This is a genomic window from Ruegeria sp. AI3 (genome assembly GCF_056541245.1).
This window is the reverse complement of sequence record NZ_JBQFYA010000001.1, coordinates 56,401-112,506: the sequence shown is the minus strand read 5'-3', so window position 1 is coordinate 112,506 and position 56,106 is coordinate 56,401. Positions and strand designations below refer to the sequence as shown.

55 protein-coding genes and 1 tRNA gene (2 of these 56 cut by a window edge) are annotated in these 56,106 nt (G+C 58.9%); 24 read left to right on the top strand and 32 right to left on the bottom strand.

The annotated features are described in order from the left end of the window. Positions 1-304: the start of a YihY/virulence factor BrkB family protein gene (locus tag ACRZ95_RS00565; RefSeq protein WP_170676017.1), read on the bottom strand. The gene continues 563 nt to the left of window position 1, outside the view; only the first 304 of its 867 coding nucleotides appear in the window; the start codon lies at positions 302-304; the stop codon falls past the left edge of the window. 139 nt (positions 305-443) lie between these two features. On the opposite strand from ACRZ95_RS00565, the gene ACRZ95_RS00560 reads away from it, so the two are divergent. From ACRZ95_RS00560 to ACRZ95_RS00530, 7 genes are all read left to right on the top strand, one after another. Continuing rightward, positions 444-1,529, top strand: coding sequence for an AI-2E family transporter (locus ACRZ95_RS00560; RefSeq protein ID WP_170676016.1), 1,086 nt, complete (start codon positions 444-446; stop codon positions 1,527-1,529). A gap of 166 nt (positions 1,530-1,695) precedes the next feature. Then, on the top strand, positions 1,696-2,673 hold the full coding sequence (locus tag ACRZ95_RS00555) for an AAA family ATPase (RefSeq protein ID WP_170676015.1): 978 nt from the start codon (positions 1,696-1,698) through the stop codon (positions 2,671-2,673). 20 nt (positions 2,674-2,693) lie between these two features. Further along, positions 2,694-3,641, top strand: a complete 948-nt coding sequence (locus ACRZ95_RS00550; protein WP_170676014.1) for a DUF58 domain-containing protein — start codon at positions 2,694-2,696, stop codon at positions 3,639-3,641. After that, positions 3,638-4,111, top strand: coding sequence for a DUF4381 domain-containing protein (locus ACRZ95_RS00545; RefSeq protein WP_170676013.1), 474 nt, complete (start codon positions 3,638-3,640; stop codon positions 4,109-4,111). The genes ACRZ95_RS00550 and ACRZ95_RS00545 overlap by 4 nt, the downstream gene beginning before the upstream one ends. Beyond that, on the top strand, positions 4,111-5,094 hold the full coding sequence (locus ACRZ95_RS00540; protein ID WP_170676012.1) for a vWA domain-containing protein: 984 nt from the start codon (positions 4,111-4,113) through the stop codon (positions 5,092-5,094). Before ACRZ95_RS00545 ends, ACRZ95_RS00540 begins: the two co-directional genes overlap by 1 nt. A 2-nt stretch (positions 5,095-5,096) precedes the next feature. After that, positions 5,097-6,593, top strand: coding sequence for a VWA domain-containing protein (locus ACRZ95_RS00535; protein WP_170676011.1), 1,497 nt, complete (start codon positions 5,097-5,099; stop codon positions 6,591-6,593). Next, positions 6,590-7,813: a BatD family protein gene (locus tag ACRZ95_RS00530; protein WP_170676010.1), complete on the top strand. Its 1,224-nt coding sequence runs from the start codon at positions 6,590-6,592 to the stop codon at positions 7,811-7,813. Before ACRZ95_RS00535 ends, ACRZ95_RS00530 begins: the two co-directional genes overlap by 4 nt. 1 nt (position 7,814) lies before the next feature. On the opposite strand, the gene ACRZ95_RS00525 is transcribed toward ACRZ95_RS00530, so the two are convergent. After that, a complete protein-coding gene (locus tag ACRZ95_RS00525; RefSeq protein WP_170373655.1) occupies positions 7,815-8,495 on the bottom strand; it encodes a Crp/Fnr family transcriptional regulator in 681 nt (226 codons plus the stop codon). Between the two features lie 198 nt (positions 8,496-8,693). Here ACRZ95_RS00525 and ACRZ95_RS00520 point away from each other — a divergent pair, with 198 nt between their 5' ends. The 3 genes from ACRZ95_RS00520 (at position 8,694) to cls (ending at position 12,789) form a co-directional block, all read left to right on the top strand. Further along, positions 8,694-10,304 (top strand): arylsulfatase, encoded by a 1,611-nt coding sequence (locus tag ACRZ95_RS00520; RefSeq protein WP_247748279.1) that lies wholly within the window; start codon positions 8,694-8,696, stop codon positions 10,302-10,304. 73 nt (positions 10,305-10,377) lie between these two features. Next, entirely contained in the window at positions 10,378-11,352 is a 975-nt protein-coding gene (locus ACRZ95_RS00515) for an HAD family hydrolase (RefSeq protein ID WP_170676009.1), read from the top strand. A 24-nt stretch (positions 11,353-11,376) separates the two neighbouring features. Beyond that, positions 11,377-12,789, top strand: coding sequence for a cardiolipin synthase (gene cls, locus ACRZ95_RS00510; protein ID WP_170676008.1), 1,413 nt, complete (start codon positions 11,377-11,379; stop codon positions 12,787-12,789). On the opposite strand, the gene ACRZ95_RS00505 is transcribed toward cls, so the two are convergent. Further along, positions 12,786-13,220: a potassium channel family protein gene (locus ACRZ95_RS00505; protein ID WP_170373652.1), complete on the bottom strand. Its 435-nt coding sequence runs from the start codon at positions 13,218-13,220 to the stop codon at positions 12,786-12,788. The two genes, cls and ACRZ95_RS00505, sit on opposite strands and share 4 nt — an antisense overlap. A 159-nt stretch (positions 13,221-13,379) precedes the next feature. On the opposite strand from ACRZ95_RS00505, the gene ACRZ95_RS00500 reads away from it, so the two are divergent. Genes ACRZ95_RS00500 through ACRZ95_RS00490 form a run of 3 tightly spaced genes read left to right on the top strand, consistent with a single transcriptional unit; the run spans position 13,380 to position 17,459 of the window. Next, positions 13,380-14,027 (top strand): ABC transporter ATP-binding protein, encoded by a 648-nt coding sequence (locus ACRZ95_RS00500; protein ID WP_170676007.1) that lies wholly within the window; start codon positions 13,380-13,382, stop codon positions 14,025-14,027. Next, positions 14,024-16,429, top strand: a complete 2,406-nt coding sequence (locus ACRZ95_RS00495; protein WP_170676006.1) for an FtsX-like permease family protein — start codon at positions 14,024-14,026, stop codon at positions 16,427-16,429. Before ACRZ95_RS00500 ends, ACRZ95_RS00495 begins: the two co-directional genes overlap by 4 nt. After that, positions 16,419-17,459, top strand: coding sequence for a lipocalin-like domain-containing protein (locus ACRZ95_RS00490; RefSeq protein ID WP_170676005.1), 1,041 nt, complete (start codon positions 16,419-16,421; stop codon positions 17,457-17,459). The genes ACRZ95_RS00495 and ACRZ95_RS00490 overlap by 11 nt, the downstream gene beginning before the upstream one ends. Before the next feature lies 1 nt (position 17,460). On the opposite strand, the gene ACRZ95_RS00485 is transcribed toward ACRZ95_RS00490, so the two are convergent. The 4 genes from ACRZ95_RS00485 to ACRZ95_RS00470 form a co-directional block, all read right to left on the bottom strand. Beyond that, complete coding sequence (locus tag ACRZ95_RS00485; RefSeq protein ID WP_170676004.1) at positions 17,461-17,892, bottom strand: universal stress protein; 432 nt, start codon at positions 17,890-17,892, stop codon at positions 17,461-17,463. After that, positions 17,889-20,501, bottom strand: coding sequence for a TRAP transporter permease (locus tag ACRZ95_RS00480; protein ID WP_170676003.1), 2,613 nt, complete (start codon positions 20,499-20,501; stop codon positions 17,889-17,891). The genes ACRZ95_RS00485 and ACRZ95_RS00480 overlap by 4 nt, the downstream gene beginning before the upstream one ends. Before the next feature lie 102 nt (positions 20,502-20,603). After that, positions 20,604-21,572, bottom strand: coding sequence for a TAXI family TRAP transporter solute-binding subunit (locus ACRZ95_RS00475; RefSeq protein ID WP_170373646.1), 969 nt, complete (start codon positions 21,570-21,572; stop codon positions 20,604-20,606). Between the two features lie 403 nt (positions 21,573-21,975). After that, positions 21,976-22,061 (bottom strand) — tRNA-Leu (locus ACRZ95_RS00470). Between the two features lie 145 nt (positions 22,062-22,206). On the opposite strand from ACRZ95_RS00470, the gene ACRZ95_RS00465 reads away from it, so the two are divergent. Together ACRZ95_RS00465 and ACRZ95_RS00460 are read left to right on the top strand one after the other, a co-directional pair. Then, positions 22,207-22,785 (top strand): YqaA family protein, encoded by a 579-nt coding sequence (locus ACRZ95_RS00465; RefSeq protein ID WP_170638758.1) that lies wholly within the window; start codon positions 22,207-22,209, stop codon positions 22,783-22,785. Beyond that, positions 22,782-23,249 carry a disulfide bond formation protein B gene (locus ACRZ95_RS00460; RefSeq protein ID WP_170676002.1) on the top strand — a complete coding sequence of 156 codons (468 nt, stop codon included), beginning with the start codon at positions 22,782-22,784 and terminating at the stop codon, positions 23,247-23,249. The genes ACRZ95_RS00465 and ACRZ95_RS00460 overlap by 4 nt, the downstream gene beginning before the upstream one ends. Here the strand turns inward: ACRZ95_RS00460 and ACRZ95_RS00455 are convergent. Beyond that, positions 23,246-23,833, bottom strand: coding sequence for an HNH endonuclease (locus ACRZ95_RS00455; RefSeq protein WP_170373643.1), 588 nt, complete (start codon positions 23,831-23,833; stop codon positions 23,246-23,248). The genes ACRZ95_RS00460 and ACRZ95_RS00455 overlap by 4 nt on opposite strands. Before the next feature lie 213 nt (positions 23,834-24,046). Between ACRZ95_RS00455 and ACRZ95_RS00450 the strand changes: the two genes are divergently transcribed. Together ACRZ95_RS00450 and ACRZ95_RS00445 are read left to right on the top strand one after the other, a co-directional pair. Continuing rightward, positions 24,047-24,652, top strand: coding sequence for an rRNA large subunit pseudouridine synthase E (locus ACRZ95_RS00450; RefSeq protein ID WP_170676001.1), 606 nt, complete (start codon positions 24,047-24,049; stop codon positions 24,650-24,652). A 32-nt stretch (positions 24,653-24,684) separates the two neighbouring features. Beyond that, positions 24,685-25,110: a VOC family protein gene (locus ACRZ95_RS00445; protein WP_170676145.1), complete on the top strand. Its 426-nt coding sequence runs from the start codon at positions 24,685-24,687 to the stop codon at positions 25,108-25,110. Positions 25,111-25,115: 5 nt separating this feature from the next. Here ACRZ95_RS00445 and ACRZ95_RS00440 read toward each other — a convergent pair whose 3' ends face one another. The 4 genes from ACRZ95_RS00440 to ACRZ95_RS00425 are packed head-to-tail and all read right to left on the bottom strand — an operon-like array spanning position 25,116 to position 27,212. Then, a complete protein-coding gene (locus ACRZ95_RS00440; protein WP_170676000.1) occupies positions 25,116-25,418 on the bottom strand; it encodes an antibiotic biosynthesis monooxygenase in 303 nt (100 codons plus the stop codon). Next, on the bottom strand, positions 25,412-25,915 hold the full coding sequence (locus ACRZ95_RS00435; protein WP_480554367.1) for an N-acetyltransferase family protein: 504 nt from the start codon (positions 25,913-25,915) through the stop codon (positions 25,412-25,414). The genes ACRZ95_RS00440 and ACRZ95_RS00435 overlap by 7 nt, the downstream gene beginning before the upstream one ends. A 2-nt stretch (positions 25,916-25,917) precedes the next feature. Continuing rightward, positions 25,918-26,583 carry an alpha/beta hydrolase gene (locus ACRZ95_RS00430; RefSeq protein WP_170479682.1) on the bottom strand — a complete coding sequence of 222 codons (666 nt, stop codon included), beginning with the start codon at positions 26,581-26,583 and terminating at the stop codon, positions 25,918-25,920. Next, positions 26,580-27,212, bottom strand: coding sequence for a DNA-3-methyladenine glycosylase 2 family protein (locus tag ACRZ95_RS00425; protein WP_170675999.1), 633 nt, complete (start codon positions 27,210-27,212; stop codon positions 26,580-26,582). The genes ACRZ95_RS00430 and ACRZ95_RS00425 overlap by 4 nt, the downstream gene beginning before the upstream one ends. A 97-nt stretch (positions 27,213-27,309) precedes the next feature. On the opposite strand from ACRZ95_RS00425, the gene ACRZ95_RS00420 reads away from it, so the two are divergent. Next, entirely contained in the window at positions 27,310-28,536 is a 1,227-nt protein-coding gene (locus ACRZ95_RS00420) for an MFS transporter (RefSeq protein WP_170676143.1), read from the top strand. Here ACRZ95_RS00420 and ACRZ95_RS00415 read toward each other — a convergent pair whose 3' ends face one another. Genes ACRZ95_RS00415 through cysS form a run of 3 tightly spaced genes read right to left on the bottom strand, consistent with a single transcriptional unit; the run spans position 28,537 to position 32,399 of the window. Continuing rightward, positions 28,537-29,319, bottom strand: a complete 783-nt coding sequence (locus tag ACRZ95_RS00415) for a squalene/phytoene synthase family protein (protein ID WP_170675998.1) — start codon at positions 29,317-29,319, stop codon at positions 28,537-28,539. Continuing rightward, positions 29,316-30,950, bottom strand: a complete 1,635-nt coding sequence (gene cimA, locus ACRZ95_RS00410; protein ID WP_170675997.1) for a citramalate synthase — start codon at positions 30,948-30,950, stop codon at positions 29,316-29,318. Before cimA ends, ACRZ95_RS00415 begins: the two co-directional genes overlap by 4 nt. 57 nt (positions 30,951-31,007) lie before the next feature. After that, the gene (gene cysS / locus ACRZ95_RS00405; protein WP_170675996.1) at positions 31,008-32,399 is read right to left on the bottom strand and encodes a cysteine--tRNA ligase; all 1,392 of its coding nucleotides are present in this window, start codon (positions 32,397-32,399) and stop codon (positions 31,008-31,010) included. A 206-nt stretch (positions 32,400-32,605) separates the two neighbouring features. On the opposite strand from cysS, the gene ACRZ95_RS00400 reads away from it, so the two are divergent. Together ACRZ95_RS00400 and ACRZ95_RS00395 are read left to right on the top strand one after the other, a co-directional pair. Further along, complete coding sequence (locus ACRZ95_RS00400; RefSeq protein ID WP_170675995.1) at positions 32,606-32,950, top strand: MmcQ/YjbR family DNA-binding protein; 345 nt, start codon at positions 32,606-32,608, stop codon at positions 32,948-32,950. A 57-nt stretch (positions 32,951-33,007) separates the two neighbouring features. Then, the gene (locus ACRZ95_RS00395; protein WP_170675994.1) at positions 33,008-34,195 is read left to right on the top strand and encodes a pyridoxal phosphate-dependent aminotransferase; all 1,188 of its coding nucleotides are present in this window, start codon (positions 33,008-33,010) and stop codon (positions 34,193-34,195) included. A 6-nt stretch (positions 34,196-34,201) separates the two neighbouring features. Here the strand turns inward: ACRZ95_RS00395 and ACRZ95_RS00390 are convergent, their stop codons facing one another. The 7 genes from ACRZ95_RS00390 to purC all read right to left on the bottom strand — a co-directional run bounded on the left by ACRZ95_RS00390 (position 34,202) and on the right by purC (position 41,087). Continuing rightward, positions 34,202-34,720 carry an outer membrane beta-barrel protein gene (locus tag ACRZ95_RS00390; protein WP_170675993.1) on the bottom strand — a complete coding sequence of 173 codons (519 nt, stop codon included), beginning with the start codon at positions 34,718-34,720 and terminating at the stop codon, positions 34,202-34,204. A 256-nt stretch (positions 34,721-34,976) separates the two neighbouring features. Next, positions 34,977-36,311 carry a sigma-54-dependent transcriptional regulator gene (locus ACRZ95_RS00385; protein WP_170373631.1) on the bottom strand — a complete coding sequence of 445 codons (1,335 nt, stop codon included), beginning with the start codon at positions 36,309-36,311 and terminating at the stop codon, positions 34,977-34,979. A gap of 14 nt (positions 36,312-36,325) precedes the next feature. After that, entirely contained in the window at positions 36,326-38,068 is a 1,743-nt protein-coding gene (locus ACRZ95_RS00380) for an ATP-binding protein (protein WP_170675992.1), read from the bottom strand. 69 nt (positions 38,069-38,137) lie between these two features. After that, positions 38,138-38,806 carry a phosphoribosylformylglycinamidine synthase subunit PurQ gene (gene purQ / locus ACRZ95_RS00375; protein WP_170675991.1) on the bottom strand — a complete coding sequence of 223 codons (669 nt, stop codon included), beginning with the start codon at positions 38,804-38,806 and terminating at the stop codon, positions 38,138-38,140. 11 nt (positions 38,807-38,817) lie between these two features. Next, the gene (locus tag ACRZ95_RS00370; protein WP_480538629.1) at positions 38,818-39,861 is read right to left on the bottom strand and encodes a zinc-dependent alcohol dehydrogenase family protein; all 1,044 of its coding nucleotides are present in this window, start codon (positions 39,859-39,861) and stop codon (positions 38,818-38,820) included. A gap of 4 nt (positions 39,862-39,865) precedes the next feature. Beyond that, entirely contained in the window at positions 39,866-40,096 is a 231-nt protein-coding gene (gene purS / locus ACRZ95_RS00365) for a phosphoribosylformylglycinamidine synthase subunit PurS (RefSeq protein ID WP_170374301.1), read from the bottom strand. A 235-nt stretch (positions 40,097-40,331) separates the two neighbouring features. Beyond that, complete coding sequence (gene purC / locus ACRZ95_RS00360; RefSeq protein WP_170467720.1) at positions 40,332-41,087, bottom strand: phosphoribosylaminoimidazolesuccinocarboxamide synthase; 756 nt, start codon at positions 41,085-41,087, stop codon at positions 40,332-40,334. Positions 41,088-41,363: 276 nt separating this feature from the next. Between purC and ACRZ95_RS00355 the strand changes: the two genes are divergently transcribed. Then, positions 41,364-41,681 (top strand): DUF1476 domain-containing protein, encoded by a 318-nt coding sequence (locus ACRZ95_RS00355; RefSeq protein WP_170373627.1) that lies wholly within the window; start codon positions 41,364-41,366, stop codon positions 41,679-41,681. Positions 41,682-41,802: 121 nt separating this feature from the next. Further along, complete coding sequence (gene bmt, locus ACRZ95_RS00350) at positions 41,803-42,816, top strand: betaine--homocysteine S-methyltransferase (protein ID WP_170641478.1); 1,014 nt, start codon at positions 41,803-41,805, stop codon at positions 42,814-42,816. A 1-nt stretch (position 42,817) separates the two neighbouring features. On the opposite strand, the gene ACRZ95_RS00345 is transcribed toward bmt, so the two are convergent. From ACRZ95_RS00345 to ACRZ95_RS00300, 10 genes are all read right to left on the bottom strand, one after another. Beyond that, positions 42,818-43,594 carry an enoyl-CoA hydratase-related protein gene (locus ACRZ95_RS00345; RefSeq protein ID WP_170373625.1) on the bottom strand — a complete coding sequence of 259 codons (777 nt, stop codon included), beginning with the start codon at positions 43,592-43,594 and terminating at the stop codon, positions 42,818-42,820. 74 nt (positions 43,595-43,668) lie between these two features. Next, positions 43,669-44,124 carry a cytochrome c-type biogenesis protein gene (locus tag ACRZ95_RS00340; protein ID WP_170641474.1) on the bottom strand — a complete coding sequence of 152 codons (456 nt, stop codon included), beginning with the start codon at positions 44,122-44,124 and terminating at the stop codon, positions 43,669-43,671. After that, entirely contained in the window at positions 44,121-46,085 is a 1,965-nt protein-coding gene (locus ACRZ95_RS00335) for a heme lyase CcmF/NrfE family subunit (protein WP_170675989.1), read from the bottom strand. Before ACRZ95_RS00335 ends, ACRZ95_RS00340 begins: the two co-directional genes overlap by 4 nt. 75 nt (positions 46,086-46,160) lie before the next feature. Continuing rightward, positions 46,161-46,736, bottom strand: coding sequence for a holin family protein (locus ACRZ95_RS00330; protein WP_170675988.1), 576 nt, complete (start codon positions 46,734-46,736; stop codon positions 46,161-46,163). After that, on the bottom strand, positions 46,727-47,338 hold the full coding sequence (locus ACRZ95_RS00325) for a holin-associated N-acetylmuramidase (protein ID WP_170675987.1): 612 nt from the start codon (positions 47,336-47,338) through the stop codon (positions 46,727-46,729). The genes ACRZ95_RS00330 and ACRZ95_RS00325 overlap by 10 nt, the downstream gene beginning before the upstream one ends. A 150-nt stretch (positions 47,339-47,488) precedes the next feature. Then, entirely contained in the window at positions 47,489-47,935 is a 447-nt protein-coding gene (gene ccmE / locus ACRZ95_RS00320) for a cytochrome c maturation protein CcmE (RefSeq protein WP_170467093.1), read from the bottom strand. A 7-nt stretch (positions 47,936-47,942) separates the two neighbouring features. Continuing rightward, on the bottom strand, positions 47,943-48,971 hold the full coding sequence (argC, locus tag ACRZ95_RS00315) for an N-acetyl-gamma-glutamyl-phosphate reductase (RefSeq protein ID WP_170675986.1): 1,029 nt from the start codon (positions 48,969-48,971) through the stop codon (positions 47,943-47,945). A 94-nt stretch (positions 48,972-49,065) separates the two neighbouring features. Next, complete coding sequence (locus ACRZ95_RS00310) at positions 49,066-49,875, bottom strand: aspartate/glutamate racemase family protein (protein WP_170641465.1); 810 nt, start codon at positions 49,873-49,875, stop codon at positions 49,066-49,068. Positions 49,876-49,883: 8 nt separating this feature from the next. Continuing rightward, positions 49,884-50,762: a lysophospholipid acyltransferase family protein gene (locus ACRZ95_RS00305; protein ID WP_170675985.1), complete on the bottom strand. Its 879-nt coding sequence runs from the start codon at positions 50,760-50,762 to the stop codon at positions 49,884-49,886. Between the two features lie 80 nt (positions 50,763-50,842). Next, positions 50,843-54,262, bottom strand: a complete 3,420-nt coding sequence (locus tag ACRZ95_RS00300; protein ID WP_170675984.1) for an indolepyruvate ferredoxin oxidoreductase family protein — start codon at positions 54,260-54,262, stop codon at positions 50,843-50,845. Positions 54,263-54,431: 169 nt separating this feature from the next. On the opposite strand from ACRZ95_RS00300, the gene ACRZ95_RS00295 reads away from it, so the two are divergent. Then, positions 54,432-55,340, top strand: coding sequence for a LysR family transcriptional regulator (locus ACRZ95_RS00295; protein WP_170373615.1), 909 nt, complete (start codon positions 54,432-54,434; stop codon positions 55,338-55,340). A 299-nt stretch (positions 55,341-55,639) separates the two neighbouring features. Continuing rightward, positions 55,640-56,106 carry the beginning of a mechanosensitive ion channel family protein gene (locus tag ACRZ95_RS00290; protein WP_170675983.1) on the top strand. Its footprint extends 1,795 nt past the window's final position, so the window shows 467 of its 2,262 coding nt (coding positions 1-467); its start codon is at positions 55,640-55,642; its stop codon lies beyond the right edge, outside the window.

Below are 56,106 nucleotides of genomic sequence, written 5' to 3'. Positions count from 1 at the left end.
CGCCGATGGTAATCACGCCCGAGCTAGAGCTTTGCAACACCGCGCGCAACTCGGAGACGATCGGTTCAGCCACATCCTGTGGCCACGCGCCGAAAATCAGCTCGATCAATTCGTCGTTCACATAGCCCTGAGACAAGGCGCCCGCCAGCGCCACGGTAAACAGAACAAAGGGAAAAAGCGCCATCATCATCGACATGGCGACATGGCTGCTCATGACAAAGCCGTTCTTCTCGCCAAAGCGCCGAAAGGCCAGGAAAAACGCCTTTATCAAACGGCTTGATATGGGATTCGCAGCACTGGACATACGGAACTCTACCCTGCGCACCCTACGGGTAGAAGCCACCCAAGCGGAAAATCAATCATATAAATAATTGAGCGCATTGCATAAACTCTTCGCCCTGTGCAGGATCGCAACAAGTACCTTGCCTCAGTCAGGTTTGCACATGCCTCTGGACCCGAACACCACCAAGGATGTACCCCGCGCCACACTGCCCGTGGTGCGTGATACATGTATTGTCGCGACCCTTTTGGTTTTGGGACTCTACGCAGGGGCTGCCTTCCTGATCCCGCTCACCATGGCCCTGCTGGTCAACGTGCTGATCATCGCGCTGAGCGACCGGATCGCCGCCCTGACGCGTGTCCCCGTCTGGCTCGCCAACATCGCGGGCGTCACCGTGGTTCTGGCTGGCTTGTTCATGATCATGTATATCCTCGGAAGTCAGGCCACCCAGTTCGCCCGCACCGTCGGCACCTATGAGGAGCAATTCGACAATGCCGTGAATCGCGTCGCCGGATTAGTCGGCAGCGACGTGACGCGTTTTATCCGGGACAATCTGGTCAGCATCGACATGTCCTATGTCGCCCGCATCCTTCTGGGCAGCGCGACCTCGCTGCTGAACCAGTTCTTCCTGATCAGCCTCTATGTTGCGTTTCTGATGGCCGAGCGTTTAGCGTTTCGAAAGAAAATCCAGATGGCGGCCGGCAACCCTCAAACTGGTCGAGAGTTCGCAGCCATGCTGGATGCGATCTCGATCAGTCTGCAACGCTATGTCGGGGTCAAAACCCTGATCAGCCTGATCACGGCGGGCATCAGTTATAGCATTTTTCGCTTGCTGGGCCTTGAATATGCCGAGACATGGGCGGTGCTGACCTTTGCGCTGAACTTCATCCCGTCGATCGGGTCGATTATTGCCGTCATCTTCCCCGCGATGATCGCCTTGGTTCAATTCGAAAGCATCGCGCCATTTCTGGTGGTGGTCCTAGGCTGCGGCACCATCCAGTTCCTGATCGGCAATTTCCTCGATCCCGCGTTACTGGGCCGGTCACTGAACATGTCGACTTTTCTGGTCATCCTCGCCCTGATGTTCTGGACCACCGTATGGGGCCTGATCGGAGCCTTCCTTAGCGTCCCCCTTACCGTCTGTATCCTGATCGTCTTCAGCCATATCCCCGCGCTGAGGCCCGTCGCGATCCTGATGTCTCTGGATGGCAGGCTTGGGGATGACGGCAACGGCGCGGTTTCCGGCTAATTCTGCCGCGGTTCCAAAACAATCAAATATAAGGAAGTCGGAATTCCTGTTGGTCTGCGTGGTGTTGCGCTGATAACATGTTCTCATTACTTGAAAATCCCGAATCCGGGTCCCTGCAGGCACTCCGCTGCACGGCCTGCCTTTCGGGCCGGAACGGGATATTTTTATGAGCGCACTCAATCAGATCATGGATCTCAGATCCCGCATGGCGCAGTCGATCATTGGACAGACCGAGGTGATTGATCGCCTTTTGATCGGTCTTTTGGCCAACGGCAATCTACTGATCGAAGGACTTCCGGGTCTGGCAAAAACGCGCGCGGTCAAGGCCATGGCCAAGAACATGGATGCTCAGTTCAGCCGCATTCAATTCACGCCGGATCTGCTGCCCTCAGACGTGACTGGGACCGAGATTTATCAGCAGACGGACAAAGATAGCGAATTCAAATTCGAACCCGGCCCCATCTTCGCCAACATCGTCCTCGCCGACGAAATCAACCGTGCACCCGCCAAAGTGCAAGCCGCTCTGCTTGAGGCGATGGAAGAACGCCAGGTCACAGTTTCCGGCACAACCCACAAGATGGAGCCGCTATTCATCGTCATGGCCACCCAAAACCCGATCGAGCAAGAGGGCACCTACCCTCTGCCCGAGGCGCAGATGGACCGGTTTCTGATGCATGTGCAGATCACCTACCCTCCGGTCGAGGATGAGGTTGAGGTCATCCGCCTCGTACGTGGCGAGGACATTGCCGCAGGCAAAGATGCCCCCAAAGAGCATCCGCCAGCGATCCCGCAAGACGCCATCTTTGACGCGCGATTCGAGATTGGACAGATCCATGTCTCGGATGCGATGGATCGCTATATGGCTGATATCGTGCAGGCCACCCGCACGCCCGAGGCACTCAGCCCCGAATTGGCCAGTTGGATCGAGATCGGCGCCAGCCCCCGTGCTTCGCTTGCCTTGGACAAATGCGGGCGCACGCATGCGTGGATGAACGAACGCGACTATGTCGACCCCGCCGATATCCGCGCCATTGCCCATGACGTGCTGCGCCATCGCGTGACTCTCAGTTTCGAGGCGCAAGGTTCCGGCAAATCCGCAGATGACGTGATCGCCGAGCTGTTGCGTTTGGTTGCTTTGCCCTGACCCTTAAGGATACCGGCCGCATGAGTCAGACTGCGCCATATTCCAAAGACCCGCGCATCCATGTGGATGCCGAACAGCTTGTGCGTCTCGGCCCACGCACCCGAGCGCTCAGCCTGTTGCCTCGTCAACCTGCGCGGTCGATCCTGAATGGCCGGCATGCCTCGCGACTGCGCGGACGTGGCCTGAACTTTGAAGAACTGCGCGGCTATCTGCCCGGTGACGACATTCGCACGATTGACTGGAAAGTCACCGCCCGCACCGGAAACCCCCATGTTCGGGTCTATACGGAAGAGCGTGACCGCCCGGCTCTGTTGCTGGTCGATCAGCGTGTTTCGATGTTCTTTGGAACCGTCGCCTACATGAAATCCGTCATCGCCGCCGAGGCCGCAGCGATTGCAGCGCATCGCGTATTGGGTCAGGGAGACCGCGTAGGCGGCCTCGTCTTTAGAGACACCAGCGTGGCCGAACATCGCCCTCAGCGCCGCGCGACTGCCCTGACGCGATTATTGTCTTCCATAGCGGCAGCCAACTCCACCCTACATGCGGGCCTGACGCCGGAACCGACAGTATCATTGAACGATATGCTGACCGAAGCCGCGCGCGTCTGCCAAACTAGCGGCTTGATCTGTTTATTCTCGGACTGCGACGGGCTGGATGACCGGTCGGAAGCCCTGCTCCGCCGTCTTGCGTCGTCGAACGATCTGATTGTGTTCAACGTCGCCGATCCGACATCGCGCAGCTTGGCGCCGGACCTTAAATTGACCGTCTCTGACGGGGACACGCAGATCGAAATCGACAGCTCCGATCCGGAGCTTTCCGCGAAAATCCGCGCCTCCATGGAGGACCGCCTTGAGCAGCTCCACAAATGGTCGCGCCGATACGGGTTCCCTGTGGTTCCCTTGACGACCTCGGAACCGGCGCTGGACCAGTTGCTGCGCTTGTTCGGACATGGCGGAGCACGGCGATGAGCATCGACACCACCGGGAAATCTCTTGTCGACTTACTGAACATGCTCGAACCCGCGCCCGAGCCTTCGCCCATTTCAATGACGCCTCAGACATGGGGATGGGCTGCTTTGGCAATCCTGCTCCTGATCGCCTTATTCGCCGCAGTCTCGGTAGTTCACAAACACAGACGCGCCAACGCCTATCGCCGAGCTGCTCTGGCAGAGCTGTCGGTGCCGGATATCCCGTCAGCAAAGATCGCCGAGGTGCTCCGGCGGACGGCTTTGGCCGCATACCCGAGGGATCAAGTCGCAGGTCTATATGGTGGGGATTGGATTAAATTTCTAAACCAATCCTCTGATATACAGACATTAAATCAAGAGTTAAGTCATGCGTTGACCGAAGCGCCATACAAGGCAACACCCTCGAACGAAGACCTGAGGCAAATGGCCCGGCACTGGGTCAAGTCTCATAAACCGTATCGGAGCGCATGATGTTTTCCTTCGCTGCTCCCTGGGTCTTTCTCCTGCTGCCGTTGCCCGCAGCCGTGTATTTCCTCGCCCCACCTCGGCGTGTGAAGACGGCCTCAGTCCGCATTCCCTTTTTTCGCCGAGTCGCGCAAGCCGCTGGTGTTGAACCAAAATCCGGCTCCGTGATCCGAAACCGCGCCAGACTGCAAACAGCCAGTATCATTACTATCTGGGCGCTTCTGGTTTTGGCCCTCGCCAGACCGGAACGTTTGGGCGAGCCAATTGTGATCGAGAAATCCGCGCGGGATGTTGTTCTTGCCTTGGATATCTCAGGCTCGATGGATCAGCGCGACTTTCAGACTGAATCTGGCGCGCCGATGCAGAGGCTCGACGCTGTCAAAGGCGTCTTGAAACAGTTCATTGCCGAACGCGATGGCGACCGGATGGCGTTGATCATCTTTGGCACTCGCGCGTTCATTCAGGCCCCCTTCACCGAAGACCTCAATAGTTTGAATGGGTTCCTGGATCAAACTCAAGTCGGCATGGCCGGTCCAAACACGGCGCTCGGCGATGCGATTGGCCTTGGAATACGCACGTTCGAGTCTAGCGAAGTCGACCAGCGCCTGATGATCGTTCTCAGCGATGGAGCGGATACTTCAAGCCGCATGACACCAGTAAACGCCTCGGCGATTGCTGCGGAGAAGAACGTCATCATCTACACGATCGGGGTCGGAGATCCGAACGCCTCGGGTGAAGATCGCGTCGACCTGCAGGCCTTGCAGGACATAGCCGACCGCACGGGCGGAGAGTATTTCTTTGCCGACGACACAGCGGCCTTGGCGCAAACCTACGCGCGCATTGATGAGTTGAACCCACGAACCGTTCAAACCCAAAGCTATCGGCCCCGTCATAGCTTGTCCCATATTCCTCTGCTGCTGGCGCTGATGGCCATTCTAGTCAGCACAGCCGGGTTCCATTTCTCCCACCGGAAAAAGGGAGTGAGCTGACAATGGACCTCACGGATTTCCATTTTATACGAGTGTATTACCTGTTGCTCCTCATCCCGATGGCGTTCCTGTGGTGGCGGATCAGACCCAAGCCCACCCGTCAATCTGCTCAGGCGGTCGGGATCGCACCACATCTTGCTTCCGCCCTGCAATTGGGCGCGGAAGAGAACCGTCGAATTCACCCCATCGATGTCGCCATGATCATCGCCACGCTTGTCACTCTCGCGGCGGCGGGGCCAACGTGGTCGCGCGCGCCCAACCCGTTGATCGCGGATACCGCGCCGTTGGTGATCGCCCTCAAAGTCACCGAAAGTATGGAGACCACCGATCTTGCGCCTTCGCGCTTGGACCGGGCCAAGTTTAAAATCGCCGACCTGATCACCGAACGTGGCGGAGCGCGCACCGCCCTGATCGCTTATGCCGGTACCCCTCACCGTGTTGCGCCTCTGACCGAAGATGCCAACATTCTGCGTCCGCTGCTTGAGGGGCTGACGCCAGCCGTGATGCCCAAACAAGGTGATTCCGCCGCTGATGCCCTAGCGCTAGCACAGTCCATTCTGGACGAAAGCGAGAGCCCTGGCGCAGTTTTGTTTGTTCTGGACGATCTCGATCCGTCTCAGGTTCCTGCTCTAAGCAACTCAACCCATGATCTTTTCTTCCTGACCATGCTGCCCGATCACGACAGGATTGTGCAGCTGGGAAATGTCCAAGCTGCTTCGACTGTTGCGTTCACGGATGACGACCGGGATATCTCTCGGCTGCAACGCCAAATTCAGTCGGCCTATACCGCTGCCTTGGACGATGATGATCGGCTGGACTGGCAAGACAAGGGTTGGATTCTGGCCTGGCCCGCTGCGCTGCTGTCGCTGTTGTGGTTCCGCAAAGGTTGGGTGATCCGCTGGGCTCTTTTGGCGTTGTTCGTCCTTCCGCCCGCGGGCGCGCGCGCGGAAGGATGGCGGGATTGGTTCCTGACGCCGGATCAGCAGGGGCAAATTGCGATGAACCAGAAGCGGTTTGGAGACGCGGCCGAATTGTTTGAGGACCCATATCACAAGGGCTATGCGTATCTAAAAGACGGTCAATATGAACTGGCCTCTGAGATTTTCACCGCTTTGAACACGGCCGAGGCCGCTTTTGCCGAAGGTATGGCCCGTATCCGAAATCGCGAATACCGCCCGGCAATCGCGGCGTTCGAAACCGCTCTGGAACGACAACCGGATTGGCCAGAGGCGCAACATAACCTTGAGGTTTCCAAGGCCATCTTGGATTATGTCGAAACGACCCGGGAACAGTCTGACACGGGCGAGGAAGCTGGCATCGGCGCGGACGATACGGTGTTCGACAATGACGACGCGCGGGGAAGTGAAACCACGGTTCAAGCGCCTAAGGACGGGCCGCAAACGCTGAATGCGGAGCAATGGATCAGCACCATTGATACCGACATGCAGGATTTCCTGCGCAACCGCTTTCTGCTGGAAAATCAGGAGCGAACGGAATGAGATACGCGCTCCTCTTCATTCTTCTCTTCCCTGTATCCGTGGTCGCGCAAGGCAACGAAACAACCGCCCCGCAGATCATTGTGGAGGTGCCGGAAGAATCCGTCCTCGTCGGCCAGCCAGCGATTGTTCGGATTAAGGTTCTGGTGCCGACCTTCATGCCACAACCGCCGGAATTTCCCTCTCTGGAGCAGCAGAACCTCTTGGTGCGCCTGCCCGAACGGGCCTCGGGGCCGGTCAGTGAGACCGTGAGCGGCGAGACATGGTCGGGTGTTCAGCGCAGCTATCGGGTGTATCCTCTGATTGCCGGCGACATCACCTTCGACGCACAGACGGTTGCCGTGACCTATGCCGATCCCGCCACAAGCGCCCCGGTTCAAGCCACGGTCGACCTGCCTCCGGTCAAGATCACAGCCGAAATACCCGATGGCGCGGAGGGTCTCGACCCGTTGATCATCGCAACCGGGTTTACCCTTGAACAGAAACTTGAAGGTCCAACCGAGATGCAGGCTGGTGACGCCATCACGCGCGAATTGACTGCGCGCATCTCTGGCACAACGCCGCTGTTGATCCCGGTTCTGACACCGCAACAGCAAAGCCCGCTGCTGCGCGCCTATCCCAAAGAACCCCGGATTTCAGAATCCGAGGAACGTGGAGTGTTGTCCGGTCAACGTCAGGAAGAGGTCGTGTATATCGCGCAGCAAGAAGGTGACGCGCAGTTGCCCGAAGTTTCCATCGACTGGTTCAACCTGCAGACCAACCAGGTCGAAACCGCCTCAGTTCCCGCCACGGACCTGACGCTTGCGCCACCGAAATGGCAGCCGCCCAGTCTGGACGAAGTTCTGAAGATCGCTACCTTTTCCGCAATTGCCCTTTTCGCGATCGTGGCATTGTGGCGTTTGCTTTCCCCACGCATCCGCGATCTGAGAGAGGCACGCCGTGATCGCTATCTGGCGTCGCCGAGATATGCGGTGGACGCCTTGAAGACCGCCGTTCAAGCGCATGATTTAAATGCGACTTATACCGCGTTGGAGCTTTGGAGATCGCGTGACGGCAACTCTAAGAATGCGGAGAAGCTGGAGGACTGCCTGACCCGTATCGGTTCTGCCCGGTACTCCGGTCGCGATCAATCCGAAGACTGGAGTACTGCCCTGCAAAGCCTAACCTCAATGAAAGATGCGGTCCCGCGCGACAAGGATGCTTTGCCTCCGCTTAACCCCTAGATCAGCTCTGGCAATTGGCAATCAGTTTGCTGCGGTCGATCAGGCGCAGGCGCCCATAGCCGAGTTCAACCAGACCCAGATCCACAAGGCGATGCAGGTTGCGATGCAAGGTCGGTTGAGAAACCGCAACCATCGCGGCCAGCTCCTCTTGCGATACAATGATCCATCCGTCGGCTTTCGCGGCCCCCTCGTCCAGATGCAACAGACGCAAAACAAGGCGTTTCTCGGTGCCCGTGACGGCCAGATTGGCCATGATGCGCAGGGATGTTTTCATGTTCTCGCGCGTCAATGCGTAGAAATCGCGTATGTATTCCGGGTTGTCCTGAACCAGCCTCTCGACCCGTGAGGTGGGAAAGAACAAGGCCCGGGTTTTTTGGGTCGCCATCACACTGATCAGGCGCCGCGCTTCGGCGAACAGTGCCAAATCACCAACCCAAAACCCACGCCCATCGCGATGAACGACAAATTCCTGCCCGTCATCGGCCGGGGCGGTGATCTGAACAGCGCCGCTGAGAACCGCGTGAATTCCATTTGCCTCATCGCCGTAGAGATAAAGCGTTTCCCCTGCATCAAAGGTTTTTCGCACGGCGCAAGTCATAAGATCGCTCTGAAATTTGTGGCCGCGCGCGCCAAACCAATCCGACTGGGTCAGCGTTCGGATATCCTCATCAACATCAAACATTAGTATCTTTCAAAGCGATCATATGATAAGTTTTCGATACGTTTCATAGCCTAATCTAGTTCTGTTCGATTCTCGGACCAATAGATAGTTTTTTGTCCGACAATCAACACCTTGCTCGCGGTCTTTTCCTTAAGTCGGCCGCTGCCATTAACGATAAAATTACCGGGCCATTAATTCCCGTTTACTGAGGAGTACTACATGTCACCTCCACGAATGATTGCTAACAATTGGCGCAGTGCAGTGCGCAGGGTCGCTGTTGCGACGGTTGCCGTTGCCCTTGCCCTGCCGGCTTGGGCGCAGGATCAAAAGCCCAATATTCTTGTGATATGGGGCGACGACATTGGTCAGTCCAATATTTCGGCCTACACGATGGGTCTGATGGGATATCAGACACCCAATATCGACCGCGTTGCCAAAGAAGGCATGATCTTCACCGACTATTACGGTGAGCAGTCCTGTACCGCGGGCCGGTCCTCCTACATCATGGGTCAGTCCGTGTTCCGTACCGGTCTGTCCAAGGTCGGCCTGCCCGGTGCTGATCTGGGAATGCAGGTCGAGGATCCGACCATTCCCGGCCTACTCAAAGACCATGGCTATGTGACGGGTCAGTTCGGAAAGAACCACCTGGGTGACAAGGATGAGCACCTACCGACAAACCACGGATTTGATGAGTTTTTCGGGAATCTTTATCACCTTAATGCCGAGGAAGAACCGGAAAACGAAGACTATCCCGGTGATCGCGTGTTGGCAGATGGCCGCACCTTCCGCGAGGCGTACGGCCCGCGTGGTGTGATCAAATCCAAATCCGATGGCACGATCGAGGACACCGGCCCTCTGACCCGCAAGCGCATGGAAACCGTAGATGATGAGACCGTGGCGGCCGCAATCGACTTCATCACCCGCGCGCACGAGCAGGGTCAGCCCTTCTACGTCTGGTGGAACGGGACCCGTATGCATTTCCGGACGCATGTCAAGGACGAGATGCGCACCAAGGCCAACGAAATCTCGGGTCGTGTGGCCGATGAGTACACCGCAGGCATGATTGAACATGACATGCATGTCGGGCAACTGCTCGATTTGCTGGACGAGCTTGGCATCGCCGACAACACGATCGTTCACTACTCCACCGACAACGGCCCACACATGAACACGTGGCCGGATGCCGCCGCAACGCCATTCTGGGGTGAGAAGAACACCAACTGGGAAGGCGGATGGCGTGTGCCCTCGATGGTGCGCTGGCCGGGCCAGATTGAGGCCGGTTCTGTCACCAACGAGATCGTCCACCATATGGACTGGCTGCCCACCTACCTTGCGGTTGCCGGCGATCCGGATATCAAGGAAAAGCTGAAAGCGGGCTATAGCTCGTCTGGTATGGGCCGTGACTACAAGGTGCATCTGGATGGCTACAATATCCTGCCCCTGCTGACCGGTGAGTCTACCGAAAGCCCCCGGAAAGAGATCTTCTACTTCTCGGATGATGGCGACCTGACGGCGCTTCGTTTTGAGGACTGGAAGCTGATCTTCCTGGAGCAGAAAGCATGGGCAACCCTGCGCGCCTGGATCGAACCCTGGACCGAGCTGCGCATCCCGTTGATCATCAACCTGCGCCGCGACCCGTATGAGCGCGCATACCGGACCTCGAACACCTACTATGACTGGCTATTGGATCGGGCCTATTTCCTCGTTCCCGCCCAGCAATATGTCGGTACGTTCCTGAGTACGTTTGAGGAATTCCCACCGCGTCAGAAAGCGGCAAGCTTCAACCTTGATCAGGTGATGGAGAAGCTGACAACGCCGACCAACAACTAAGATCGGCGTCCAAATAAACCGGGCCGCCCGTGTTGGGGCGGCCCTTTTCCGTTCAAAAACCACCGAGAATTTCATGAAACACGCTGTTCTAAGCGCCCTTTTGTCCGTCGCCCCTTTTTCACTGTTGGCGGACCCTCTGCCCAGTTGGACGCAAAGTGAATCGAAGGCGGCGATTGTAGAGTTTGTGGAGGCCGTGACCGACCCTGACGGCCCGGATTATGTCACCCCTGCGGACCGGGTCGCGGTCTTTGACAATGACGGCACGCTTTGGGCGGAACAGCCGGTCTATTTCCAGTTCATCTTTGCTATGGATCGACTAGCCGAGATGGCTAAGCAAGATCCAAGCATCCTGACCACTCCGACCTTGAAAGCTGCTGCAGAGGGTGATCTTGCTACAATCCTAGAGGGTGGTCACGACGCGTTGATCGAGGTCGTCAATACCTCGCATTCCGGCGTCAGCGTCGAGGCGTTTCAGGCGGCGGTAGCCGATTGGCTCGACAATACGCAGCACCCTGATACCGGTTTACCCTTTGATCAGATGACCTACCAACCAATGGTCGAGCTGCTACGTTATCTGCGCGATGAGGGGTTTACGACGTACATCGTCTCAGGCGGCGGTCTTCATTTCATGCGAGTCTTTGCCGAACAGGCCTATGGTATCCCGCCTGAACAGATCCTCGGCACGTATGGCACCACCAGCTATGCTCAGGTCGACGGGGTTCCGACTATCGTCAAGGAACCGGGCATCGCCTTTATCGACGACAAGGAGGGCAAGCCAATCAACATCGAACGCACGCTCGGCAAACGCCCCATTCTGGCCGGAGGGAACTCGGACGGCGATTTCGCCATGATGGAGTGGACCACGGCGGGTGATGGTCCGCGTCTTGGAGTCCTTGTCCACCACACGGATGCGGAACGGGAATGGGCCTATGACCGCGAAAGCCCAATTGGCCGCTTGGTTGACGGGTTGGATAAAGGCCCCGACATGGGCTGGGTTATTGTGGATATGGCGCAGGACTGGTCTCGCATCTACACTGGCGCTAACTGACCTGCGCCGGAGGCCCTCAACCCTATGTGGACATTGCTTGTTTCTGCCCTCGTTTTTTGTCTCTACGTGACGGCAGGCGTGTTCTCGCTGCGCGCGGCACAAACCGCGCGTACCCCTCAGGGGGCCGTGGGCTGGGTGGTCTTCCTGATTTCGGCCCCCTTCTTTGCGGTGCCGATGTATCTGTTTTTGGGCCACCATCGCTTTCGCGGCTACCGCATCGCGCGGCAGGAAAGCGAGCGCGTTGTCGAAGGCATCAAGACCTTTGCCGACTATTCGAAACCCGACCCCTCTACCATGACACTCAACCCGCGTCCTTTCGAGGTTCTGGCCCACCTGCCCGTCTCGCGTGGGAACGGGGCTGAGTTGCTGGTCGATGGGCAGGCCACGTTTGATGCGATTTTCAAGGCCATCGACGCCGCTAAAAACTACATCCTGATTCAGTTCTACATCGTCCGGGATGATACGCTTGGGCAAGAGCTGCAGAAAAAGCTGATCGCCGCGGCCAAGCGCGGGGTACACGTTCGGTTCATGACGGATGCCGTCGGCAGCTACGGCCTTCCACCAACGTATCTCGAAACGATGCGCGATGCTGGGATAGATGTGGCCGACCCCAAAGAACAACGCGGCCCGAACTTCCGGTTTCAGTTGAACTATCGCAATCACCGCAAAACGGTGATCATTGATGGCGAAACCGGATTCATTGGCGGCCACAATGTAGGGGTCGAATATCTGGGCCAAAGCGACAAATTTGGCCATTGGCGTGACACACACCTGAAGATGACCGGCCATATCGTGCGGCAGCTACAGCTGATTTTCTGCGAAGACTGGCACTGGGCGCGCGACGAGGATCTGATTGACCACCTTGATTGGGCAGGAAGCGAGGCCGAGCAGGACATGAACGCCCTATTGGTGGCAACCGGGCCGGGAGATGACACCGAAACCGGTGCCATGCTGTTCTTTGCTGCGATCGCAGAGGCCAAGGAAAGGCTATGGATCGCCTCGCCCTATTTCGTGCCGGATATCGACATCATGACCGCCTTGCAGCACGCGGCCATGCGCGGCGTCGATGTCCGTATTTTGTTACCAGACGTGATCGACCACCGCCTGCCCTGGCTGGCTGCCTTCGCCTATTTCGACGAGATTCGAGACTGTGGCGTGCGCGTGTTCCGCTACACTGACGGGTTCATGCATCAAAAAGCGTTCGTGGTGGACGATGCTCTGGCTGCGGTTGGAACGACAAATCTGGACAACCGCTCATTCCGGCTGAATTTTGAGGCGATGGCGCTGTTCTTCGACCCGCGCGCGGCGGAAGCCGTCAGTGAGATGCTGTCAGCCGATTTCGAGAACTGTTACGAGCTAACGCGATCAATGTCCCAGCAACCAGCCCATATCCGCTTTGGCGCCCCTCTGGCGCGGCTCTTTGCCCCTATTCTTTAAGAGAAAATTCGGTCCTGAAATACGCGCGTCATCATGGCAACCATGTAAGCGGTCGACAGGCCAAAGGCCAACAGCCCTGCCACAGAAGCGAAAGATCCGAAAATCCGAAGTGCCTCACCCAGAACAATGTCGCCGTAGCCCAGGGTCGTGAAGGTCACCAAGGAAAAGTAAATCGCGGTGTTCCAATCCGGCAGAACGTCGAGCAACACCCAGACGATCGCCCAAATCCAAACCTGAATGGTGTGGATCGCGACAATGAAAACGAGAGCCACCGCAATCGGCATCGCCGTGCCCATAAACACGCCTCTCTTTTCCAGATTGGTTTCCATCTTCATGATCACCACAGTACACCACGTCAAAAGCAGGATTTCGACCAGAAAACAAAGGCCCAGAAACGTGCTTCCCCAGACAATCTGATGTAGCAAGGTCATGTTTTTACGTCCTGAATCAAGCTGCGGTAAGGTCGTCTCAGCATGACCTTTGCAGCCCGCAAGCACAAGGGCACAGGCCGATGTCACGTATCAAGACCCAGTCGGCACTGGACAGCGGATCAAACAGTTGCACATCTAGGACAAAAAGCGAGGCGGATCATGCTGTTGTCGATTGAACATGTTCACAAGACCTATCCCGGTGGACGGCCTGTGCTGCAGGATGTCTCGCTGTCGCTGGACCACGGCCAGACCCTGGCGCTGACCGGTGAAAGCGGCAGCGGCAAATCCACCTTGCTGAATCTATCTGCCGCGCTGGATCATTTCGACGCCGGAGAGATCACGCTGGACGGTATTGCTCTGTCGGGTCTGGATGATGCCGGGCGCGCCGGGCTGCGGCGGAAACACGTTTCGCTGGTGTTTCAGCAGTTTAACCTGATCCCATCGCTGACGGTTGCCCAGAACCTCTCCTTCCACGCGCGGCTGGCCGGGTGTCATGATCCAGACTGGGAGGCACATCTAGCTGATCGCCTTGGCCTGAGCGATCTTCTGTCCCGCTTTCCTGAGCGACTGTCCGGCGGTCAGCAGCAACGCGTCGCCATCGCGCGCGCGATGGCCGTGAGGCCCAAGCTGCTGCTCGCGGATGAGCCGACGGGCAATCTGGACGAAACCGCCAGTGCAGTCGTTCTCGATCTGATGCTGTCCCTCGTGACCGAAACAGGTGCCGCTCTGCTGTTGGTAACCCATTCGCAAGATATCGCAGGCCAACTGGATCGCAGAGTTCACTTGGCGGGCGGGCGTATTCAATGACTGCAGCTGTTGTACAAGCGCTTTTGTCTCATTGGCGAAGCCATTGGTTGCAGCTTGCTACACTGCTCATCGGGATCGCCTTGGCAACCGGGCTTTGGTCGGCGGTTCAGGCGATCAATGCTGAGGCCCGCGCCAGCTACGCCCGTGCCAATGCGCAGCTTGCCTTGGGCCAATTTGACGAGCTGCGCGATCCTTCGGGCGCGATCCCGCTGGACCGCTATGCAGACCTTCGCCGCGCCGGGTGGCAGGTCGCAGCGGTGCTTGAGGGGCCCTATCGCATCCAAGGCCGAACGCTGCGCGTGTTAGGCGTCGACATGGTCGCCTATCCGGCCCTGCCTGCGATCACCGAGGCTGAAGCAGAAACGGATCCCGCTGATATCCTGACGGCACCGGGCCGCTTGCTGGCCTCCGCTGAGTTGGCCACCCTATTGCAGTCGCAAGACGATCTGCCGCCGGTCCTGATAACAACCGAGCTTCCACCCGATGTCATTCTGACCGACATTGGAGTTGCCGAAACCTTGCTCGAGGCGCCCGGCCAGATTTCTCGCCTTGTCGTTCTACCGAATCAACCTCGCTCGGTCCCTCCATTGTCCGAAATCGTGCCCGAATTGGAGCGGGTCAGCCCCGCCTCACAAGTCGATACCGCGCAGCTGACCGATAGTTTCCACCTGAACTTGACCGCGTTTGGAATGCTGTCCTTTGCCGTGGGGCTGTTCATCGTCAACGGCACAGTCGGTTTGGCTTTTGCGCAGCGTCGCGGCATGATCCGAACGTTGCGGGCGCTTGGTGTCTCGATGCGGCGGCTGGTCTGGTTGATCCTGGCTGAACTGACCCTGCTCGCCCTGATTGGAGGCATCATCGGCCTGATCCTGGGCTTCTTCCTCGCCGGAGCACTTTTGCCAGATGTTGCCGCCACATTGCGCGGTCTCTATGGCGCACCTGTGACCGGGCAATTGACCCTCCAACCCGCATGGGCATTGGCCGGATTAGGAATGGCGCTTGGAGGCACCCTGATCGCAAGCGCACAAGCCCTTTGGCGCCTGTCCCGCATGCCGTTGTTGGCTGGCCCGGGCGTGCAGGCCTGGCGCGGAAGCGGACAAGGCCAACGGCTAGCGGCCTACTTCGGCTTGGCGCTGCTTGTCTTCGGGGGCTTCGCTTACACCACGGTCGGAGACCTCCTCGGAGGTTTCGCACTATTGGCGGGCCTGTTGACGGGCGCGGCATTGCTGTTGCCGCTCAGCCTGTCCGTCACGTTAAACCTCTGTGCCCGTCGCGCCCACGGCCCGGTTGCGCAATGGGTCTGGGCCGACATGCGCGCACAACTGCCCGGTCTGTCGCTCGCTCTGATGGCGCTGCTGCTGGCCTTGGCGGCGAATATCGGCGTGGGAACCATGGTCTCCAGCTTCCGACTCACCTTTGTCGGTTGGTTGGATCAACGACTGACATCCGAGCTTTACCTGACGGCCGAAAGCGACCAACAGGGGCGTGAGATCGCCCAGTGGCTAGAGCCACAAGTCACCGCCATCCTCCCCATCCGCAACGTGGAACTGGCGCATGAAACCGGGCCGTTGTTCCTCTACGGCGTGGTCGACGACCCGACCTACCGCCAGTATTGGCCACTGATCGCGCGCGCAGATGACAGTTGGGATCAGGTCATGTCGGGGGATGCAGTGTTGATCAACGAACAGCTTGCGCGACGCGCCGACCTCTGGCCCGGTGACGAGCTGCGGCTTGGTCCGAACCACCAACTGCCAGTCGCAGGGGTTTACTCGGACTATGGCAACCCGACCGGACAGGCGATCGTTTCGATGGCGCAACTGGACCTGATCGCACCGGGGCAAGAGGCGCGCCGGTTCGGCATTCGGCTTGACCCAAACCGCGCAACCGAGTTGGCGCAGACCCTGCGCGAGCGGTTCGGTCTTGCGCCTCAAGCCGTTGTTCAGCAGGCCGCGATGAAGGCCCAATCCCGCGCGGTTTTCGAGAAGACATTTGTGGTGACCTCCGCCCTGAATGTCCTGACACTTGGGGTTGCCGGGTTTGCCATCCTCACCAGCCTCCTGACGCTCTGGACGCAGCGACTGCCCCAGATTGCTCCTGTTTGGGCGCTTGGACTAGACCGCGCGCAATTGGCGCGGCTGGAGCTTTCGCGCAGCGCCATTTTGGCCGCGATGACGGCTTGCCTTGCACTGCCACTTGGGCTGATCCTCGCATGGGTGCTGCTCGCTGTGATCAATGTCGAAGCCTTCGGCTGGCGGCTGCCCATGTATGTCTTCCCGTGGGACTGGCTGGTTCTCTTCCTACTGACGCTGATTGCCGCGCTGGCCGCAGCCGCCCTGCCCGCCCTTCGTCTGCTGCGTCTACCACCCGCCGACTTGCTGAGAGTATTTGCCAATGAACGCTAAGACCTTATTAATAACCCTGCTGCTTCTATTCCCCTTTGGCGCATTGGCTCAGGGGTATGCGGGGCTTGGAGGTTCCGCCGAAGGCTTCAAAGTCCCTCAGCGCGGCTACACGTTCGAATTCCCCTTAGATCACGGCCCTCATCCCGAGTATCGGATCGAATGGTGGTACCTGACGGCTAATCTGAAGGGCGACGACAGGAAGGACTATGGCATTCAATGGACCCTGTTCCGATCAGCCCTCAAACCCTTTGAAACCGAAGGCTGGCAGAGCCCTCAGATCTGGATGGGCCATGCGGCCGTCACAACACCAGAACGCCACTTCTTTGCGGAGCGCCTGTCGCGCGGCGGTGTGGGTCAGGCCGGTGTCATCGCCGAACCATTCGCGGCGTGGATTGACGAATGGCGGATGAGTGGACCTGACTTTGAAATTCTGTCCCTGACGGCCCATGGCGCGGATTTTGGCTATGACCTTGCGCTGAACGCCCAAGGGCCGTTGGTCTTTCACGGGGACGCTGGCTATTCGGTAAAATCCGCGGACGGTCAGGCAAGCTACTACTATTCACAACCGTTCTACGCTGTGGAAGGCACGTTGCACCTGCCGGACCGGGACGTCACGGTCACCGGCCAGGCATGGTTGGATCGCGAGTGGTCCTCGCAGCCGCTGGCCGAGGATCAAAGCGGATGGGATTGGTTCTCGCTCAGCTTTGACACCGGCGAGAAGCTAATGGCATTTCGCCTGCGCGGCGATCGACAGGACTATACGGCGGCCACTTGGATCAATGCGGATGGCAGCACGCGGGCGTTGCCCGACGGGTCCGCCTCCTTCACGCCGCTTGAAACCGCGCCGGTCGCCGGGCGCGACGTACCGATACGCTGGAACGTCGCACTGCCGGATTATGACTTGGATGTTGAGGTCGCAGCCTTGATCCCCGATGCTTGGATGGGAACGCGATTTGAGTACTGGGAAGGCCCGGTCACCGTCTCAGGCAGCCACGCCGGGCACGGCTATCTGGAGATGACCGGATACTGATCTATCGCACGACGTAGACTGAGACGTTTGCGTGCCGCACCACGCGGGCGGCGTTCGGCCCCAGAAGATAGTCTTTCAAATCCGGCTTGTGCGCACCGATAACGATCAGGTCCGACCCCGCACTTTCTGCGGTTTTCAGGATCTCCTGATAGGCGGTCCCGGTGGCGACTACATGCCGGACGGAGGCATTACGCTCAGCGCCCAAGGTCGCCACGCATAGCTCGGTCAACTCAACCTGTGCCTGTTCCAACGCCTTTTCGTGGTGGTCGGTCTCGAAGAACCCCGAGACCCAGCTTTCACCATAGTCTGGCAGGACGGTCACCACATCCAGTTGCGCGCCGTCCATATCTGCCAGTGCGACCGCTTTCTTCAGCACAGGGCTGTCCAGATCACCGTTGCTGATGTCTACGGCGCAGAGAACCGATTGTGTCATGCCGCCACCTCTTCTTGTCTGGCGGCCCGGCCGCGTTGCAGGAAGGCGATCAAGCCCAACAAGAGCATCGCCGGGATATAGATCAGCTGTTTCGGAGGCTGACCGGACGGCAGGCTGACCGAGCTCAAACGCACCGCGTCATCGCCGTAATAGTCGAAAATGCCCAACTCATCCGCGACGGGCGAACCGAAAAGCGGCTCTTCGAGTTTGACCAATCCGTCCTCCTCCAACAGCAGCAGACCCATGGCGTCAACGCGCGCGGCACCGCCCTCTTCATCGCCGACAGTCACGACAACGGTAGTGTCCGTCATCTCGAGCGTGTCGAAGTCCGGTCCACTGACAACAACGCGGACCTCGGTGCCCGGAAGCGTTTCTCCGATGGTTTCCACGAAGGCGGCTGGCTCGACCGAGCTAAAGGGTGGCGAGATCCGGTCCATGAAGAAGTCTGGCCGGAACAGCGCAAAGGCCACCGCGATCAGAGCAACGCTTTCATAGATGCGGTTATGGGTCAGGAAATAACCCATGGTACCCGCCGTGAAGACCAAAATCGCAATCGTAGCAAATATGGCAACGGTGATCCCTTCGGCCCAGGTCACGTCGATCAGCAGCAGGTCTGTGTTGAAGATAAACACAAACGGCAGCGCAACGGTCCGCAGGCTATAGAAGAAGGCCGTGAAGCCGGTACGGATCGCATCACCACCGGACACAGCCGCAGCCGCAAAGCTCGCCAACCCGACCGGAGGCGTCACATCCGCCATGATCCCGAAGTAGAACACGAACAGATGTACGGCGATCAGCGGCACGATCAGCCCGCTCTGCGCACCAAGTTCAACAACCACTCCGGCCATCAGCGAGCTCACCACAATGTAGTTCGCCGTGGTCGGCAGGCCCATGCCAAGAATCAGGCTGAGGATACCAACCATCACCAGCATCAGGATCAGGTTGCCGCCCGACAAGAACTCGACCAGATCGGCCATCACCTGGCCCACACCGGTCAGCGTCACGGTGCCAACGATCACGCCCGCCGTGGCCGTGGCCAACGCGATCCCGATCATGTTGCGAGCGCCGTCGATCAGGCCTTGCCACAGATCTGCAACTCCGTCGATGAAGCGGTTGTAGACCTCGCTCTCGTCCCGGAACATCGCTTTGAGCGGCTTCTGCGTCAGCAGGATCACGAACAGTAGCGCCGTTGCCCAGAAGGCGGACAGACCGGGTGATTTCTGTTCGATCATCAGGAAGTAGACCAGCACGATGATCGGTAGCAGATAGTGCAGACCGGCCTTGTAGATGTCCGCGATGACCGGCAGTTCAACCTCTTTGGCGTTTGGATCATCCGGCTCAAGGTCGGGGACCTGCGCAGCAAGATAAAGCAGCGCCACATAGACTGCGCAGACGATCAGGCTCAGCAACATGCCAGCGGCGGTTGGCACCATGCTGGTGACCGCTTCGACCGGGTATTGCGAGCCATAGCATAGGCCAGCAAAGACGATGAAGAAGGACAGCATCCCGACCACGGTCCGCGCGAGGTGAACCTCACGGTTGCCCAATGTTGGCATGTTCCGCTTCACGGCTTCCAGATGCACGATATAGACCAGCGCAATGTAAGAGATCGCCGCCGGCAGGAAGGCATGGGTGATGACCTCAACATAGGAAATACCCACATATTCCACCATCAGGAAGGCCGCGGCCCCCATGACGGGTGGCATGATCTGGCCGTTCACGGACGAGGCAACCTCGACCGAGCCCGCCTGTTCACTGGAGAAGCCGACGCGCTTCATCAGTGGAATGGTGAAAGTACCGGTTGTCACAACGTTTGCAATCGACGAGCCAGAGATCAGACCGGTCGCCGCCGACCCCACAACAGCCGCCTTGGCCGGACCACCGCGCAGGTGGCCAAGGGCACCGAAGGCCATCTTGATAAAGTAATTCCCTGCCCCGGCTTTATCGAGCAACGCCCCGAATAGCACGAACAGGAAGACGAATTTCGTCGAGACTCCAAGCGCGATGCCGAACACGCCCTCAGACGTGATCCACATATGGCTCATCGCTTTTTTCAGACTCGCGCCCTTCCAACGGATCACCTCAGGCACCCATTCGGACGAGCCGAAAAACACATAAGCTAGGAAGATCGTCGCGATGATCGCCATGGCCGGGCCAAGCGCACGACGCGCGGCCTCGAACAGCAACAGCAACCCACCCAGCGCGACCCATTTATCGGTGTCGTCCGCCAGACCGCCTGCATTCACGATCTTATCGTAGAAAAAGTAGCCGTAGAGCGCCACAAACGCGCCCAGCAGGCCCATGATCCAGTCCTGCACGGGTATATAGTTCCGAGGGCTGGATTTCAGCGCCGGATAGGCCGCAAAAGCCAAGAACATCGCAAAGGCCAGATGGATCTGGCGCGAGTTGTTGACCACGCTGCCGGGCAAAACGACGTTTGATACTGGCGAGGCCAAAACGACCTGAAACACCGACCAAAGCGCGGCGACGATTGCCAGAAAGATCCCGACACTACCGACCGGGTTACGACCGCCCGCGTCGGAGGAGGCTACAAGCTCCTGCAGCTCTTCTTCGGATAGCGGTCGGTTGGATTGCGTGTCGGAACTCATATAAATGTCTCCCCGTCATATGGCCTTTTTGGCCTTATTTTTGCCCGTTCGATCCGGGCTTGGGTTGCAGGGCGCCCTTGGGCACCCTGCTTCAGGTCTGGTTTACTGAACCCAGCCTTTTTCTTTGTAGTACTTTTCAGCACCCGGATGCAGCGGAGCCGACAAGCCGTCCGCGATCATCTCTTCCGGCTTCAGGTTTGCAAATGCAGGGTGCAGCTTTTTGAAGTCGTCGAAGTTCTCGAAAACCGAGCTGACAACTGCATACACAGCATCTTCCGACACATCTGCCGAGGTAACGAACGTCGCGCCAACACCAAAGGTAGTGGTGTCACCGTCCGAGCCACGGTACATGCCACCCGGAATGGTCGCGGTACGGTAGTACGAGTTGCCGTCGATCAGGCCGTCAATCGCGTCGCCAGTGACGTTCACCAGAACGGAATCACATGCGGTGGTCGCTTCCTGGATCGAACCCGACGGGTGACCAACAGTGTAGATCATCGCGTCGATCTGGTTGTCGCACAGAGCTGCCGACTGCTCGGCCGCTTTCAACTCGGATGCCAGTTCGAAGTCGTCCAGAGTCCAGCCCATGGCTTCCAGAACAACATCCATGGTGCCGCGCTGACCGGAACCGGGGTTGCCGATGTTTACGCGCTTGCCTTTGAGATCTTCAAAGCTGGCGATGCCGGAATCGGCACGGGCCACGACGGTGAAGGGCTCAGGGTGTACCGAGAATACGGCGCGCAGGTTTTCGAAGGGGCCAGCCTCTTCGAATTTCGATGTGCCGTTATATGCGTGGTACTGCCAGTCGGACTGGGCCACACCAAACTCCAGCTCACCCTCGCGGATGGTGTTGATGTTGTAGACCGAGCCGCCGGTCGATTCGACCGAGCAACGTACGCCGTGTTCCTTGCGGCCTTTGTTGACCAGACGGCAGATCGCACCACCGGTGGGATAGTACACGCCGGTTACGCCACCTGTGCCGATGGTGATGAACTCTTCCGCATAGGCGGCAGGTGCCATCATTGCAGCGGTCACAAACGCGCCGAGGCTAAGCTTGCTGCTGTTTTTCATTTAAGAACTCCCATTATTATGACTTGGGCGGGAAAAGGCTGACGCCTCCCTTCCGGGACCCGCATTGGGGATTGTGCCGATAGGTCAGATCAATCCGCATTGCAACAGGGCCAGCTGTATAGATTTTCCGATATCTCCCAATAGGTCCGAGGTTTCATTCAGATACGCTGAAAGTCAAGGCCAGCCCTTCAACAGAACGCCCCACGCATCAGATATGAGGTTGTTTTCAAATCTTTCCCCATCGCGCGGCGGTTTCTGAGCCCTTGGCCCCGCATCGCGGCAAAACGCATTTTGTTCATAGGATCGCGGGTTTGATGCCCAACAAGGGTGCACATGCGTAGCAAGACATCACCAGAAAAAGAAAAAACAGAGAGCAGGTTCCCCTAACTCTCTGTTTTTACTTTGGTACCCAAGGCCGGACTCGAACCGGCACGGTATCACTACCGGGGGATTTTGAATCCCCTGCGTCTACCATTCCGCCACTTGGGCCACGGACATTGGATTAGCGTCCCTGACTGGGAAGGTCCAGAGGCAAAAACACACTGCCCCGTCGATTGTTGGCCGCACGGCAGTTGACCCTTCCGCACGCCCGTGGTTTGCCTGTCACGACCTGAGACGCGACTGTGAGAGTGTGATGCTGCGATCCCTGTATGACTGGACCATTCGGCTGGCCGAGCACCCTCATGCCCTATGGGCGCTTGCCGTCGTGTCCTTTATCGAAAGCTCGTTCTTTCCGATTCCACCCGATGTCCTGATGATCCCGATGATTCTGGCGCGCCCCTCGAAGGCGTGGCTGATTGCAGGCGTGGCCCTGGTGGCCTCGGTTCTGGGCGGCATGCTGGGCTATGCGATTGGTGCCTTTGCCTATGAGAGCATCGGACAACCCATTCTCGAATCCATGGGCAAGGCCGACGCGATGGAAGAGTTCAACACCCGCTTCAACGATTTCGGCTTCTGGGCCGTGCTGGCCGCCGGTGTGACCCCCTTCCCCTACAAGGTGATCACCATCATGTCAGGATGGACCGGCATGCCGCTGGGCACCTTTATTGCGACCTCGATTCTGGCGCGCGCGTTGCGATTCTTCCTTGTGGCAGGCCTGTTGTGGAAGTTCGGAGAGCCGATCCGGGACTTCATCGAAAAGCGCCTCGGGCTTATGTTCACCCTGTTCATCATCCTGCTGTTTGGCGGGTTTCTGGCGGTTAAATATCTATGACAAAACGATCGACTTACGTGATCCTGGCAGCCGGAGGGTCGGCGGCCCTGTTGTTGGGCGCATGGGGATTTCAGCATATTGGCGGTCTCGCCCCGTGCAAAATGTGCATCTGGCAACGCTACCCCCATGTTGCTGCAGTCGTGATCGGCGCTCTGGCCTTGGTGCTGCCAAAACTCAACCCGCTACCGCTGATCGGAGCCTTGGCCGCGATGATCACGGCCGGAATTGGCTTTTTCCACGCGGGCGTCGAGCAAGGATGGTGGGAAGGTCCCTCAACCTGCACCTCGGGTGATATCGGAGGGTTGTCGGCAGAAGAACTGATGAACCAGATCATGGCCGCCCCGCTGGTGCGCTGCGATGAGATTCCGTGGGAAATGTTCGGCCTGTCCATGGCCGGCTGGAACGCAGCCCTTTCTGCGGTTCTTGTTCTGCTCTGGCTGGCCGCGTGGCGGGCGAAGGCTTAAGCCTCGTCCAGTTCCGCGTCCCAATAGAGGAAGTCGATCCAGCTGTCATGCAGGTGGTTCGGCGGGAATTTCCGCCCAATATTGCGCAAGGCCTCCGCATCGGGCTGACGCGGTGGTTTGCGCAGGCTCATGCCTGCCTGACGCAGCGACTTGGAACCTTTGCGCAAGTTACATGGGCTGCACGCGGCAACCACGTTCTGCCAGCTCGTCACCCCTCCGGCGGCACGCGGCACAACGTGGTCAAAGGTCAGGTTGTCTCGGCTTCCGCAATACTGGCAGCGGAATTCATCCCTAAGAAATAAATTAAAGCGCGTGAAGGCCACGCGCTTTCTGGGTTTTACATAGTCTTTGAGGACAACCACCGACGGTATTCGGATCTCGGTACTCGGGCTGCGGACCACTTCGTCATATTCAGCCACGATGTCGACCCTGTCCAACCAGGCCGCCTTGACCGCCTCCTGCCACGGCCACAGAGACAAGGGGTAGTAGGATAAAGGGCGGTAGTCGGCATTCAAAACCAAGGCCGGATGCTGTTTGAGCATACCCGGCTCTCTTACAAAATCGGTCCTGAAGTCTCCGTCCATCACAGAATCGCTCCTCGCTCTCAGCTGCCCGTTTGTGACACCAGAGCGGAGAGCACCCGCTCCGGCCTTAAGATAACTATATATCGTGTTAAAACTCTGACAAGCCCTGAGTTTCCACAATATGTCGCAGACTGGGTAAGCCGAATCCGTAACAGCCAGATGACAGTTATCCACAGGTTGCACACAGCGTGTTTTGCAGGCTATGGCGGAGGTATGAGCTGGTTCATTCGATTCAACAAACCCTTTGACGTGCTGCCGCAGTTCACCGACCGCGCAAACGCCGAGTCGCCGCGCAGCACCCTGTCGGATTTCATCGACCTGCCCGGCGTCTATCCCGCTGGTCGGTTGGACCGTGACAGCGAAGGGCTGATGCTGTTGACCGACAATGGCAAGCTGCAGGCGCAGATATCAGACCCCAAGCACAAGATGGTCAAAACCTATTGGGTGCAAGTCGAGGGCGAGCCAGATATGGCGGCCCTCAAGGCCCTGCGCGATGGGGTCGAGTTGAAGGATGGCCTAACCCGGCCCGCCAAGGTGCGGGAAATTGAAGAGCCCGAAGACCTATGGCCTCGCACCCCTCCGATCCGCGAACGCAAGACCGTGCCGGACAGCTGGATCGAGCTGACGATTCGCGAAGGCAAGAACAGGCAGGTGCGCCGGATGACAGCGGCCGTTGGCCTGCCGACCCTGCGCCTGATCCGCTGTCGCATCGGAGACTGGACGCTTGAAGGGCTCAAGACGGGCCAGTGGGACAGCCTGCCGATGCCGCAGATACAGGCTACGGCTCAGCGCAAACGGGATCGACGCCCCCGACGGTGACAGACCACACGCGCCGGGCTAAACTGAACCGCATGAAGGTGACACCCGAGATACCGGCCCCCTCTGCCATCTTGGAAGCGGCGCTTTATGTCGATGATCTGGACGCCGCCGAACGGTTCTACGGTGAGGTTCTGGGGCTGGAAAAGATACAACGCATTGAGGACCGCCACGTGTTTTATCGGGTCGGAGCCTCTGTTCTGCTGATATTCAATCCTGAAAAGACCCAGCAGCCACCTCTGAACCCAGATCTGCCTGTCCCTCCGCACGGCGCGCTTGGGCCGGGGCATGTGTGCCTCGTCCTGACGCGGGATGAGATGGCTGCAATGCGAAAGCATCTGCTAGATTGGAACATCCCCCTGGATGCCGAGTTCGATTGGCCAAACGGCGCGCGGTCCCTTTACGTGCGCGATCCTTCTGGCAACTCAGTCGAATTTGCCGAAGGGCACCTTTGGGCCTGAAACCGTCAGCGCAAGGGCTGCTTTTCTCCGCCCACTACGCGATAGATCTCGCTTGAGATCACCCCAACCTCAGCCAATACGGCTTGGAAGGTAGCCATATGCGCGGCGGCGAAATGCGCCTCTAACGCGGCCTGATCCTGCCATTCTTCATAAACCCGGAAGAGGTTCGCATGGCCCAGAACCTGGCTGAATTCATAGATCAGGCAGCCCGGTTCTTTCACCGTTTCAGCGACCATCGCCCTTGCAGCCTCTGCTGCCTTGTCCACATGATCGGCCGAGACTTCGACGGTTCCGGTGACAATCAACATGCGTTGCCCTTTCCAAGATCAAAGCGTTTCGAAATTCGATTGACCGGTGTGCCATCCCGCAGTGGGCGGCCATAGTCCACAGAATAGTCAACGAACCCCATTTTTCCGTAGTAGCCAAGGCCCGGCGAATTGTCCGCGCGTATGGTGGCGTTGATCGCCTTGAACCCCAAGGTCGCCGCTGTTTTCGAGGTTTCTTGAAACAACGCACGCCCTGCGCCGCGCAACGGAGGATCGCGCCGTGTGAAGGTCGCAATATCCGCGCAATCTTCGGGCAGTGCATCATGAGTACCCAACCACTGAAAACCGGCTACCGCGCCTTGGTCGTCCAGAGCGACGTGGCAGCAGATCTTATCGACCCCGGTCAGATAGCTTTCTGCAAACAATGCCTCCGAAAACGGAATTTCATGTGCGGTTGTCCCACCTGCGGCGATGATATCGTTGAGGATGCGGCAGGCGTCGGCCACGTCCTCGGGCATCATGGGGCGAACCGCAATCACAGCTACAGGCTCAGCTTGTCGCGCATGAAGGCCAGCGCAACGCTCAGGCCATCAGGAGCGATGCCGTGGCCGGTGCCTTTCATGACATGGGCGTAGACCTCTTTGAAATCTGCCGCTTGCAGGGCCTCGGCGGCCTCGGGCAGCGATTGCGGAGGCACCACGTCATCCGCATCCCCATGGACCAACAGGATCGGCATCCGGCTGACGGTTTCGTCAGGCAACAAATCAGGTTCCAGCAAACGGCCTGAAAAGGCGACGATGCCAGCCACTGGGTCCTCACGGCGCGGGGCGACGTGCAGGCTCATCATCGTGCCCTGGCTGAATCCGAACAATACAACCTGCTCGGGAAGCACGTCTTCGTCCACCATCAGCGCGTCGAGGAAGGCGTTGAAGTCGTCGCTCGCCATCTCCATGCCGCGTCGGGATTCCTCCTCGGATGAGCCGTCGATCCACGGGATTGGGAACCACTGAAACCCATTTGGCATTCCGGGGATTTGTTCCGGCGCATCGGGGGCTACGAACAACGTGTCGGGCAAATGCTCGCCCAATGGGTCGGCAAGGCCCAACAGATCGGCCCCGTTCGCCCCATAGCCGTGTACGAACACCACGACCGAGCGTGTGTCGCCCGAAACCGGCTCTTTCCTGAGCGCGTTCAAAACCCGTGTCATCTGATCCCTTCTCTTTGCTTGGCCACCCGGTAATAGGCCCACAAAACCCGCGCCGCAACCGACCGCCAGGGCGACCATACCTCGGCCATCTGTCGCAACTCTTTGTCCGTTGGACGTTTGGGTAAGTCGTAAAGAACCCGGGCAGCCTCTTGCAGCGCCAGATCGCCCGGCGCCATCACGTCGGCGCGGCCCAGCGAGAACATGGCGTAGATCTCGGCGGTCCAGACACCGATGCCGGATACTTCGGTCAGGGTCGAGATGACTTCTGCATCAGGCGCGTCGCGTAACGCTTTGTAATCAATACGTGCTTCGGCCAGAGCACGGGCATAGCGGATCTTCTGTCGGCTTAGCCCGACGGCCCGCAAATCCTCATCAGTCGCCCACATGATCTTGCGCGGGCCGGTCAGTTTCGCCTCCTGCATCCGTTTCCAGATCGCATTGGCCGAGGCCACGCTGACCTGCTGACTGACGATTGCGCTCAACAATTGCGCAAAACCATCCGGTTTGCGGCGCAGAGGCAGCGGCCCCGTCTGATCCATCGCATAGGCCATACGCGGACAGGATTGGGCCAGCCACTCGGCCCCTTCGGACACACAGGCGTTGGTTTCGATGATGCGTCCGACGGACATGTGCGCTCCGGTGTTTTGGGTCACTTGCACGTTAGGGCGCTTTGCCGCGTATGCAACCCGCTTGTGCAAGCTGCAGATCGCCGATACGCATGGCGTCATGACTGTGATCTCAGAGACTCCGAACGACTTTCAGGCCAAGCGTAACGTGGCCGTACTTGTGGCAGCGCAAGCTGTTCTGGGCGCGCAAATGCCGATGATGTTCATTGTCGGAGGGCTGGCCGGGCAATCGCTGGCCACAAACGCCTGCCTTGCGACGCTGCCCATATCGCTGATCGTTCTGGGATCGATGCTGGCGGCCACGCCCATCTCTGCGATCATGCAACGCTGGGGCCGCCGCGCCGGGTTTCTGGTCGGTACAACCGCCGGTTCGCTTGGCGGTTTGATCGGAGCATATGGTCTGTATCTGGGCTCTTTCCCGATCTTCCTGATCGGCAGCCTGCTGACCGGCATCTACATGAGCGCACACGGGTTCTACCGTTTTGCGGCGGCGGACACCGCATCCGACGCGTTTCGGCCCAAAGCTATTTCCTATGTGATGGCGGGTGGACTAGCGGCTGCCATAATTGGCCCGCAGATCGTCAAGCTGACCTCAACGGCCTATGTCATTCCGTTCCTGGGCACCTATCTGGCGGTGATCGGCATCAACGTCATCGGCTCGGCGCTGTTCTTCTTTCTCGACATCCCCACGCCGCCACGCGCGAGCGAAGACAGCCCCAAAGGCCGGTCGCGGATCGAGATGTTAAAGACCCCTCGGATCGCCGTCGCCATTATTTGCGCCATGGTGTCCTACGCTCTGATGAACCTGGTAATGACCTCGACCCCTCTGGCTGTGGTCGGGTGCGGATACACGGCCAATGACGCCGCAGATGTAGTGACTGGCCACGTGCTTGCCATGTATATTCCCAGCTTCTTCACCGGCCACCTGATCGCCCGTTTCGGCGTTGAAAAGATCGTAGCGCTCGGCCTTGCCATTCTCGGCGCCGCAGGCGTTGTCGCCCTTCAAGGGGTGGAGCTTGGCAACTTCTTCGTCGCGCTGATCCTGCTGGGGATCGGCTGGAACTTCGGCTTCATTGGCGCGACCTCAATGCTGGCCGATTCTCATGACGTGAGTGAGCGTGGCCGGATGCAGGGCATGAACGACCTTCTGGTGTTTGGCGGCGTGACCTTTGCCTCGCTGGCCTCGGGCGGGTTGATGAACTGCTCGGGTGGGTCCCCGGTCGAAGGGTGGACGGCTGTGAACCTCGCTATGGTACCCCTGCTCACGCTGGCCGGTGGCGCACTGTTGTGGCTAGTCCTGCGTCCGGCCGAGCCGGACACTGCCTGATCACCAGCGGCCCGTGCTGGCAGTCCACATCAGAGATAACCTGCGCCCGAGTTCCCCCTGCGCCAGATCCCCGCGCGCGACCCGTGCGGGATTGGCCAGAACCTTCCGCAAAACCCACTCGGCCTGCCATCCGGCATAGAGCGCCGGGCGAGCGGCGCGGGAAACCTCAGATCGCCTGCTGCGCGCGGACTTCAACCGCCTCAACGCAGTGTTTGCCAACGCGCGTACTCCGTCTTCAGTGCCATCGAGCAAAGGAATCCGCCCTCGGGCCTCCAGCTCCGGAATGGCCCGAAACCAGTTTGTCACACCGACTGCGTAGCCGAAATCGCGCAAAACGCCCTCATCCGCTGCCCCGAGAGATTGCGCAGCTACTACCATCAATGTGCCAGCGCTTTGATCGATGTAATTCTCGAAATGCTCGGTATCTTCGAACGGATCGCGGTAGATATCCCACCGCCTGACAGCCACGTATTCATCCAGCAAACCGGCCAGATGTGGCGACAACACCCTGGACAGAGGGGTCACCACCTCATGCCGCCGCACCTGTTGCCCTTCGGCAATCTCTTGCAAAGCGTCGCGCCACCATTGCAAGCGCATTTCGGCAATCATCGTCTCTTGCGTGACCCACGGCGCGCGCGCGATTTCGGCATTCAGCGCATAGATCGGAAACAATACGGCCCGCGCTTCGACGAGCGAGGCCATGGTGGCAAGAAATCGGTCCGGATCGGCCTTTTGCACAAGGGCCGCACAAGCCTTTACGTCTTCTTCAAAGACGGCGGTCACTCGGCCGCCGCTTTCCTATGCCCGCTATCGCGGATCAGTTTCCACTGGATCGCCTCCAGCAGTGCCTCGAACGAGGCGTCAACTATGTTGGCACTGACACCCACGGTCGACCAATGCCGCCCCTGCCCGTCTTCACTGTCGATGATGACGCGCGTTACAGCCTCGGTCCCGCCTTGGGTGATCCGCACCTTGAAATCGACCAGACGCATATCCGACAGCACCTGCGAATACTGCCCCAGGTCCTTTGCCAGCGCCTTGGAGAGCGCGTTCACCGGCCCTCGGTCGCTGCCTTGATCATCCACCGATTCACTGACCGAGAGCTTCTTTTCACCGTCCACTTTCACCACAACCACGGCCTCGGACAGGCTGACCATTTTGTTGTATTTGTTCTTGCGACGTTCAACGGTGACCTTGTAGCGCTTGACCTCAAAGAACTCGGGCATCTGCCCCAGCTCATCACGCGCCAGCAGCTCAAAACTCGCCTGAGCGGTGTCGTAGGAATACCCCTCAGCCTCGCGCTGTTTGATCCGGTCGAGGATACGGCCAAGGGCGGGATCGCCCTTTTCAACCATCAGGCCTGCGTCGGTCAGCCGTTTGAGCAGGTTCGATTGCCCGGCCTGGTTCGACATCGGGATGATCCGCGTGTTCCCTACCGTCGCCGGGTCGATATGTTCGTAGGTCGATGGGTCCTTGAGAATCGCACTCGCATGAAGCCCCGCCTTGTGCGCAAAAGCCGAGGCCCCTACGTAAGCCGCTTGCTTGCTCGGCACTCGGTTCAGGATATCGTCCAACATCCTGCTCACCCGCGTCAAACCGGCCAGCGCGTTCGGGTTCACACCGATCTCGAACCCCGAGGCATAGGGGTCCTTCAACAGCAATGTCGGGATCAGAGCGGTCAGGTTGGCATTGCCACATCGCTCTCCCAAACCGTTCAGAGTGCCCTGAATCTGGCGCGCGCCCGCATCGACAGCCGCCAGTGAACACGCCACCGCGTTTTCTGTGTCGTTGTGAGTGTGAATACCCAGTCGATCCCCTGGCAGGCCTGCGGCGACCAACTCGGACACAATGCGCCCGACCTCGGATGGCAAAGCACCACCATTCGTATCACACAACACTACCCAACGCGCTCCCGCGTCCAAAGCGGCCCGGCAGACCTCGGTCGCATAGGCCGGGTTGTCCTTGTAGCCGTCAAAGAAATGCTCGGCATCGAACAGCGCCTCACGCCCCTGCGCCACAAGATGCGCGACAGAGGCGCGGACGTTCTCGAGATTCTCCTCCAGCGAAATGCCAAGCGCATGGGTCACGTGGTAGTCATGGGATTTACCCACTAAACAGACAGCCTGCGTCCGGGCGTTCATAACGGCCGCCAGCACATCGTCATTCTCGGCCGACCGTCCAGAGCGCTTGGTCATCCCGAAGGCCGTCAACCGTGCGGTGGTCTTCGGAGCGACCTCGAAAAACGCGCTGTCCGTGGGGTTCGCACCGGGCCAACCGCCTTCGATATAGTCCACCCCAAGCGCGTCCAAAGCCTGCGCGATCTGCACTTTCTCAGCCGTCGAGAACTGCACACCCTGCGTCTGCTGCCCGTCGCGCAGGGTCGTGTCATAGAGATAGAGGCGTTCCTTGGTCATGGCTTGCTCCCGCTGGCCCAGAGTAGTCGATCTTTCCACGTGGCGCGCGGATTTCCTTCAAACATCTTCCAGTTTCGACGCATCAAATCCCGCAGCCGGAACCAGTTCAACGCCTTCTTTGCTCATGCGCACTTCCAGACCTGCAGCGACAAAAGCGGATTTCAAACGATCCACTTCCGAGAAGTCCTTGCTTTGCATCGCCGCGGCACGTGCTTCAGCCAACCGGGCAGCGAAGGTGGTCAGATCAACAACTTCGGCCCAAGCGCCCATATCGTCGCCCAAAAGCCCGAGAACCTGCGCGCTGGCCAGCAGACCAGCCGCATCTCCTTCCGCAGCCAAACGGTGCAGTTCGGCGATGGCACCCGCCGTGTTCAGGTCATCCGCCAGCGCCTCAATGACCGAGGGGGCCGCGCTGGCGGCGGGCTCGATGCCCGCTGTCAGCGCCCGCCACTTGCGTAAGGTGGCCTCGGCTTCACGTGCCTTCTTCTCGGTCCAGTCCATCGGTTTGCGATAGTGGGTTTGCAGGAAAACAAAGCGGATCACCTCACCCGGCACGCCCTGTTCCAGCAAGTCATGCACTGTGAAGAAATTGCCCAGCGACTTGGACATCTTCTTGCCTTCGACCTGCAGCATCTCGTTATGCAACCAGACGCGCGCAAACTCGCCCTCCGGATGGGCGCAGCAGCTTTGGGCGATCTCATTCTCATGATGCGGGAACATCAGATCATTGCCGCCGCCGTGAATGTCAAAACTCGCCCCCAGCAACTCATAACTCATGGCCGAGCATTCTATATGCCACCCCGGACGGCCCCGACCCCAAGGCGAGTTCCACCCCGGTAGCTCATCGGTCGAAGGCTTCCACAGCACAAAATCCATAGGGTTCTTTTTGTAAGGTGCAACCTCAACCCGCGCGCCGGCAATCATGTCATCGACCGAGCGACCGGAAAGCTTTCCGTACCCCGATTTCCAGCTATCGACAGCAAACAGCACATGACCTTCAGCGGCATAGGCATGACCCTTCGCGATCAGCCCTTCGATCATCTCAATCATCTGCGCGATATACTCGGTCGCGCGCGGCATAGCGTTTGGCTCCAACGCCCCAAGCGCGCCCATGTCATGCAGATACCATCCGATGGTTTCATCGGATCGTTCCTGCACCAACTGCTCCAATGATCCCTCGGCCCCGGCCTGTTTGCGGGCCAAAGCTGTGGCATTGATCTTGTCATCCACGTCGGTGAAGTTACGAACATAAGTGACCTGATCCGCACCGTAGACATGGCGCAGCAACCGATAGAGCGTGTCGAACACAACCACCGGTCGCGCATTGCCCAGATGGGCCCGATCATAAACGGTGGGTCCACAGACATACATCCGCACGTCGTCGGCCTTGATCGGAACGAAATCCTCCTTCGTCCGCGTCCGCGTGTTGTGCAGCTTGATTGTCGTCATCACTCGGGCTCCTAAAGCTTGCGCGTTGGCGCGGGCTTAGCAACTTGTCTCAGGGATGAAAACGAAAGAAACCGGCCCGCTTGAGAATTCAGCAGGTAATGCAGCAGATAATGGTGCAGATCATCCGGTCCATCCGCTGGGCATAACATGCGTCACGCGCCAAGCCAAGGCTTGAGTTCGCGCGTCTTCTCCAGCACTCTGCGCGCATGAGCCGGGATTTCGTCAACTCTATTTGTCGCGACCTGCCGGGGGCCGAATGGTCGGACCCCTGGGGCGGCGGGCATGATGCGTGGAAGGTCGGCGATAAGATGTTCGCCTGTATCGGGACCGCCAATGATGGCGTGTCGGTCAAAACACCCGATTTCGAAACCGCGCAGATGCTGATCGATGCGGGTGTCGGTGTGAAAGCCCCGTATTTCCACCGCAGCTGGGTTCGCCTGCCCTTTGACGCGAATGAGGACGAAATGCGCTACCGCCTTGCCGCCTCTTACGATCTGGTGCGTGCATCGCTCACGAAAAAGGTTCAGGCCACCCTTCCTGCGCGAAGCTGATTGACAATTTCGGATCGCTCTGCCCCTGTCGCCACAAATACAAACCGAGGCAAGATCATGAAACTGTCAGATCGCATCACGCAGATCACCGGAGGCGGCAGCGACGGGTGGGATGTGTTCTATCGCGCGCGCCGCATGGTCGCCGAAGGCCACGCAGTGACGCAGCTGACAATCGGCGAACATGACATCGGCACCGATGCCTCGATCCTGGATGCGATGAACCGATCGGCCCGCGACGGCCATACCGGTTATGCCATGGTACCCGGCACCGATCTGCTGCGCGACACGGTTGCCGCACGGGTTCAGACCCGGACCGGAGTATCAACCACCCGAAACAATGTCCTGATCACTCCGGGCGGACAGGCGGGGTTGTTTGCGGCTCATATGGCTGTGTGCAACCCCGGCGATGTCGGGCTGTTCCTTGACCCCTACTACGCCACCTATCCCGGCACCATTCGCCGAACCGGCACTGTGGCGCGGGCGGTTCAGATCACGGCTGAAGATGCCTTTCAACCGCGTGCCGAACAGATCGAGGCCATGGCCGATGGTGCGGTCTCGTTGCTGATCAACACGCCGAACAACCCGACCGGAGTGGTTTATTCACCCGAGACACTGAAGGACATCGCTGAGCTGTGCCAGAGGCGCGACCTATGGCTGATCTCGGATGAGGTTTACGACACGCAGGTATGGAAGGGCGCGCATCTGTCTCCGCGTGCCCTGCCCGGTATGGCCGACCGCACGCTGGTCGTCGGGTCCATGTCGAAATCCCATGCCATGACGGGATCACGTTGCGGCTGGGTTATTGGCCCGGAAGAGGTCATCAGCCACCTCATCAATCTCGCCACCCACACCACCTATGGCGTCCCAGGCTTCATTCAGGATGCCGCGCGCTTTGCCCTGAACGCGGGCACAACACTCGAAGATGAAATAGCAGCCCCCTTCCGTCGTCGCCGGACCCGCGCGCTACAGGTGCTGGCCGAACAGAATACCATCGGCCTCGTCCCTGCAGATGGCGCCATGTACCTGATGTTGGATATCCGTGCGACCGGTCTGACCGGTGAGGGGTTTGCAAATGCCCTTCTCGATAAACACGCGATTGCCGTCATGCCCGGAGAGAGCTTCGGTACAGCCGCTGCAGGACACGTGCGGGTTGCCATGACCATCGATGATGACCGCTTCGAAACGGCTCTGAAGACGATCTGTGCTTTCGCGTCCGAAATGGCAGGTCAGCAAGCCGCTGAGTGAAGGCGCTTAGAACCGGAACGTTGTACGCAGGTTGAAGATATTCGTGTCCAACCCACCGCCCGAGCGGGTGACATCGTCAAAATCCTGCCGCAACGCTTCGCCACTGATCACGAAGTTGTCTCCGATGGGATAGGCAATGCCGATGCCATAAACCGCCGCTGTGTCATTCTCTTCCGAGGTTTCAACACGCGCCGCACCGACCACGACATAACCCATTGCCGCGCCAAAATCATACCCACCCCGCAACTTCAGCCGGGTGATACTATCTACACTGCCTTGATCCTGACCAAGGTTGAGGGACAGGCGGTTATACTCCAGCTCACCGCCCAGAACGAAGGCGCCGAAATCGCGGTCATACCCGACATGGGGTCCGAAAACGGTATCGTTGCCACCTGCGCCGCCGGACCCGTCCGCATCCGCATAGCCAAAGCTGAACCCCGCATAGGCCCCCGTCCAGTCCTCGGCCGAGGCCGGACCAGTCATCGCTATTGTCGCAGCGACAATAAGGGCCGAGAGGGGCTTCATACACGTCTCCAAATTAGGCGCATCGCCGGTTTTTTTGCGGACCAAACACCCGCGTATTTGAGTGTTTAACCTAGGAACGCCACTGCTAGATTCAAATCTGCATCAACGATAAGTGAATGCAGTATAACAGATTTCCCCTATAACGGGTTAAAATCTCTTTAAGATACGTTCAAAAACCCAGCGCGAGCCTTTTCACCATAAAAAACGCCCCGACCACCTGAGTGATCGGAGCGTTGAATAAGCGCCTGCATGGTTCTTAAAGATAGTCGGACCGCTGCAGACCGTATTTGGCCATCTTCTCGTTCAACGTCCGGCGCGGCAGGCAAAGCTCATCCATCACCGACGCGATCGAACCCTTGTGGCGGCGCATGGTGTTGTCGATCAGCATCCGCTCGAACGCTTCCACGTATTCCTTCAGGGGTTTGCCTTCGGTGGTCATGACCGGCTGCATTTCCTCGTGATCGGACATCAGCAAGGACGCAATCGTCCCGGAACCACGCCGCGATTGCAGCACCGCGCGTTCAGCGATGTTGATCAACTGCCGCACGTTGCCCGGCCAAGGGGCTTGCAACAGTTGCGCCGCTTCCTGCGCACTGACCTGAGGGGCGTCGCAGCCATATTCCTCTGCGAACTGCTCACTAAGGCGTGTGAACAGCGTCAGGATATCCTCACCTCGCTGTCGCAGAGGCGGCATGGTTATGCGTAGAGCGGCCAGACGGTAGAACAGGTCAGGGCGCAGAACATCCTCGGAGGTCTTGCCGGCCTCTTGCAGGTTCGAGATTGCGACGATCCGCGTTTCCGCAGGGGTGCCCTGCTCGTTCATCACGCTCAGCAAGCGGGCCTGCAAGGTGTCGCTCAACGCCTCGACATCTTCCAGCACCAGCGTGCCACCGCGCGCCTCTTCAATCGCAGGAAGCTGCGCATCCTCGGGCATCATCGGGCCGAACAGGCGTTTCGACAGCACTTCTTCCTCCAGCGCGGCGCAGGACACCAGAACGAATTTCTTGCCCGCGCGGCTGCCCACTGCGTGCAGAGCGTGCGCCACAAGCGTCTTGCCGGTACCCGTCTCTCCGTCGATCAGCACATGGCCGTCCGCCTGCCCCAGATCGAGGATATCTTCGCGCAGACGCTCCATAACCGGGCTGGCGCCGATCAGCTTGTTCATGATCTGCGTACCACCCGACAGCTCGCGCCGCAGGGCCCGGTTGTCCAGCGTCAGACGCCGTGCGTTGCTAGCGCGTTTGGCCAGTTCCGACATGCGGTCCGGGTTGAAGGGCTTTTCAAGGAAATCAAACGCGCCAACGCGCATCGCCTCAACCGCCATCGGCACATCGCCGTGGCCGGTGATCATGATCACCGGCAGAGTGCTATCGGCCCCCATCAGCTTTTTCAGCAATTGAATGCCGTCCATACCCGGCATCTTGATATCCGAGATCACAATCCCCGGATAATCCGGACCCAGAACCTTGAGCGCATCTTCGGCGCTGGCAAAGGTTTCGGTGTCATATCCCGACAGTGCCAGCCATTGGCTGATCGACTGGCGCATGTCCTGTTCGTCATCGACAATGGCGATTTTCATGGCCTGTGCCATAGTATTCCCTCGTGTTATTCAGCGGCCTGAAGGCCGTCGCTTCCCAGTGGCAGTTGCATCTCGAAGACCGCGCCACCCTTCTGGCCGTTGCGTGCGGTTAGCCGTCCGCCATGGTCGTTCACGATCCCCGACGAGATAGCAAGCCCCAGCCCGACCCCGTCACCGGGCTGCTTGGTGGTGTAGAAGGGCTCAAACAGGCTCTCGATATCCTTGATACCATACCCATTGTCGCGCACGGTCAGCACCGCCATGTCGCCCGCCGCCAGGATGATCTCAACATCCGGTTCAGCTACAGATTTGGTGGCGTCCAGAGCATTGCGCAAGAGGTTGACCATTACCTGCTCGATCCGCATTCGGTCCCCCATCACAATGACAGGGTCTTCGGGCAGGATCTGAGTAATCTTCACATGGCGCTGCCGCAGTTGAGGTTCCATCATCGACAGTGACGAGGCCAGCGCTTCGCCAAGGTTTACAGGCGAAAACGCATCTGCCCCCTTCCGCGCGTAAGACTTCAGCTGCCGGGTAATCGCGCCCATCCGCTCGATAAGACCATCAATGCGACCAAAGCTGGCGAGGGCCTCTTCCGGTCGGTTTCTGCGTAGCAGCAGACGCGCCCCGGCAAGGTAGGTTTTCATTGCAGCCAGAGGTTGATTAAGCTCATGGCTTACCGCCGCCGACATCTCACCCAAGGCGGCCAGTTTCGAGCTTTGCGCAAGCGTCTGTTCCGCCAAATCCAACGTCTTTTCAACCCGTTCGCGCTCAGCGATTTCCCGCTGCAGCCTCGCGTTCAATGCGCGAAGCTCTGCCGACTCGCGTTGAAACAAAACCACGCGCGACGCGGCGCGACGGCTGAGCAGATAGAACGCTGCCGCCAGGAGAATCGCAAAGCCCATGATTTCCAGCGCCAGCACGCTGTTCACCTTTTCACGGATCGAGTCGTAAGTGGTGAATGAGGCCATCTGCCAACCGCGGAACGGAATGCGAGTCTCAAGCCGTATGACGGCCTCACCTTCCAGATAGCCATCCGGCGGCAACGCAGACCAATCGGCCGTCGCCCGCAGCGCGCGCTGGATCGCACTTTCCGGCGTCTGCCGCAGCATGGCCGAGCTTTCGTCCAGCCCACGCCATTGCGGCTCGGTCGACAGGATAATGTTGCCGGTGCTGTCTCGCACCAGCACGGCATCAGAAATCCCGGCCCAGGCGCGTTCGAATTTCTGTAGGTCGACCTCAACCACGATCACGCCGAGGATTTCGGAATTCGCCTCAATCCTGCGGGAGTAAATAAAGCTGTAGTCGCCGGTTTCGCGCGGGCTGACCGTGAAAATCGTCGCGTTCGAGCGGATTGCGTCCACAAAATAGGGCGCATTGCGATGCCCTTCGAGCAAGCGGTTTCGGTCAGTGGCTGCCACCGTCACCCCATCCCCGTCCATCAGCATCAATGACGCGGCCCCGATCTCTTCAACGAAAGAGATCAGACGCTGGCTGGACAAGAGGTAGTCACTGGATTGCAGTGCCGAGATTAGCGTCGGGTCCCGCGACAGAAGCTGCGGCACAATCGCGTTGCGTCGCAATTCGCTGAGGAGGTTGCCGGAATACAGGGCAAGGCGCAGTTCAGCACGGTTGCGCGTCGACTCGGTGAACCGGTCGGTCAGCAACCGGTTCGTCACCCAGATCGTCGCAACGGCGGTCAGAAGGACCAGAATAACAGCCACACGCAGCCGCCACCCCAACGGGGCGCCGCGAAATGGACGGATCATCTTGTCCTTGATTGAGTGAAGGCTTGAACTCATTCCCGAAAGTTACGCGGGCAGAGCGGCGACCTCAAGTCACGCCGGGGTCAGAACGCCGGACAATGCGCGGAACAATGCCGTCCCGTCGGTGCCGCAATGCCCCTCATCCGCTGCACGTTCGGGGTGTGGCATCATGCCAAGAACGCGGCGGTTTTCCGAGAGGATGCCCGCGATATCCCCAACCGAGCCGTTTGGATTCTCGGTATAGGTGAACGCGATCCGGTCCTGATCCTTCAGCGCGGACAAGGTGGCATCATCGGCAAAATAGTTGCCGTCATGGTGGGCAATCGGAATGCCGATCACGTCGCCTGCATTGTAGCCCTGCGTAAAGGCGCTGTCGCTGGTTTCAACCTTCAGGCCGACCGTTTTGCAGATGTATTTCAGACCGGCATTGCGCAGCAGCGCGCCGGGCAGAATTCCGGTTTCCGTCAGGATCTGGAACCCGTTACAGATGCCAACGGCATAGCCGCCCCGCTCGGTATGATCGACCACAGCCTTGCAGATCGGCGATTGCGCCGCGATGGCCCCACAGCGCAGGTAGTCGCCATAAGAGAAGCCACCGGGAACGCCGACGATGTCGACCCCCTCGGGCAGCGCGGCATCCTTGTGCCAGACCATGTCAACGGCGAAGCCGGCCTGTTCAAAGGCTACGGCAAGGTCCCGGTCGCAGTTTGATCCGGGGAATACGATGACGGCTGCGCGCATGGCGAACCCTCCTAGCAAGTAAAATCAGTGACAACCGCCACACCCGGAGGCGCAGGAGCGTCGAAAGCGGCAAGTTCTTCACTCACCTGGTTCAGAGATACGTGTCGTGTCACGAGCGGGCTGAGATCAAGATCCGACCCCGTGATCAACGACAGAAGCGATGGATAGCGCCAACTAGGCATCCCTCGTGTTCCATATACAGACAGCTGACCGGAATAGAGCACATCCATCGGCAGCGTCATAGCAGCATGATCGCCCGCAGGCATGCCGATTTGAACCATGCGGCCCAGTTTGCGCAGGGACCGCATCGACGCCACGGTCGTGGCTTCAATCCCCAGCGCCTCAATCGCCACATGGGCACCACCGCCAGTGATCTCTTTCACCGCATCGGGCGCATCGCATGTTGCCGCGTTTACAACCGCATCCGCGCCCAGAGATTTGGCATAGTTCAGCTTGTCGTCTGAAATATCGACGACAACCACCCGTGCGCCAAGCGCCTTGCCCAACAACAGGGTCGAGACGCCTACTCCGCCGCCGCCGAACACGACCAGCCATTCGCCGCCCTGCAGCTGAGCGCGACCAACCAGCGCCTGCCACGCGGTCGTAACCCGACATCCCAGCGCCGCCGCGATCTCGGGCGCGAGTGTCTCGGGCAGTTCCGTCAGATTGGCATCCGCATGCGCAACCGCAATATACTCGGCGAACGCACCGTCACAGGTAAACCCCGGCACGACCTGGTCGGCGCAGGTGGTTTGATTGCCTTGGGCACAGTCCTGGCAATGACCACAGGCTAGAATGAAAGGCGCAATCACCCGATCACCGACTTTCCAACGGCGGACGCGGCTGCCCACCGCAACAACCTCGCCGCAATATTCATGGCCGGGTGTCATCGGGAGGATCACATCCGGGTCCGACCCCGACCACGCATGCCAATCTGACCGGCAGACGCCGCAGGCCAACACTCGGACGACAACGCCATCCTCGGCCGGTTCAGGGTCGGGAATGGTGGTCAGCTCCAGCGGCTGGCGATAAGTGATCAGACGCGCTGCCCGCATCCAATCAGACCAGTTCGATCTCGTAGCGTTCGATGACGGTGTTGGCCAACAGCTTTTCGCACATCTCGGTCACGTCCGCCTCGGTCGCGCCTTCGGCGAGTTCCAGATCAATGACCTTGCCCTGGCGCACACCTTCTACCTGATCAAAGCCCATGGCGCCCAATGCGTGGCGGACTGCCTCACCCTGAGGGTCCAGCACCCCATTCTTGAGCATCACATGCACCCGTGCCTTCATCTTCGCAACTCCACCTGAGGGCCACGATCGCAGGCCCATTTCGTTGCGCGGGGGATAGCGCGGTTGTGCCTTTGGGACAACCCTGTTTGAAGCGAAGATTGAAAAGCTACCAGAGGGTGTGCCTCAAATCGGGCCGCGCGGGTGTTTCGGGTCGAAAGGAATACCCTGCCCTCAAAAGAAAAGCGCCGCCCAATCGGAGGCGGCGCTTTCCAATTTTGTCAGGCAGACGCCGAGATCAGTTGATCAGCGTCGGTTTGGTCACGTTGCTTTGCGGCAGAACACCCAAGCGGCGCGCGACCTCGGAATAGGCGTCGGTCAGGTTGCCCAGATCGCGGCGGAAAACATCCTTATCCAGCTTCTGGCCGGTTTCGATATCCCACAGGCGGCAGCTGTCGGGGCTGATCTCATCAGCCACGATCAGACGCTGGTAATCACCGTCGAATACGCGGCCGATCTCGATTTTGAAATCGACCAGTCGAATGCCCACGGCCAGCATAACACCGCTCATGAAGTCATTCACGCGCAGTGCGAGGCTGAGGATATCGTCCATGTCCTGCTGACTGGCCCAGCCAAAGGCCGCAATATGTTCCTCGGTGACCAGAGGATCACCCAGAGAGTCGTCCTTGTAGCAGTATTCGACAATCGGACGCGGCAGCTGCGTGCCCTCTGCAATGCCCAGACGTTTGGACATCGTACCCGCTGCATAGTTGCGCACGATCACTTCCAGAGGGACGATCTCGCAATTCCGCACCAGCTGCTCGCGCATGTTCAGGCGGCGGATGAAGTGGTTTGGAACACCGATCTGGGTCAGGCCGTTCATGAAGAACTCGGACAGGCGGTTGTTCAGAACGCCTTTGCCGTCGATCACGTCTTTCTTTTCCGCGTTGAAAGCGGTTGCGTCATCCTTGAAGTACTGCACGATTGTGCCCGGTTCGGGGCCTTCATACAGAATCTTGGCTTTGCCTTCGTAGATTTTCTTGCGACGCGCCATCGGGGCCCCTTCCATATCGGCAACACGCGCAGATCGCGCGGCTGCGGCCCTCATAGAGCAGCCCGCCTCAACCCGCAAGTTGTCTGGTTGCTTTCCATTAGAGCCTGCGCTGTTGAATAGCTCCCCACACTGTATTGCGCCCCCTCAGAACCTGTCCAAACAGCCTGCGTGCAGCAACACAGCGCATTTGGTCGCGCAAAGCCCATTTTCGCTATACATTCCGAAATTCGTTTCTTATCTAGATGAGGAATGTCCACGCTATGAGGTCCCAATAAAATGACCACGTTCGACGAACGCGAAAACGCCTTTGAAGCCAAGTTTGCCCATGACGAAGAGATGCAGTTCAAGGCCCAGGCCCGCTGCAACAAACTGCTAGGCCTTTGGGCGGCGGCAAAGCTTGGGAAAACCGGCTCTGACGCGGACGACTACGCAAAAACTGTCGTGATCGCCGATATGGAAGAGGCAGGCCACGAAGATGTCGTCCGCAAGGTCTCTGCCGATCTGGGCGGTCTATCCTCAGATGACGAAATCCGCGCCAAAATGGCCGAGCTTCTGCCCGAAGCCAAAGCTCAGGTCATGAGCGAGACGGACTAAGCCTCCGGCCACCTCATGATCTTCATGAGTAATATGAATTTGATTTGACGCCCCGGTCATGAGACACGGGGCGTCTCATATTCATACGGGCGCTTAGCGCCAAACACGTCGGACCAAGCCCATGACAAATGCGTTGACCCAGCTTCTCGAGACCAAAGAGGCCATTCTGGCCGATGGTGCGACCGGAACAAATCTGTTCAACATGGGTCTGCAATCGGGCGACGCACCCGAGCTGTGGAACGTGGATGCGCCGGACAAGATCCGCGCGCTTTATCAGGGCTCGGTCGATGCGGGCAGCGATCTGTTTCTGACCAACACCTTCGGTGGCACCTCGGCCCGGCTCAAGCTGCATGATGCGCAGAACCGCGTGGGTGAGCTGAACCGCATTGGCGCTGAACTCGGGCGTGAGGTAGCAGACAAATCCGGACGCACCATCGTGGTTGCCGGCTCGGTTGGGCCAACCGGTGAGATCATGGAGCCAGTCGGAAGCCTGTCGCATTCCGAAGCGGTCGAGATGTTCCACGAACAGGCTGAGGCCCTCAAAGACGGCGGCGTCGATGTTCTGTGGGTCGAAACAATCAGCGCCCCCGAGGAGTTCCGCGCCGCAGCCGAGGCCTTCGCATTGGCGGATATGCCCTGGTGCGGCACCATGAGCTTTGACACTGCCGGGCGCACCATGATGGGCGTCACCTCGGCTGATCTGGCCCTTCTGGTCGAAACACTGCCCAACCCTCCGATTGCGTTTGGCGCGAATTGCGGCACCGGAGCGTCGGACATCCTGCGCACTGTACTTGGGTTCACCGCGCAAGGGACCGAGCGGCCCTTGATCTCGAAAGGCAATGCGGGGATCCCGAAATATGTCGACGGTCACATTCACTATGACGGCACGCCTGATCTGATGGCCGACTATGCTGTGATGGCCCGCGACGCAGGTGCAAAGATCATCGGTGGCTGCTGTGGCACTATGCCCGCGCATCTTGAGAAAATGCGTGCAGCTCTGGACAGCACAGAACGTGGCGCGCGCCCGACGCTTGATCAGATCACGGATGCGCTTGGACCGTTCTCATCCGCCTCGGATGGGACCGGCGACGATGCCGCGCCCGAGCGGCGCACCCGCCGCCGCCGCCGCGCCTGAGTTAGCGTCCCTCGAATTTCGGGGGGCGTTTTTCCATGAAGGCCACCACGCCTTCGGCAAAATCGCGCGAGCGTCCACATTCACCTTGCAAATGCGCCTCGGTCGCCAATTGCTGTGGCAAGGTCTTTTCGTAGGTACCGCGGAGCGCCTGTTTGATCGCGCCATAGGCCGCCGTCGGACCTTGGGCCAAATGTGCGGCCCGGCTGCGCCAATGGGCATCAAACGCATCATCGGCGACCGCTTCCCAGATCAGCCCCCAATCATCGGCCTGACGCGCGGTGATCTTGTCAGCAAACAACGCGGCCCCCATGGCCTTGGCCAGCCCCATCTGGCGCGGCATGAACCATGTACCGCCAGCGTCCGGAAGCAAGCCGATGCGGGAAAAGGCCTGCAGGAAATAGGCGCTCTCGGTCGCGATCACCACATCGGCACAGAGCGCAAGGTTGGCCCCCGCCCCGGCTGCAGGTCCGTTGACGGCGGCAATCGTGGGCACCGGGCTGTCATGGATGGTCTCGAGCATCGGCTCATATTCATCACGCAGCGAGCGTTCCAGATCGATCTTTCCGGTCGAGGACGCATCGCCCAGATCCTGCCCGGAACAAAAGGCCGGTCCGGCCCCGGTCAATACGATGCACCGTGCATTTCGGGCCGCGTGTTTCATCGCATGGGTGATCTCGGCCCGCATCTGCGTGGTCAGCGCGTTCATCTTGTCGGGGCGGTTCAGCGTCAGCACCGCCAGCCCGTCCGTGATGTCCAGCAGGATCGTTTCGTAGTCCATTAAAGCTCTCCCTCGCGCCTGTGCGTGAGCGGACACTGCCGCATTCACAGGCCGAGGAAAAGCGGAACCACGCGTCAGTCTTTCAGAATTTGGCTCAGGCGCTCTTTTTCGGCGTCGCTCAGCCCGTCGCTTTCACCCAGCGCTTGCGCCTTGGCTCGGTTGCGCAGAAAGACCAAGCCGACACCGGCGGCAATCAGCAACATGATCGGCCCGGCCAACCACAGCATCAGGTTCGAGCCCGTAACCGTGGGCTTCAACAGCACATATTCACCATAGCGGTCGACGATGAAGGCGATCGCCTCTTCATCCGTATCCCCGGCCACGAGCCTTTCGCGTACCAGCAAGCGCAGGTCGCGCGCCAGATCTGCGTTGCTTTCGTCGATGCTCTCATTTCGGCACACCAGACAGCGCAACCCGGTGCTGAGGTCGCGGGCGCGTTGCTCCAGCACCGGATCGTCAAGCACCTCGTCCGGTTGCACTGCAAAGCCCGGTGCCGCCAACAGCATGAGGATCAGGATCAGACGTTTCATTCTGCGGGTACTCCGGCGGAAGGCGCTTTGCGCGCGCCAGCCGCAACCCGGAACCGACGATCGCAGAGGCTGAGGACGCCACCCAATGCCATCATGAGACATCCGGCCCAGATCCAGTTGGCGAAGGGTTTGATATAGGTCCGCAAGACCCAGCCCCCATCCGCCTGCTGGTCCCCGATTACAACGTAGAGATCTCGCATGACCCGGTAGTCAATCGCCGCCTCGGTGGTGGGCATACGCGCAACCGGATAGTCGCGTTTTTCGGGATGCAGCGTCCCGATCATGCGCCCGTTGGTCTCCACCTTCACATCCGCCATGGTCGAGAAATAATTCGGCCCTTGCACGCGATCGACATCCTCAAGCGTCAGGGTGAATTGACCAACCTCGAAGGGCTGCCCCGGCTGGGCGACGCGGATATCCTCAACCTCCCATGCGGTCAGACCGGCGATGGCGAAGATGGTCACACCCAGCCCCGTATGGGCAACCGCCTTGCCCCAATCGGCCCCCGGCAGGCGGAACAGGCGTTTCAGACTGCCGTTTCGTCCTGTCCGGCTCCACAAATCGAGAACGGCGCCGAAGGTGATCCATGCGCCCAGAAACAGACCCACGGGCCCCAAAGCACTGCGTCCCGTTTGCATCGCCCAGACCAGCACGCCAAGGGCGACGGCCAGCACAAACGCATAACGCAGAAACCACGCTGTCTTGCCAAGCTTGCCGCGCTTCCACGGCAACATTGCGCCAACCGGCAGGACCAGCCCCAACAGTACCATGAACGGCGTGAAGGCCGCGTTAAAGAACGGAGGTCCGACCGAGAGTTTCCGGTCAAACATCATCTCGGCCACCATCGGCCACATGGTGCCTACGAACACCACGAAACAGCTGACGGCCAACAGCACGTTGTTCACGACCAGCGCGCTCTCCCGGCTGACCATGCCAAAGACGCCCTTCGCCTCCATCGCCTGCGCCCGCGCCGCAAACAGCGTCAGCGCACCGCCGATAAAGAACACAAGGATCAACAGAATGAAAACGCCCCGCTCTGGATCTGTTGCGAAGGCATGAACCGAGGTCAGAAGCCCCGAGCGCACAATGAAGGTCCCGATCAGCGAGAATCCGAAGGCAATGATCGCCAGTAGGATTGTCCAGCTCTTCAACGCCTCGCGCTTTTCCACGACAATGGCCGAGTGCAATAGCGCCGCCGCCAGCAGCCATGGCATGAACGAGGCATTCTCGACCGGATCCCAGAACCAGAAACCGCCCCAGCCAAGCTCATAATAGGCCCACCATGACCCCAGTGCGATCCCAATGGTCAGAAACACCCAGGCGGCCAGGGTCCACGGCCGCACCCAGCGGCCCCAGGCGGCATCAATACGACCCTCGATCAATGCGGCCACGGCAAAGCTAAACGCCATGCTCAGACCGACATAGCCCAAATACAGAAACGGCGGGTGGAACGCCAAGCCCGGGTCTTGCAGCAGCGGGTTCAGATCGCGCCCATCGAACGGAGCAATCGCCAGCCGATCAAACGGGTTCGAGGTAAACAGGATAAAAGCGAAGAACGCTACGGCCACAGCCGACTGCACAGCCAACACGCGCGCTTTCAACGTGGGTGGCAGGCCTGCGCCGAAAAACGCGGCCATTGCGCCGAACAGGGTCACGATCAGCACCCACAACAGCATCGAGCCTTCGTGGTTCCCCCAAGTCCCACTGATCTTGTAGATCATCGGTTTCGCCGAATGGCTGTTCTCAACCACGATCCTCAGCGAAAAATCCGAAGTGGTGAACGCCCAAACCAGCGCTCCAAAGGAAAATGCCGTCAGTAGGAATTGTGAGATTGCCGCCGGTTCCGCAAACGCCATCCATCCAGCCCAGCGTTTCGATGCCCCGATCAGGGGCACCACGCTTTGCACGATAGCGACGAAAAAGGCGAGGATTAGCGCGAAGTGACCTAGCTCTGTAACCATAGGGCAGGATATATGCCGGAGGCACGGTAATCGCCAACCACTTTCGTTTGATTTCGGGGCACATAGTGTCGCAACTCAGCCCCTTTCGCGTCGCCAATCCTCTAACGCCGGGTTCTCATCGGCCAGCAGGCTTTCTTGCGCCAAGCGCGCATCCGACCCCGTATCAGCCACACCGGGTCGGTCGCTGCGCATATTTCCAAGCGCATCAAGGTTGGCCAGAACTGTCGGTGTCCGCGCCATCACGGCCGAGATCTCGCGTTGCAAATCCTGCGATTTCGCCTGATGCCGCGCCCCGAAATAGAACGAGACAATCACGCCCAGCAACCACCACAAAGGCTCGGGCACGAGCGCAATCCCCTGCATTCGCGCCGAAAACCAGATCGGATCGATCATAGCGGCAGCAAACAAGCCCAGTGTTCCCAGCGCTAAGGCCGGGCGCGGAAGCCGGTTCAACCCATCCATGAAGCGGTCGAACATTCCTTTGGGCGGCCTTTGAAACTCAGCCCCGAACTGCGTCATAGACTGAGTTTGCGCCACCATCCTGCGTTGAGCGCCCGCGTCGGCGTTTTCCTGAAAGACCTCTGCAGTCTCGCGCACCACGTTACGCCCACCACCGAATAAGAAACCCAAAACGCCCGAGATCAATCCCATCTCGCAACCCTCCTTGCAAACGCCTCATCGCTCAAGTGATAGCGATCAGACAGGAACTCTTCCGCCCGTCTGATCCAACCGCCTTTCCCGCCCGCACGGGTACGCGCATACTTTCGCGACGCGGGGCGCCGATCTGCGAGCCGAAAGTAATAGTTCCGCCGCGCCACCCCATAAGCGTCCCGCAACTGAACCGGGTTCGGGTGCGCCGCGTCCTGACTAGCGCCTATGGTTTGTGGGCCGATAACCCCGTCCACCACAACGCCAAAACCCATCTTCACCAACAGCGATTGCAAAATGCGCACCGCCTGCGCGCCCGCATTCACATACATGTCGAACACGCTGGCCTGCAGCGCCTCAGGCAAAGCAGCGATCCCCGGTATCTCAAAATAATGCTGCACAAAGATATCAATGGCCTGCGCGCGGCTGAGCGCCCGTACATCCGCGGCATCAACCACCCCGTCCCGCGTCAAATCCAAGCCCAAACGCCGCATCGTGTGAATGGTCACGCCGAAATTTGTGGCTCCTCCCGGATCATCCGGATCATCCACAAACCCGCCTTCCCGACGTACAATCTCTTCGGCAATCTGTCGAACCGTCTGCATCACGACCCCCACCTGCTTCAGTCGAGGGAACGATCCTGCAAACTCATTAACAACCCCAAACGAAACAGAGCGCCGCCTGCCATCTGCACGCAACGCCCTGCTGCTTCTGTTCAAAAATACATCCGCCGAAGGCACGCAGCGCAGCTGCGTTCAGCTTTCGCCGGGATCCTTGTAAACGCCCTGTTCCTTCAAGGCATCCATGACCTCTTTCGGCATATAGGTCTCATCGTGTTTTGCAAGAATTTCAGTCGCTTCAAACACACCGTTCACATAGCGACCCGTCCCAACCATACCCTCATTTTCCGAGAAGAGATCCGGCAGAACCCCGGTAAAGGCCACGGGAACACTCTCTCCGCCATCGGTGACCACGAAGCGCACCGTTTCGCCCTGCCCCCGCACGATCGAGCCCTCTTCGACCAGACCACCAATGCGAAACACCTCGGTCGGCGCAGGCGGCTCAGCGATCACCTGGCTGGGCGAGCGGAAGAAGTTGATGCCATCGCGCATCGCATACCCAATCAACGCCGTCGACACCGCCAGGGCCGCTACGGCCACCAGAATGATCTGAACTCGACGACGTTTCTTGAGCGTTTTCATACCGTCCTCACGGGAACAAGGGGGCCATCATCAGCCCTCGCGTTTCATCCTCACCTAACATCAGGTTGGCATTCTGCAAGGCCTGTCCGCTGCTACCTTTTGTCAGGTTATCCAAAGCGGCGATCACAATAGCACGCCGTTCAATCCGATCCGCAACAACACCGATATGGCAGAAGTTCGATCCCCGCACATGGTGAGTCGAGGGCGCTTCGCCCATCGGCAGAATCTCAATGAAAGGCTCGTCAGCATAGGCTTTCGCCAGCGTTTCGTAAACGCTCTGCGGGTCGCCCTTCACGTAGGAGGTTGCCAGAATACCCCTGTTTGCCGGGATCAAGTGCGGTGTGAATTGGATATGCACCGTGCGCCCAGCCAGTTTAGAGAACTCCTGATCGAACTCACCCAAATGGCGGTGCGTACCACCTATGGCATAGGCATTCGCGCCTTCGCTCAGCTCGGCATGCAGCAGGTTTTCTTTCAACGAGCGGCCAGCGCCCGACACGGCGCATTTCAGATCGAGGATGATGTCATCCAGATCAATCACACCGGTTGAAATCAACGGCCGCAACACATACTGTCCGGTCGCCGCGTTGCAGCCCGTACCGGCCACAAGCCGTGCGGTCCGGATGTCGTCACGATAGAACTCGGTCAGGCCATAGACCGCCTCTTCCTGCTGCTCCAACGCGCTATGCGGGTTTCCGTACCATTTTTCGTACTCATCCGCGTCCTGCAGCCGGAAATCGGCTGAAAGGTCGATGATCTTCAGATTCTTCGGCAGGTCCCGGATTACTTCCTGACTGGTTTTATGCGGCAAAGCGCAGAAACACAGGTCGATCTGGGAAAAGTCGATTTCAGAAATCTTACACAGATCCGGCAGGTTCATGTGGCGCAGATGCGGGAAGACCTGAGCCATCGATAGGCCCGCCTTACGTTCCGCCGCCAGCGCAACGATATCCATGTTCGGGTGCTCGGCGATCAGCCGCACCAGTTCAGCGCCAGTATAGCCTGAGGCGCCCAGAATTGCGATTTTATGGGTCATGTCAGACCTCTTCTTTGCATGTGTCACATATCATGACCGCCACTGTGACGGTCTTGGATTTAGAAAATCAAAAGGATGGCGTCCTTGACCTAAATCAGGCCGCCGCAAACGAGATTTGTCGTCGGAGGAACTGCGTCGCCCGATCGCTGACAAAACCGGGCTTGCCGGTGGTTAGGTAGCCGCCTTCTCCCTCACCCAGCATGGTCGGGTGGCGTTGCAGATAGTCGGCCAAGCTTTCAGCCACCAGATCACCCTGGCTGAACACCTGAACATCCGCACCCAGAGCGGCCTGAAACGTCTCGGCCATCAAAGGGTAGTGCGTGCAGCCCAGGATGGCCGCCTGAGGTTCGGGCATCTTGCGCTTCAACGCGTCCACATGGCTGCGCACAAGGGCTTCGGCCAGAATCAAATCGCCGTCTTCAATGGCATCGACCACGCCGCCGCAGGCCTGTGCCTCGACATCCACACCAATCGCACGGAACGCCAGTTCCCGCTGGAAGGCGCGGCTGGAGACAGTGGCGGGCGTTGCAAACAAGGCCACATGCTTGACGGCCACTTCGCGCGGCGGAGAGTTATCGCCCCATTGCCGCTCGGTCAGCGCCTCGATCAGAGGGACAAAGACCCCCAGAACGCGCTTGCCTTCTGGCACGCCCTCCTCCTGCATCCGACGCAGGGCAGCCGCGCTGGCGGTATTGCAGGCCAGAATCACCAGATTGCAGCCGCGATCCCACAAGTCGTAGACCGCCTTGCGGGTTAGCTGATAGATATCCTCGGCATCGCGCACGCCGTAAGGCGCATGCGCACTGTCCGCGTAATACAGGAAATCCACGTCAGGCAGCCGTTGCTGCGCGGCGTTCAGGACAGTCAGACCGCCCAAACCGGAATCAAAGATACCTACTGCCATTAGCCCCTTCAGGCGCGATGCCGTTCCTCAAATTCATAGCCGTAGTCATAAGACTTCAGCGGTGTCGGAGACAGCTCATACGTGGCTTTGCGCAGGAAATCCATCATCTTGCGCTTATCCTTGCTGAGTGGGTCCAGAACATCACGGGTAATCGGCTCGCCGATCACGACTTTCACAGGGGTATCGACGCGTTTCTTGAACTCCTTGATCAGCAAACCCATCCGCAGAGTATTGTGCAAATGGCTGGCGATCTGGAACAGACGAGAGGTGTGGCCGTCAAAGAAAACCGGCACCACTGTCGCGTTCGATTTGGCGACCATCCGAGCGGTAAAGCCCCGCCAACCAGGGTCCATAGGGTGGTCGAACGGCGTGAGGGCCGTGCTGACGGTGCCGCCGGGGAAGATCCCGATCGCCCCACCGTCGCCAAGATAGTTCAAGGCGGTTTTGCGGGTCTCAAGGTTCAGCTTCATCGCCTCTTTCGTCTCATCAAAAGAGATCGGCAGGATGATGCGGTTCAGATCTTCTGCCTTGCGGAACACGCGATGGGCCAGAATCCGAAAATCGCCGCGCGTTTCAGACAGGATATGCCCCATCATCAATCCGTCCAGAATGCCGTAAGGGTGATTGGCAATCAGGATCAGAGGGCCGTCCTTCGGGATATTCGACAGCGCCCCACCTGCAACATCCAGCGTCAGCCCGTAGCGTTCGACCATGACGGCCCAGAAATCGCGCCCCTTGGCGACGTCATGTTCATACCCGTCCGCACGCTTGATCAGGCGCATGCGGCCTGTCGTGTTTTCCATCAGCTTGATGACCATCCGACCGCCCTTGGTTTCGGCGGAATGGGCATAAGAAATGTCTCGAACGACATGACGGCGCGAGGGCATCTGAAGACTCCGGAACTAACTGCCTGCATTATACGTTAAGCGGAGATTTTGCCTAGCGAAGGTGACAGGTTTGTGACGCCTCATTCCGCCGCAGCGCGCATCTCGGGCCCGCCGCTGCGGATCGTTGCCAGCAGCTCCTCGCGCCGCTTGGCCGCATTGGCTTCGTTTTGCATCAAAACAGGGCCAAAACCACGGATATCCAGTGGCAAACGGGCCAGTGCAACAATCGCCTCCTGCGTGTCGTCCGTTGCCAGAGGCAGGACCTCTTTCATGTCCTGTTCGTACTGTTTGATTAGCGCGCGTTCCATCCGCCGCTCGGCTGAGTAGCCGAAGATATCCAAAGGCGTGCCGCGCAAACTCTTCAACTTGGCCAACAGTTTAAGAGGCCCAAGCATCCATTCTCCAAAGGCACGCTTGCGCGGCCTGCCATTGCTACCCTCCCCACCAAAAATGGGTGGGGCCAGATGGAAGGTCATGTTGAAATCACCGTCGAACTCGGCAACAGCCTTGTCCCGGCTGGTGAGCAACAGGCGCGCGACTTCGTATTCATCCTTGTAAGACAACAGCTTGTGATAACCTTTTGCCACGGCCTCGCGCAGCGTTTCATCTGCAATACCGTCCACCAGCTTGCGATAGCGTTTCGCCAGTCGGGTCGACTGGTAGTCGGTCAGGTGCTGCGCCCGGAAGTCGATCATTTGGTCAAGGGTCTTCGGCAATTCCGAAACGGAAGGTGCCAGCATCGCCTGCGCTTCCTCCGGGTGCAGAACCGCCCACCGACCCACGTCAAAGGCCCGTTTGTTGCGTTCTACGGCGGTTCCGTTCAGCTCAATCGCAGTCATGATCGCCTCATGACTGACGGGCAGAGTCCCGCGCTGCCATGCAGCGCCGAAGACCATCATGTTGGAGTAGATCGAATCGCCCATCACGATCTTGGCCAGATCGGTCGCATCGAACAGGCTCACCCCGTCTTTCAGCCGCGCTTGCAGCGCAAGCTCCAACTGGTCGCCCGGAATGCGGAATTCGGTATCGCGGGTGAAATCACCGGTCACCGTGCTGTGGTTGTTGACCACTGCGCCGGTCTGTCCGGACCGTGTCAGACCCAGGGTTTTTGCCCCGGCCGAGACCACGAGGTCACCGCCGATCAGCGCATGCGCTTCGCCGGTTGCGACACGAATGGCGCTGATATCCTCCGGCCTGTTCGCCAGACGGCAATGGATGTGAACCGCGCCGCCTTTTTGGGCGAGGCCGGCCATCTCCATCATACCCGCGCCTTTGCCGTCGATCTGCGCCGCTTGCGCCAGAATAGCTCCGAGGGTCACGACACCTGTGCCACCAATTCCGGTGATAACCACATTATGCGTACCCTTGATTTGCGGCAGTTCAGGTATGGGCAGATCGGGCAGATCAAGCTGTTTGGTCGCCTCTTTCCGGATCTTTGCCCCTTCCAGAGTGACAAAGGACGGACAGAACCCGTTCAGGCACGAGAAATCCTTGTTGCAGCTGGATTGATCAATCGCGCGTTTGCGGCCCAGTTCGGTCTCCTTGGGCACGATTGAGACGCAGTTTGACTGCACCCCGCAATCACCGCAACCTTCACAAATATCGGTATTGATGAAGACGCGCTTGTCCGGGTCCGGAAACTCACCGCGCTTGCGGCGACGGCGTTTTTCAGCCGCGCAGGTCTGGACATAGACGATGACCGAGACGCCCTCGATTTCGCGGAACCGATCCTGCACTTTCATCAACTCAGCGCGTTCAAAGCTCTCTACACCCGACGGCAGAGCCCCAAGGTTAACGTCTTCCTTTTCATCATAGACCAGAGCCACATGCTGCACGCCCATGGCCTTCACCTCGTCCACGATCCGTTCAGCGGTCAAATCACCTTCGTTCCCCTGCCCGCCAGTCATCGCAACCGCATCGTTGAACAGGATTTTGAAGGTGATGTTGGTGCCCGCCGACAGCGCCGCGCGTATCGCCTGCACGCCGGAGTGGTTATACGTACCGTCACCCAAGTTCTGAAACACGTGTTTGGTGGTCGAAAACGGAGCCTCACCAATCCAGTTCGCACCCTCGCCGCCCATCTGAGTGAAGCCGGTCGTCTCCCGATCCATCCACTGCACCATGTAGTGGCATCCGATGCCTGCATAGGCGCGGCTACCCTCTGGCACTTTGGTTGAACTGTTGTGCGGACAGCCCGAGCAGAAATAGGGCAACCGCGTCGCGATTTCTTGCGCGTTGTCTGCACGCCGCGCCTCTGACAGTTTGGCGAGGCCTGCGCGGACGCCATCCGTTTCGCGCCCCTCTTCAATCAGGATGTCACCCAGCTTTTCGGCAATCATGATAGGGTCCAATGCGCCGCGTGTGGGGAACAACTCCTCACGATGCAGCGTTCCGGCGCCGCCCTTGTACCAGCCATAAACGCGGCGACCCCGGCGGTCGTCAAAGATCGCTTCTTTGACCTGCACCTCGATCAGCTTGCGCTTTTCCTCAACGATCACAATCAGGTCCAGTCCTTCGGCCCAATCATGGAACCCGGCCATATCGAGCGGGAACGTCTGCCCGATCTTGTAAGTTGTGATGCCCAGCCGTTCTGCTTCGGCCTCATCAATGTTCAGCAAAGACAGCGCGTGGGTCAGGTCCAGCCAGTTTTTACCCGCCGCAACGAACCCGATCTTGGCCCCCGGCTTGCCCCAGACGCGTTTGTCCAGCTTGTTGGCATGCGAGAACGTCTCGGCCGCGAAACGCTTGTAGTCGATCACGCGGGCCTCTTGCAGATGCGGCGTATCGCCAAGACGGATGTTCAAGCCACCTTCGGGCATGTCGAATTCGGGGATCACGACGCCCATCCGGTCGGGCCTGCCATCGACGACCGAGGTCACCTCAATCGTGTCCTTCATTGTTTTCAGACCAACCCAGACACCGGCAAACCGGCTGAGCGCAAAGCCGTAAATGCCGTAGTCCAAAATCTCCTGCACGCCTGCAGGGCTGACCACGGGCATATACATATCGACCAGAGACCACTCCGACTGGTGCAACACGGTCGAGCTTTCGCCTGTATGGTCATCCCCCATTGCCATCAGCACACCGCCATGTTGCGCGGTGCCCGCCATATTGGCGTGACGCATCACATCGCCCGACCGGTCAACCCCCGGCCCCTTGCCGTACCAAAGACCAAAGACGCCGTCATACCGGCCATCGCCGCGCAGGCCCGCCTGCTGGCTGCCCCAAAGCGCGGTGGCAGCCAGATCCTCGTTCAAGCCGTATTGAAAGGTCACATCGCTTTCAGCCAGATAGCGCTGGGCGCGCATCATCTGCTGATCCACCGCACCCAAAGGTGAGCCACGATAGCCTGTCACCAGTCCGGCGGTGTTCAACCCGGCCTGTTGATCGCGGGCCTTCTGCATCAACATCAGACGCACAAGCGCCTGTGTTCCGTTCAAAAGAACGGGTGATTTCTCAAGATCGAAGCGGTCGTTCAGCGTTATGTGTGGCTGACTCATCAGACGTCTCCCCTCGTCAGATCAGTGTGCTTTATATTCACGCATTTTAGGTCATAATTATTGACCTGTATAGCCATTATCCCCTGAATCCCAAGGATTTCATGGTTTGATTGTGGAACTTGTTACCTATTTCATATAGGGCTTCACGAGGATAACGAAAGTTGCGGCGATGGATTGGGACAAGCTTAGAATATTTCACGCGGTGGCCGATGCCGGCAGCCTGACCCATGCGGGGGACAGGCTCAATTTATCTCAATCCGCCGTGAGCCGTCAGATCCGCGCGCTGGAAGAATCACTCGATGCGACCCTGTTCCACCGCCACGCACGCGGTCTGATTCTAACCGAACAGGGTGAGTTGCTGTTTGATGCAACCTCGGCCATGTCCAAACGTCTGGACGCCGCCGCCGCGCGCATCCGCGACAGCGAAGAGGAAGTGTTCGGCGTCCTGCGCGTGACCACCACATTCGGCTTCGGCACCCTGTGGCTCGCCCCACGCCTGCCTAAGCTCTACGAACAGTACCCCGATTTGAACATCGACCTGATGCTCGAGGAACGTGTTCTGGACCTGCCCATGCGTGAGGCCGATGTCGCCATCCGCATGAAGGAGCCCAGCCAGGCCGATCTGATCCGTAAACGCCTGATGACCGTTCAGATGAAGCTCTATGCCACGCAGGAGTATCTGGAATCCCATGGCGGAATGCTGAAATCGCTTGAAGAGATCAAGGAACACCGTCTGATCAGCCAGACACCCTCGGCCCCGCAGGTGGGCGCAAGTGCGGCGATGGTGCGCCATCTGATGACCTTCAATCCGGGGTCCTTGCTAACCGTGAACAACTATTTCGGCGTTCTTCAGGGCGTGTTGCACAATTTGGGAATTGGCGTCCTGCCCGACTACGTGACGCAGGACTTCCCGCACCTCGTTCCGATCTTATCAGAAATCGAAAACGCGGACGTTCCCGTTTACCTCGCCTACCCGGAAGAATTGCGCCATTCCAAGCGGGTCGGAGCATTCCGCGACTTCGTTCAGGACGAGATCATCGCGCAACGCAAACAGCTGAAAATGATGGGTAAACTCTAGCTATGCACTCGCAGCATAGCAGCAATGCTGAACGATCAGATTAAAACTTCTTGAACGTTCACAAACCGACCCCTAAATGAGCACTCGAAGGCGGTGATGCTGAAACGCTCATCATCTTCATACCTCCCTGTTGGACTATGGCCGAGCTTAGTGCTCGGCCTTTTTTTTGGCTTCTCCCAAATTCATTTTTTAGTTTTCCCCAATCTCACCGTCCAGAGCGATGAAATTTCTGGGAAAATCTCCGACACCTGCCTATGATCCGAAAAAACGTTTAAAAATTCGTGTTCGAGGACAGAACCATGATAAGCCCCCTCCGCCTTCTGGCGGCGATTTTTTCACTAATTTTAACGGTCGGACCGCTGCATGCACAAGTTGCGGGCACGTCGACCTCCAGTGCGCCTGCCACCGTCGATATCCCCGAGGACCTCACGCCCGAACAAGTGGACGATCTGGTCGCCCGTATGTCGGATGATCAGGTCCGCTCTATCCTGTTAGAGCGTCTGGACGCGGTGGCAGAGAAAAACGCAGCCGCTGCAGAGGATCGCGAGGATCCGATTACCGAGTTGAATGAAGTCTGGAGCGAAATGGTCGCCTCGTGGACGCATGTCATAACGACCGTCCCTAATATCTTCAGCGCGCAAGCCACCGCCATCAAGAATTTTGCGACCACATTCACCTCATTCGGTGCGTTGGTTTTGATGGGGCTGGTTGCTAGTGTTCTGGTTGTGGGCTTCATCGCCGAAAAACTGTTCGAGATTCTGACCCG

What these genes read in the sequence shown, in the direction of transcription:
- ACRZ95_RS00430 (WP_170479682.1), bottom strand. Translation starts at nt 26,583, where the DNA reads ATGACACGGGTTTTGAACGCGCTCAGGAAAGAGCCGGTTTCGGGCGAC.
- ACRZ95_RS00465 (WP_170638758.1), top strand. Translation starts at nt 22,207, where the DNA reads ATGCTGCGATCCCTGTATGACTGGACCATTCGGCTGGCCGAGCACCCT.
- ACRZ95_RS00520 (WP_247748279.1), top strand. Translation starts at nt 8,694, where the DNA reads ATGTCACCTCCACGAATGATTGCTAACAATTGGCGCAGTGCAGTGCGC.
- ACRZ95_RS00335 (WP_170675989.1), bottom strand. Translation starts at nt 46,085, where the DNA reads ATGGTTACAGAGCTAGGTCACTTCGCGCTAATCCTCGCCTTTTTCGTC.
- ACRZ95_RS00505 (WP_170373652.1), bottom strand. Translation starts at nt 13,220, where the DNA reads ATGACCTTGCTACATCAGATTGTCTGGGGAAGCACGTTTCTGGGCCTT.
- argC (WP_170675986.1), bottom strand. Translation starts at nt 48,971, where the DNA reads ATGACCCATAAAATCGCAATTCTGGGCGCCTCAGGCTATACTGGCGCT.
- bmt (WP_170641478.1), top strand. Translation starts at nt 41,803, where the DNA reads ATGACAAATGCGTTGACCCAGCTTCTCGAGACCAAAGAGGCCATTCTG.
- ACRZ95_RS00540 (WP_170676012.1), top strand. Translation starts at nt 4,111, where the DNA reads ATGTTTTCCTTCGCTGCTCCCTGGGTCTTTCTCCTGCTGCCGTTGCCC.
- ACRZ95_RS00485 (WP_170676004.1), bottom strand. Translation starts at nt 17,892, where the DNA reads ATGACACAATCGGTTCTCTGCGCCGTAGACATCAGCAACGGTGATCTG.
- purQ (WP_170675991.1), bottom strand. Translation starts at nt 38,806, where the DNA reads ATGCGCGCAGCCGTCATCGTATTCCCCGGATCAAACTGCGACCGGGAC.
- ACRZ95_RS00355 (WP_170373627.1), top strand. Translation starts at nt 41,364, where the DNA reads ATGACCACGTTCGACGAACGCGAAAACGCCTTTGAAGCCAAGTTTGCC.
- cysS (WP_170675996.1), bottom strand. Translation starts at nt 32,399, where the DNA reads ATGACGACAATCAAGCTGCACAACACGCGGACGCGGACGAAGGAGGAT.
- ACRZ95_RS00390 (WP_170675993.1), bottom strand. Translation starts at nt 34,720, where the DNA reads ATGAAGCCCCTCTCGGCCCTTATTGTCGCTGCGACAATAGCGATGACT.
- cls (WP_170676008.1), top strand. Translation starts at nt 11,377, where the DNA reads ATGTGGACATTGCTTGTTTCTGCCCTCGTTTTTTGTCTCTACGTGACG.
- ACRZ95_RS00420 (WP_170676143.1), top strand. Translation starts at nt 27,310, where the DNA reads ATGACTGTGATCTCAGAGACTCCGAACGACTTTCAGGCCAAGCGTAAC.
- ACRZ95_RS00310 (WP_170641465.1), bottom strand. Translation starts at nt 49,875, where the DNA reads ATGGCAGTAGGTATCTTTGATTCCGGTTTGGGCGGTCTGACTGTCCTG.
- ACRZ95_RS00475 (WP_170373646.1), bottom strand. Translation starts at nt 21,572, where the DNA reads ATGAAAAACAGCAGCAAGCTTAGCCTCGGCGCGTTTGTGACCGCTGCA.
- ACRZ95_RS00385 (WP_170373631.1), bottom strand. Translation starts at nt 36,311, where the DNA reads ATGGCACAGGCCATGAAAATCGCCATTGTCGATGACGAACAGGACATG.
- ACRZ95_RS00545 (WP_170676013.1), top strand. Translation starts at nt 3,638, where the DNA reads ATGAGCATCGACACCACCGGGAAATCTCTTGTCGACTTACTGAACATG.
- ccmE (WP_170467093.1), bottom strand. Translation starts at nt 47,935, where the DNA reads ATGAAAACGCTCAAGAAACGTCGTCGAGTTCAGATCATTCTGGTGGCC.
- ACRZ95_RS00400 (WP_170675995.1), top strand. Translation starts at nt 32,606, where the DNA reads ATGAGCCGGGATTTCGTCAACTCTATTTGTCGCGACCTGCCGGGGGCC.
- ACRZ95_RS00490 (WP_170676005.1), top strand. Translation starts at nt 16,419, where the DNA reads ATGAACGCTAAGACCTTATTAATAACCCTGCTGCTTCTATTCCCCTTT.
- ACRZ95_RS00525 (WP_170373655.1), bottom strand. Translation starts at nt 8,495, where the DNA reads ATGTTTGATGTTGATGAGGATATCCGAACGCTGACCCAGTCGGATTGG.
- ACRZ95_RS00425 (WP_170675999.1), bottom strand. Translation starts at nt 27,212, where the DNA reads ATGTCCGTCGGACGCATCATCGAAACCAACGCCTGTGTGTCCGAAGGG.
- ACRZ95_RS00295 (WP_170373615.1), top strand. Translation starts at nt 54,432, where the DNA reads ATGGATTGGGACAAGCTTAGAATATTTCACGCGGTGGCCGATGCCGGC.
- ACRZ95_RS00495 (WP_170676006.1), top strand. Translation starts at nt 14,024, where the DNA reads ATGACTGCAGCTGTTGTACAAGCGCTTTTGTCTCATTGGCGAAGCCAT.
- ACRZ95_RS00340 (WP_170641474.1), bottom strand. Translation starts at nt 44,124, where the DNA reads ATGAAACGTCTGATCCTGATCCTCATGCTGTTGGCGGCACCGGGCTTT.
- ACRZ95_RS00460 (WP_170676002.1), top strand. Translation starts at nt 22,782, where the DNA reads ATGACAAAACGATCGACTTACGTGATCCTGGCAGCCGGAGGGTCGGCG.
- ACRZ95_RS00515 (WP_170676009.1), top strand. Translation starts at nt 10,378, where the DNA reads ATGAAACACGCTGTTCTAAGCGCCCTTTTGTCCGTCGCCCCTTTTTCA.
- ACRZ95_RS00560 (WP_170676016.1), top strand. Translation starts at nt 444, where the DNA reads ATGCCTCTGGACCCGAACACCACCAAGGATGTACCCCGCGCCACACTG.
- ACRZ95_RS00380 (WP_170675992.1), bottom strand. Translation starts at nt 38,068, where the DNA reads ATGATCCGTCCATTTCGCGGCGCCCCGTTGGGGTGGCGGCTGCGTGTG.
- purS (WP_170374301.1), bottom strand. Translation starts at nt 40,096, where the DNA reads ATGAAGGCACGGGTGCATGTGATGCTCAAGAATGGGGTGCTGGACCCT.
- ACRZ95_RS00530 (WP_170676010.1), top strand. Translation starts at nt 6,590, where the DNA reads ATGAGATACGCGCTCCTCTTCATTCTTCTCTTCCCTGTATCCGTGGTC.
- ACRZ95_RS00330 (WP_170675988.1), bottom strand. Translation starts at nt 46,736, where the DNA reads ATGGGATTGATCTCGGGCGTTTTGGGTTTCTTATTCGGTGGTGGGCGT.
- ACRZ95_RS00500 (WP_170676007.1), top strand. Translation starts at nt 13,380, where the DNA reads ATGCTGTTGTCGATTGAACATGTTCACAAGACCTATCCCGGTGGACGG.
- ACRZ95_RS00325 (WP_170675987.1), bottom strand. Translation starts at nt 47,338, where the DNA reads ATGCAGACGGTTCGACAGATTGCCGAAGAGATTGTACGTCGGGAAGGC.
- ACRZ95_RS00480 (WP_170676003.1), bottom strand. Translation starts at nt 20,501, where the DNA reads ATGAGTTCCGACACGCAATCCAACCGACCGCTATCCGAAGAAGAGCTG.
- ACRZ95_RS00445 (WP_170676145.1), top strand. Translation starts at nt 24,685, where the DNA reads ATGAAGGTGACACCCGAGATACCGGCCCCCTCTGCCATCTTGGAAGCG.
- ACRZ95_RS00555 (WP_170676015.1), top strand. Translation starts at nt 1,696, where the DNA reads ATGAGCGCACTCAATCAGATCATGGATCTCAGATCCCGCATGGCGCAG.
- cimA (WP_170675997.1), bottom strand. Translation starts at nt 30,950, where the DNA reads ATGACCAAGGAACGCCTCTATCTCTATGACACGACCCTGCGCGACGGG.
- ACRZ95_RS00300 (WP_170675984.1), bottom strand. Translation starts at nt 54,262, where the DNA reads ATGAGTCAGCCACACATAACGCTGAACGACCGCTTCGATCTTGAGAAA.
- ACRZ95_RS00550 (WP_170676014.1), top strand. Translation starts at nt 2,694, where the DNA reads ATGAGTCAGACTGCGCCATATTCCAAAGACCCGCGCATCCATGTGGAT.
- ACRZ95_RS00345 (WP_170373625.1), bottom strand. Translation starts at nt 43,594, where the DNA reads ATGGACTACGAAACGATCCTGCTGGACATCACGGACGGGCTGGCGGTG.
- ACRZ95_RS00395 (WP_170675994.1), top strand. Translation starts at nt 33,008, where the DNA reads ATGAAACTGTCAGATCGCATCACGCAGATCACCGGAGGCGGCAGCGAC.
- ACRZ95_RS00450 (WP_170676001.1), top strand. Translation starts at nt 24,047, where the DNA reads ATGAGCTGGTTCATTCGATTCAACAAACCCTTTGACGTGCTGCCGCAG.
- ACRZ95_RS00455 (WP_170373643.1), bottom strand. Translation starts at nt 23,833, where the DNA reads ATGGACGGAGACTTCAGGACCGATTTTGTAAGAGAGCCGGGTATGCTC.
- ACRZ95_RS00440 (WP_170676000.1), bottom strand. Translation starts at nt 25,418, where the DNA reads ATGTTGATTGTCACCGGAACCGTCGAAGTCTCGGCCGATCATGTGGAC.
- ACRZ95_RS00535 (WP_170676011.1), top strand. Translation starts at nt 5,097, where the DNA reads ATGGACCTCACGGATTTCCATTTTATACGAGTGTATTACCTGTTGCTC.
- purC (WP_170467720.1), bottom strand. Translation starts at nt 41,087, where the DNA reads ATGGCGCGTCGCAAGAAAATCTACGAAGGCAAAGCCAAGATTCTGTAT.
- ACRZ95_RS00370 (WP_480538629.1), bottom strand. Translation starts at nt 39,861, where the DNA reads ATGCGGGCAGCGCGTCTGATCACTTATCGCCAGCCGCTGGAGCTGACC.
- ACRZ95_RS00305 (WP_170675985.1), bottom strand. Translation starts at nt 50,762, where the DNA reads ATGCCCTCGCGCCGTCATGTCGTTCGAGACATTTCTTATGCCCATTCC.